The organism is Microbacterium maritypicum, assembly GCF_008868125.1.
Taxonomy (GTDB): Bacteria; Actinomycetota; Actinomycetes; order Actinomycetales; family Microbacteriaceae; genus Microbacterium; species Microbacterium maritypicum.
On sequence record NZ_WAAQ01000001.1, the window covers coordinates 1,813,710 to 1,871,380 of the forward strand.

Below are 57,671 nucleotides of genomic sequence, written 5' to 3' on the forward strand. Positions count from 1 at the left end.
ACCGCCGCTTCCCGTCGCAGTCCGCGTTCGTGGACGCTGTACAGCTTCTCGATGTCGACCCAGGACTCGCGTCCCTGAGAGTCCCAGGCCCCGGTCCCGATCGAGAGGTAGTCCCGCTCCCCGTCGTGCGGCTTGCTGGTCATCCGCACCGCGTACACGCGATCCGCTGACTGCCGGCCGATCACGAGCACGGGACGGTCTTTGCCGCGCCCGTCGTTCTCCTCGTAGGGCACCCAGGTCCAGACGATCTCGCCGGCATCCGGGGCACCGTCCCGCTGCGGCGCATAGGCGACCCGCAGATCCCTGATCCGGTCCGGATCGATGCGGGCGGTCTCGGTGCCGGCGGGGGTGGAGGTCTCCTGCGGGGTCCGCAGACGCGCGTCCGGGCGTCTCGGATCTGTTGTCCGAGACGCCCGGCCGGAGCCCACTGCCTTGAGCAGAATCTCCGCGAGTGTTGCCAGGATGCCGTTGGTCTTGCTCACACGGTCACCCTAACCGCAGATCACGCGTCGGCGAGTGCGTAGCCCTCCTCGCCGTGCACGACCTGGTCGACACCGGCGATCTCGTCCTCGTTCGTGACACGGAAGCCGATCGTCTTCTCGATGGCGAAACCGATGATGAAGGCGACCACGAAGGAGTAGATCAGCACTCCGAGCGCGGCGATCAGCTGCACGGCGAGCTGGCGGGCGTCGCCGCCGACGAAGAGGCCGGTCTCGGTGGCGAAGAAGCCGAGGTACACCGTTCCGATGAGACCACCGACGAGGTGGATGCCGACGACGTCGAGGGAGTCGTCGAAGCCGAGACGGAACTTCAGTTCGATCGCGAGTGCGCACACGACTCCGGCGAGTGCGCCCAGCAGCAGAGCCCAGCCCGGCGTCAGGTTGGCGCACGCCGGGGTGATCGCGACCAGACCGGCGACCGCACCGGAGGCGGCTCCGACCGAGGTGGGCTTGCCGTCTTTGATCTTCTCAACGAGGATCCAGCCGAGGATGGCGGCAGCGGTCGCCCCCAGGGTGTTCAGACCGATGAGTCCGACCCCGCCCATGTCCTCCGCGAGCCACTCCGCGCCGGCGTTGAAGCCGAACCAGCCGAACCACAGCAGCGCGGCGCCGAGGAGCGTCAGAGGCACGTTGTGGGGCTTCAGGATGCCCTTCTGGAAGCCGATGCGCTTGCCGAGCACCAGCGCGAGGGCGAGGGCCGCGGCGCCCGCGTTGATGTGCACGGCGGTACCTCCGGCGTAGTCGATCACACCGATGCCGCTGTCCTCGCCGAAGAGCGTGGTGCCGAGGTTCATGATCCAGCCACCGCCCCAGACCCACGCGGCGACCGGGAAGTAGCCGACGGTCGCGAAGATGCCGGCGAAGATCAGCCAGCTGCCGAACTTCGCACGATCCGCGATCGCTCCGGAGATCAGCGCCACGGTGATGATGGCGAAGGTGGCGCCGTAGGCGACTCCCAGGAGCGCGACGTTCGAGCCCTCACCCGCAGCCAGGCTCGAGAGCCCGATGTCGGCGAAGGGGTTGCCCGCGAAAGCGGTCGGGCTGTCGACGGCGCTCATCGAGAAGCCGAAGAGAATCCACAGCACGGCGACGAGTCCGATGGAGCCGAAGCTCATCATCATCATGCTGACGACGCTCTTCGCCTTGACGAGACCGCCATAGAAGAAGGCGACGCCGGGCGTCATGAGCAGAACCAGCGCTGTCGCGGTGATCGCCCACGAGATGTTGCCGGGAGCATCCATAGGAAAACCTCACATCCGAAGTAATTGAGAGCTTCAGTGTGACGACCTGCGGTTTCGTCAATGCGTGAGGTTTGTTTCCCCGCGGTTACAGCGCGGCTCCGCCCGTGAACATCGCGTTACGCGATTCTGCGGGCTTACGCAGAATGTGTGAGGGCGTTGAGTCGAGAGATGGCGCGCAGGTACTTCTTGCGGTACCCGCCGGCGAGCATCTCATCGGAGAAGACGGAGTCGAGCCCGAGCCCCGTGGCGAGGATCGGGATCTGCGCGTCGTACACGCGGTCGACGAAAGCCACGAAGCGCAGTGCCTCCGACTGATCGGTGAGCTGGCGCACCCCGCGCAGACCCACACCGGCGACGCCGTCGATGAGTCTGATGTAGCGCGACGGATGCACCTGTGCGAGGTGGCGGATCAGATCGTCGAACCGGTCGTCGGATGTCGCACCGGCGGCGCCCGCCTTCTCGACCGCGTCGGCGTACGCCGCGTCGTCGAGCACCACCGCGTGCCCGTCGAGGGCGCGCTGGCGGAAGTCGACGCCGTCGATGCGCAGCGTCTGGAAGCTGTCGGACATGGCGTGGATCTCGCGCAGGAAGTCCTGTGCGGCGAAGCGTCCCTCGCCGAGCGCGTTCGGCGGGGTGTTCGAGGTCGCGGCGAGCCGGGTGCCGGTCGGCACGAGCTCCCCCAGCAGACGGGTCATCACCATCGTGTCGCCCGGATCGTCGAGCTCGAACTCATCGATGCACAGCAGGTCGGCGCCTTTGAGCAGATCGACGGTGTTCTTGTAACCGAGCGCGCCGACGAGCGCGGTGTACTCGATGAACGAGCCGAAGTACTTCCGACGCGCAGGCATCGCGTGGTAGATCGACGCCAGAAGGTGCGTCTTGCCCACGCCGAACCCGCCGTCCAGGTAGACGCCGGGCTTGAGCTCAGGCTCCTTCTTCGCGCGGCTGAACAGACCGCCGCGCTTCGCGGGCGTACCGCGCCCGGCGAAGCGCATCAGCGTCTCCTTCGCCTCCTCCTGCGAGGGATAGGCCGGATCAGCGCGGTAGCTGTCGAACGTCGCGGAGTCGAACTGCGGCGGCGGCACCAGGCTCGCCAGCATCTCGGGTCCGCTGACGGTCGGCTGACGCTCGGTGAGGTGCACGATTCCCGTGCGGCTGGTCTGGTCGGTCATCACAGTCCTGAATCAGGTGCTCACCTGTGTCGAAGTCTTACGAATCGGGCGCAGGGTGCTCGGCGGGGATCTATCGTCGAAGGGACGGATCAACACTACGCCGTCTCCCACCGCCCCCTCGTCCGCTCAACGCTTCGGAGATCCCATGGCCATCGAGTTCGATTCCTCCTCCCCCAAGTTCGCCGAGTATGCCGAACCGGGCCGCCTCGTGACCACGCAGTGGCTCGCGGAACGGCTGGGAGCGCCGGGTCTGGTGGTCGTCGAGTCCGATGAAGACGTCCTGCTCTACGAGACCGGCCACATCCCGGGAGCGGTGAAGGTCGACTGGCACACCGAGCTCAACGACCCCGTGGTGCGCGACTACGTCGACGGCGAGGGCTTCGCCGAGCTGCTGAGCCGCAAGGGCATCGATCGCTCGGACACGGTCGTCATCTACGGCGACAAGAACAACTGGTGGGCCGCCTACGCCCTCTGGGTCTTCTCCCTCTTCGGTCACGAGGACGTGCGTCTGCTCGACGGCGGACGCGACCGCTGGATCGCGGAGGGGCGCGAGCTCACGCGTGAGGCGACCAGCCGTCCGGCCACGGAGTATCCGGTCGTCGAGCGCGACGACTCCCTCATCCGCGCGTACAAGGATGACGTTCTCGCCCATATCGGCAGCCCTCTGATCGACGTCCGCTCTCCCGAGGAGTACACCGGTGAGCGCACCACGGCGCCCGCGTACCCCGACGAGGGCGCGCTGCGTGCCGGCCACATCCCCACCGCGCAGAGCGTGCCGTGGGCCAAGGCGGTCGCCGAGGACGGCGGCTTCCGCAGCCGTGCCGAGCTCGACGCGATCTACCGCGACGGGGCCGGGCTGAAGGACGGGGACGATGTCGTCGCCTACTGCCGCATCGGGGAGCGCTCGAGCCACACCTGGTTCGTACTCACCCACCTTCTGGGCTTCGAGAACGTGCGCAACTACGACGGGTCCTGGACCGAGTGGGGCAGCGCGGTGCGTGTGCCGATCGTCACCGGCTCAGAGCCCGGCACGCTCTGAACATGTGACAATGACAGGGATGACCACAAGCGACGTTCCTGACGCCCTCGCCGAGATCCGCGACGGTTTCCTGGAGACCCCCGAGTCCGATCGTCTTCTCCTGCTGCTCGAGTTCTCCGACGAGCTCCCTGACGTGTCCGACGAGGTCGCGGCCCACCCGGAGATGTACGAGCGCGTCGCTGAGTGCCAGTCGCCGGTATACATCCACGTCGAGGTGAACGACGACATCGTGACCATGCACGCCACGGCGCCGCCCGAGGCTCCGACCACCCGCGGTTTCGCGAGCATCCTGGTGCAGGGCCTCACCGGCCTGACCGCCGACGAGGTCCTCGCGATCCCGAACGACTATCCGCAGTCGATCGGGCTCACCAAGGCGGTGTCGCCTCTGCGCATCGGAGGCATGACCGGGATGCTGATGCGGGCGAAGAACCAGGTCACGCAGAAGCGCTGAAGCCCTGGGCCTCGAGCCAGTCGGTGATCGCGGTGGTCCAGCCCGTCTGGTCGTAGTTCCAGAGCTTGGTGTGGCGCGCGACCGTGAATCTGGGCATCGTCACGAGATCCGGACGCGCCTCCTGCAACGCGTGCGAAGAGTCGGCAGGGACGAAGCCGTCGTCGTCGCTGTGCAGGATCAGGATGGGCGCTGTCAGCTCGTCGGCGCGGGCGACCATGTCCAGGCGATCGAACGCGATCGGCTCGTCGGCTCCGCTGAGGCGCGCGGTGAGCGGCATCTGGAGCGCGCCCATGGCGAGTTCGGGCAGCGGTGCCCGAACTCCGGCCATCTTCGCCTGGAATCGCAGCACGGTGCGCCAGTCGACGACGGGAGATTCGAGGATGATCCCGGCGATGCGATCGCGGTGCTCCGACGTCACCGCAGCCTGCAGCGAGACCGCTCCCCCCATCGACCACCCCATCAGGATGACCTGTTCGGCGCCGTGTCGGAGTGCGTAGGCGATCGCGGCGTCCACGTCACGCCATTCCGACGCTCCGAGCGCGTAGGCGCCCGCCCTGGTCCGGGGGGCCTCGCCGTCGTTGCGGTAGGAGACGACGAGGTTGGGCAGGCCCGCGGCAGAGAGCACCGGAACGGCCCGCAGGCACTCGGCGCGTGTCGCCCCGCGTCCGTGGACCTGGATCACCCAGGTCGAGGACGACGCCGGGAAGTACCAGGCAGGGCACGGACCGGCCGGGGTGCCGATCAGCAGGTTCTCCCAGCGCAGGTGGAGCTCGCTCGGGGATGAGTAATAGTAGCCGCTGAAGGCCGCGGCACGATCGACGCGGGCGCCGGGCTCGATCTGCGTGAGGAGCTTACGGCGAACAGTCGAGCCGTCTGCGCTGAGCACAGCACCGAGCTTCACATAGCCGTAGGTTCCGGTCGTGAACAGGCCGTACCGTCCGGGGAGCTCGGTGTCGAGGGTGCGCTGCAACTCGATGGTCTGCGCACCGGTGTCGACGGCGAGGATCTCGGTGTCGGTGGCACGACGCATGGGCGTGACGACCCGACGGGCGACGGCGAACACGACGAGAGCGAGCGCCGCCCCGAAGGCGAACAGGGCAGGGACAAGGAGCGTAACGGCGTGCCTGAGACTCTTCATCGCTTCCTGACTCTAGCCTGTTGCCGTGACCGCACACCCCGAGGCCGGGACGCCTTTCGAGAGCGCCGTGGCCGAACTGCGCGAGACCGAGTTCCGTGATGACATCACGGTGCGCGAGATCGCCACCCCGCAGGGCCTCGCGCCCTTCGCCATCGCCCTCGCCGCAGACGTGCGCCCGGAGGGTGACGGCGAGTCCGTGTACGGCACCGGGAGGTTCGTCCTGCTGCACGATCCGGAAGAGCCCGGCGCGTGGGGAGGCTCGTGGCGCATCGTGCTGTTCGCCCAGGCGCCGTTGGAGACGGAGATCGGCACCGACCCGCTTCTCGCCGACGTGACCTGGTCGTGGCTGGTCGATGCGCTCGACTCCCGCGACGCGATCTATCACTCGGAGTCGGGCACCTCGACGAAGACGCTGTCGAAGGGATTCGGAGGGCTCGCCATCGAAGGAGACGGCGCCCAGATAGAATTGCGGGCGTCCTGGACTCCGGAGGGCCCGTTCCGACCGCACGTCGAAGCATGGGCCGAACTGGTCGGAATGCTGGCGGGGCTTCCGCCCGGCTCCGAGGGCATCGCCGTGATCGGCGCGCGAAAGGCTGTACGTGACTGAATACTCCGTGATCTCGGATGTCGAGGAGTTCCGCGCAGCATGCGCCGTGCTCGCCGCAGGAACCGGCCCCGTGGCCGTGGACGTGGAGCGGGCATCCGGTTTCCGGTACTCGCAGCGCGCCTATCTGGTGCAGGTGTTCCGCCGCGACGCAGGAGTCTTCCTGTTCGACCCGCCGGCCATCGGCGACTTCGCACCTCTGCAGGATGCGATCGGAGACGTGGAATGGGTGCTGCACGCCGCGAGCCAGGACCTGCCTTCACTCCGGGAGCTGCACCTCGAGCCGCCGGTGATCTTCGACACCGAGCTGGCATCGCGCCTCCTGGGGCATGAACGCGTCGGACTCGGTGCCGTCGTCGAGGACACCCTGGGCATCACGCTCAAGAAGGAGCACTCCGCGGCCGACTGGTCGACGCGGCCGCTGCCAGACTCCTGGCTCGAGTACGCCGCCCTCGATGTTCTGCACCTGATCGACGTGCGTGACGTGCTGGTGCTCGAGCTCGAGGAGCAGGGGAAGACGGAGTTCGCCGCGCAGGAGTTCGCCGCCACGCTCTCTCGCGCCCCCAAGCCACCGCGCGAGGACCCCTGGCGCCGGCTCAGCGGCCTGCACCAGGTGCGCGGAGCCCGTAACCTCGCCGTCGCCCGCTCCCTCTGGCAGGCTCGCGAGGCGTTCGCGCAGGATCAGGACGTCTCCCCCGGACGTCTCGTCCCCGACCGTTCCCTCGTGGCGGCGGTCATGGCGAATCCCACGTCGAAACAGGCACTGGCAGGCATCAAGGAGTTCCAGGGGCGCGCGAGTCGCACGCAGCTCGATCGGTGGTGGCAGGCGATCGTCGATGGCCGGGCGTCGGAGGAGCTCCCTCGCGAACGCGTCCCGAGCGACACTCTTCCTCCGCCGCGCGCCTGGGCTGATCGGAACCCCGAGGCGGATGCGCGTCTGAAGGCCGCCCGCCCCGTCGTCGAGGCCGTGGCCGAGGAGCTGGGGATGCCGACGGAGAACCTCCTCACTCCGGAGTACCTCCGTCGCGTGGCCTGGGATCTGCCCGGCGAGACCGCGGAGGAGATCGGCGCTGCTCTGGCCGCCCTGGGCGCGCGACCCTGGCAGATTGCACAGACCGCACAGAAGATCGCCACCGCCTTTGTAGAGGCGGCGCAAACGCCCGACACGACCCCCGCACCCGCTTCGTAGGTTCGACCCAACCGATTCCTCCCCGTTTCGCGGGCTTCATAGACTGAGGCCACGCACTAACTTGGAGGCAGAGTGGCCGAGATCTCGGACGTCTTCTTCGTCGATGGAGTACGCACCCCCTTCGGGCGCGCCGGCGAAAAAGGCATGTACTGGAACACCCGCGCAGATGACCTGGCCGTCAAGGCGACCATCGGCCTGCTGGAGCGGAACGCGGCGGTCCCCACCGACCGCATCGATGACGTCGCGATCGCCGCGACGTCGCAGACGGGAGATCAGGGCCTCACGCTCGGCCGCTCCGTGGCGATCCTGGCCGGGCTGCCCCAGACGGTCCCCGGCCTCGCCGTCGAGCGCATGTGCGCCGGCGCGATGACGAGCGTCACGACGATGGGCGCCTCGATCGGCGTCGGCATGTACGACTTCGCCCTCGCCGGCGGCGTCGAGCACATGGGCCATCACCCCATCGGGGCGAACGCCGACCCGAACCCCCGCTTCGTGGCCGAGAAGATGGTCGACCCCGGCGCGCTCAACATGGGCGTCACGGCGGAGCGCATCTTCGATCGCTTCCCGCACCTGACCAAGGAGCGCTCGGACCGCTTCGGCATGCTGAGCCAGCACAAGGTGCAGGCCGCGTACGACGCCGGCAAGATCCAGCCCGACCTCGTTCCCGTGGCCACCAAGGGGCCCGACGGCGCCTGGGGTCTCGCCACCGAAGACGAGGGCCGTCGCCCGCAGACCACCATGGAGGACCTCGCGGCCCTCAAGACGCCGTTCCGCCCGCATGGCCGCGTCACCGCCGGTACCTCTTCGCCTCTCACCGACGGCGCGACGATGTCGCTGCTCGCCGGCGGCGGTGCGGTCAAGGAGTTCGGGCTCGCGCCGAAGATGCGGATGGTCTCGTTCGCGTTCGCCGGAGTGCAGCCGGAGATCATGGGCATCGGACCGATCCCGTCGACCGAGAAGGCCCTGAAGAAGGCCGGCCTCACGATCGCCGACATCGGCCTGTTCGAGCTCAACGAGGCGTTCGCCATCCAGGTGATCTCGCTGCTCGACCACTTCGGCATCGCCGACGACGATCCCCGAGTGAACCAGTGGGGCGGCGCCATCGCGTTGGGTCACCCGCTCGCGGCATCCGGCGTGCGTCTCATGATCCAGCTCGCGGCACAGTTCGCCGAGCGCCCCGACGTCCGTTACGGCCTGACCGCCATGTGCGTCGGCCTCGGCCAGGGCGGATCGGTCATCTGGGAGAACCCGCACTACGACGGCAAGAAGAAGAAGTGAGCGCCACCGTGACGAACTACGACGAGATCGACTTCTCCCCCATCCAGGCGCTCACCGAGGGCGAGGTCATCACCCAGTCCCCGGTGCGCGACATCCGTCTCCCCTCGGGCAAGGTGCTGGCCCTGATCACGCTCGACAACGGTCGTGACCACACCCGTCCGAACACGCTGGGCCCTGCGACGCTCACGCAGCTGGGTGAGACGCTCGACGGTCTCAAGGCGCGAGCCGCCGCCGGCGAGATCCAGGCCGTCGGCATCACGGGAAAGCAGTACATCCTCGCCGCGGGTGCCGACCTGTCCGACATCAGCAAGGTCGGCTCGCGCGACAACGCACGCCTCATCGCGCAGCTCGGCCACAAGGTGCTCGGCAAGCTCGGCGATCTCGGCGTGCCGTCGTTCGCCTTCGTGAACGGCCTCGCCCTGGGCGGCGGCCTGGAGATCGCACTGAACTCCAGCTACCGCACGGTCGACGCGTCTGCGGCAGCGGTCGCACTCCCCGAGGTCTTCCTCGGCATCATCCCCGGTTGGGGCGGCGCCTATCTGCTGCCGAACCTGATCGGCATCGAGAACGCCCTCGAGGTCGTCATCTCGAACCCTCTCAAGCAGAACCGGATGCTGAAGCCCCAGCAGGCGTTCGATCTCGGCATCTTCGACGCGATCTTCCCCGCCGCGAACTATCTGGAGAACTCGCTCTCCTGGGCGGACGCCGTACTCGGCGGCAAGAAGGTCGAGCGCAAGAACGAACCAGGGAAGATCGAGCGGCTCACCAAGTGGCCGATCGCGATCAAGATGGCGCGCGGCATGCTCGAATCGAAGATCGGAACGGTACCGAAGTCTCCGTACGCGGCGCTCGACCTGCTCGACAAGGCGAAGAGCGGCACCAAGGCCGAGGGCTTCGCCCGCGAGGACGAGGCGCTCGCCGACCTCGTCAGCGGCGACCAGTTCGCTGCGTCGATGTATGCCTTCGACCTCGTTCAGAAGCGCGCGAAGCGGCCTGTCGGTGCTCCTGACAAGGAGCTCGCGAAGAAGGTCACCAAGGTGGGCATCATCGGTGCCGGGCTCATGGCCAGCCAGTTTGCGCTGCTGTTCGTACGGAAGCTCCAGGTGCCCGTGCTCATCACGGACCTCGACCAGGCACGCGTCGACAAGGGCGTCGCCTATATCCACGAGGAGATCGGCAAGCTCGAGGCCAAGGGGCGTCTGGACGCCGACTCTGCGAACAAGCTGCGCGCGCTTGTGACCGGTACCACCGACAAGAGCCTCTATGCGGACTGCGACTTCGTGATCGAGGCCGTGTTCGAAGAGGTCGGCGTCAAGCAGCAGGTGTTCGGAGAGATCGAGAAGATCATCGCCGAGGACGCGATCCTCGCGACCAACACCTCGTCGCTGTCGGTCGAAGAGATCGGTGCGAAGCTCGCCCACCCCGAGCGCCTGGTCGGGTTCCACTTCTTCAACCCGGTCGCGGTGATGCCGCTGATCGAGATCGTGAAGACGCCCGACACCGCCGATGCGGCCCTGTCGACGGCCTTCGTCGTCGCGAAGAACCTCGGAAAGAACGCGGTTCTCACCGCCGACGCCCCGGGCTTCGTCGTGAACCGGCTGCTCGCGAAGGTCATGGGCGAGGCCGCACGTGCTGTCTACGAGGGCACAGCGATCGCCGACGTCGAGAAGGCCTTCGGCCCGCTCGGCCTGCCGATGGGACCCTTCCAGCTGATCGACCTGGTCGGTTGGAAGGTCGCAGCCCACGTGCAGGACACGATGGTGCACGCCTTCCCCGAGCGGTTCTACGCGAACGAGAACTTCCACGCCCTCGCCGAGCTCGACGCGGTCGTGGAGAAGGACAAGGGCGGACGCGTCGTCGGCTGGAGCAAGCAGGCCGAGAAGGTCCTGAAGCCCGCTGTCGGGAAGACTCCGGCGACGGCTGCGACGATCCTCCAGCGTGTGCAGGACGGTCTCGCGCAGGAGATCAAGCTGATGCTCGACGAGGGCGTGGTCCCCGAGGTCGAGGACATCGACCTGTGCCTGATCCTCGGCGCCGGCTGGCCCTTCATCGACGGCGGCGCTTCGCCGTACCTCGACCGCGAGGGTGCTTCCGAGCGGGCGTTCGGCGGTTCGTTCCACACCCCGCAGATCCGCGGCATCGAGAGCCGCTGATCACCGCCGAAGGGGTCGCATCGAAAGATGCGGCCCCTTCGTCGTCTCCTGCGCGGTCGTCTACTGCGAGGGCCGCTGATCCGTCTCGTCGGTCTTCGGCCAGTAGGACAGCGCGCGTTCGGCCAGAGCGGTGATCGTGAGAGACGGGTTGACGCCGGGGTTCGCGGGCACGGCCGAGCCGTCGACCACGTGCAGCCCCGCGTGTCCCCAGACCCGGTGATAGGGATCGATCACTCCGTCTTCAGGCGACGCCGAGATCACCGCACCGCCGAGGAAGTGCGCGGTCAGCGGGATCCCGAAGACCTCGGGCCACGAGCCGCGGGCTTCCGCGGACACTCCGCCTTCCTGCTCGACGCGCCTCGCGATCGCCGCAGCGGCCGTGTGCGCCTGCGGGAGATGACTCGGGTTCGGTTCACCGTGTCCCTGTGCACTGGTCATCACGAGGCGGCCGAAGCGGCGTCGCAGGGACAGGGTGAGCGAGTTGTCGGCGGTCTGCATCACCAGCGCGATGATTCCCCGTTCGCTCCACCGGCGGAGGTTCCCGAGACGGAACTGCCGCACCGGCGATCGGAGCACTTGTCTGATGAGGCTGCCCAGTCGTGCGCCCAGACCACGGTCGCCCGGCACGAGGACGGTCGCGAGCGCACCCATCAGGTTCGAGCCGGGACCGTAGCGCACGTTCTCCACATGAGTGCGGTCGTCGACGTGGAAGGAGGTGGTGATCGCGATTCCCCGCGCCAGCTCCAGAGACTCCGGAACCGCGGTCGCCACCGCGCCGTCGAGGGCCTCGGAGTTGGTTCGGGTGAGCCTCCCCAGGGCATCGGAGACCCGTGGCAGCGCACCGGAGGCCTTCATCCGGTGCAGCAGCTGCTGAGTGCCCCAGGTGCCGCCGGCGAGCACGACCTGCTCTGCCGTCACCGTGCGACGTCCGTGCCGGAACCAGGCACCGCTGCGCTGCGTGGTCACCGCGAATCCGCCGCCGGGGAGTTCACGCACCTCGCTCACCGTGCGCAGCGCCTCGATCGAGACACCTCGACGTTCCGCGAGGGCGAGGTAGTTCTTCATGAGGGTGTTCTTCGCGCCCACACGGCAGCCCACCATGCAGTTGCCGCAGAGCGTGCAGCCGGTGCGGTCCGGTCCTTCACCGCCGAAGAAGGGATCGGTCGTGCGCTCCCCCGGCTTCCCGAACCAGACGCCGACGGGGGCACGACGAAAAGTCGAGCCGACGCCCAGGTCGTCGGCCGCACCGGCCATGATCCGTTCGACAGGCCCCGTGTGCGGATAGTGCTCCACCACGCCGAGCATCCGCTTCGCGGTGGCGTAATGCGGCGACAGCTCCGACTCCCACTCGGCGATGCCTCGCCACTGCGGATCCTGGAAGAACGCGGGACCCGGCTGATAGAGCGTGTTCGCGTAGTTGAGCGAGCCTCCGCCCACTCCCGCGCCCGCCAGGATCATCACGTGCGGAAGCCGATGGATGCGCTGCACACCGTAGCACCCGAGCATCGGCGCCCAGAGGTAGCGGCGAAGATTCCAGCTCGTCTTCGCGAAGTCGTCATCCTCGAAGCGACGGCCGGCCTCGTAGACGCGGACCCGGTAGCCCTTCTCCGCCAGTCGCAGCGCGGCCACGGACCCGCCGAACCCGGAGCCGACGATCACGACGTCTTCATCGAACCTCGTCATCGCACACCCTCCGACCGCATCGTCGCCTCCGGCACCATCATCGTCAGCGCCGCAGGGAGCACCGCGACGGTGCACACATTCTCGCCGACCCGCTCTCCATCGGCGTAGACCACCAGGCCAGGGGCCGAGACCGTCACGGTCCGCGCTCGGCGGTGAGAGACCTCCGGTCGACGCAGGTGCGATCCTCGCAGCAGCAGCGGGAAGAGACGCAGCAGCCGCAGTCGGCCCAGAGGTGCGACATGAACGATGTCGAGCAGTCCGTCGTCGGGAACCGCCCCGGCGCAGATCGGCATCCCCCCGCCGTAGCTCGATGTGCTGCCGGCGGCGATCAGCGTACCCGGAGCCCTCCGCGCGGGTTCGCCGTCGATGGCGAGCGAGAAGTCCATCGCACGCAGACGCACGAGTTCGATCAGCAGCGCCAGATAGTAGCGCGGTGCCCCGTGCGGCCAGCGGAGCCGGTTGGTGCGGTCGCTGACCTTCGCGTCGAACCCGAACGCCGCGATCGTGAGGAACTTCCGCGTCCCGGCCGCCGTGCTGACCTCACCGACATCGACCGGTCGCGGCACACCGGTGAGTGCCAGCTCCGCAGCGGCCGCGGCGTCACCTCGGGGCAGGCCGAGGGCACGCGCGAGGTCGTTCCCCGTTCCGGCCGGCACCAGGACGACCGGGGCGGCGGCTGCACACACCGTGTCGAGAATGCCCGACAGCGTGCCGTCTCCGCCGACGACCACGAGCGCTCGTGGATCGTCGGCCAGGGCTGCGACCGCGAGCCGGGCCGTGTCGGCCGCGGAGCCGCCCGCATAAGCGCGCACCTCGGCCCCGCGACTCCTGAGGTGCAGGACAGCGGCTTCGGCTGCCCTTCCGCCCCGCCCCTTGCCGGAGGACGGGTTCGCGAGCACCGCGATGTGCTCGGCCACGTCAGCGCGACCGCTCGATCGGGATCACGGCGCCGGGGTTGAGCACGCCGGCAGGATCGAGTTCACGCTTGATGGCGGCGAGGATCCGGATGCCGGTCTCGCCGATCTCCTCACGGAGCCAGGGCGCATGATCCCTGCCGACCGCGTGGTGGTGGCTGATGGTTCCGCCCGACGCGATGATCGCATCATTGACGCGCGACTTCACGGGCTCCCACACCCCGAGCGGATCGGAGCGGATACCGGCGAGGACGGTGAAGTAGAGCGACGCCCCCGTCGGGTAGATGTGGGACACGTGGCACATGACGTACGACTTCGCCCCGGCATCCGCGAAGCCGTCCTTGAGAGCCGCTTCGACGGCCGATCGCAGCCTCTGCAGGTTCGACCACGTGGTCGCGGTCTCCAGTGTCTCGCAGAAGACTCCGGCGTCGAGCAGTGAATCTCTCAGGTAAGGACCGTCGAAGCGGCCCTTCAGCCAGTCCTCCGCCGCCCCCTCCCCTGCCGAGATGCCACCGGCGGCAGCCAGCTGCGCGCTGGCACGGGTTCGACGCTCGTCGATCCTGTCGCCCTCGTACACGGTCACCACGCTCGCGCCCTTCGAAAGAGCCTTGCCGATCTTGCCGACCTGCGCGAGGCTCACGGCCGTCTCCGCTTCGTCGGACAGTCGGATGACGGTGGGCCCGTCGCCCTGCTGCGCGACACGACGCAAACCCTCAGCCCCGCTGGCGAAGTCGGGGAAGGACCAGGACTCGAAGACACGCTCGCGGGGGATCGGATGCACCCGCACCCGCACCTCGGTGATGACGCCGAAGATGCCCTCCGACCCGAGGAACACCCTGATCAGGTCGGGACCCGCCGCCGAGCCGGGCGACCGTCCGAGCTCGATGTCGCCGGTCGGGGTCGCCACGCGGATTCCCGTCACCATCGAGTCGAAGCGCCCGTTGCCCGCCGAGTTCTGTCCCGACGACCGCGCTGCGGCGAAGCCGCCGATCGTCGCGTAGCGGAAGCTCTGCGGGTAGTGACCGAGCTCGAACCCGTGCACGGACAGCAATGCCTCCGCCTCGGGCCCTGTGGTGCCGGCGGCGAGCACGGCCTCGCCGCTGATCTCATCCAGCCGGACCACACCGCTGAGACGCCGCAGGTCGAGGCTCACCACCGCGTGATGCGCGCCCCGCTGCGGATCGAGTGCTCCAACGACGCTCGTGCCGCCGCCGAAGGGGATGACCGCGATTCCACGCGCGACGGCGACGTCGAGACACGCGCGCACCTCGTCGTGGTCGGCGGGACTCACGACGGCGTCCGGCGCGTCCTGCCGGGTCTCGCGACGACGCAGGAGATCGGGGGTCGAACGCCCTCCGGCATGGCGGATACGCGCCTCAGCGGTGTCGTCGACGTGGGCGGGGCCGACAGCGGCGGAGAGGGCCGCATGGTCGTCGTGGGACAACCGTGAAGGCGCCAGCTGCACCTCGGCAAGCGTGGCTGCCGGCTCGGGCCTGCGCACACGCCCCAGCAGCATCGGGAGCAGCGCGCGCACCGGCAGGGGCAGGTCCTTCGCCTTGGCCGGGTCACCCCAGCCGTTCCACCTCATCGACGGGTCCGCATCGACCCTGCCATTGTCTGGGTTCATGCGTTACAGTGTGACACATCATGGAAGAACGTCAACCTCTGTGGGACGCGACGCAGACGAGGATCCTCGATGCCGCCGACGCGCTGATCGAGCGCCGTGGCGTGCACGGGGTCACCATCGCCGAGCTCGCCCGCCGCGCCGACCTCAGCCGTCCGACGATCTACCGCAACTGGAGCGATGCCGATGACGTCGTCCGCGCCGCGCTGCTGCGCCGCGTGGATGGCATCCTGAGCACCTTCTCGGCGGACGCGCGCACGAGGGCCGCTCTCGTGGACGACGTGCTGCGCTTCACGACGCTGTTTCGGAGCGACCCTCTCTACGGGCGGCTGCTCGCCGACGAACCCGAGGCCTTCACGCGGTACACCCTGCAGCGCGTGGGCTCGAGCCAACGCATGATCCTGCGCTGGCTCGCCAGGGCCATCAGTTCCGCACAGGGTGACGGATCGGTCAGGCCCGGCGAGCCGCAGGAGATCGCGGTCATGCTGCTTCTCATCGCGCAGTCCGCGGTCCTCTCGCACGGCACGGTGGCCGACCTCATCTCCGAAGCCGGGTGGGAACGCGAACTGCGCGCCGCACTCGACGGGCTGCTGCGACCGTGAACGGGGCATCATCCGCGCTCAACGTCGCGCGACGGAGGATCGATCTCGCACTCGCGGCCGATGAGCGCGCCGACGTTCTCGTCGTGGGAGGCGGTATCACCGGTGCGGGAGTCGCGCTCGATGCCGCATCTCGCGGCCTCCGCGTGACGCTGATCGAAGCGGATGACCTCGCTTTCGGAACCAGCCGGTTCAGCTCGAAGCTGGTGCACGGCGGCCTGCGCTACCTCGCGACGGGCGACATCGCGACCGCGAGAGAGAGCGCACACGAGCGTCATCTCCTCATGACGACGATCGCCCCGCATCTGATCCGCCCGCTCGGGCAGCTCCTGCCGTTCTCACACGGCGTCACACTCCGCCAGCGCGCGGCGGGCGCGGTCGGGATGGCGCTGGGTGATCTGCTGCGGATGCGCGCGCACACGCCCCGCAGCGTGCTGCCCGGCCCGGTGCTCGTGTCGGCGCGCACCGCTGCTCGGCTGGCGCCCGCCCTCGATCCGCACGGTCTGCGCGGGGGCGTGCTGTCCTACGACGGCCAGCTCGTCGACGATGCGCGACTCGTGGCGACAGTGGCGCGGACCGCAGCGGGCCTGGGCGCCCGCATACTCACCCGGGTCCGTGCCGTGGCGCTGCGCGCGGACGGTGCCACCGTCGAGGAGACGACGACGGGTGAGCGATTCGACATCAGCGCACGTGCCGTCATCAACGCGACCGGGGTGTGGGCGGGCACGCTCGACCAGGCGATCGGTGTGCGACCGAGCCGAGGCACCCATATAGTGCTCGATGCCGCCGACCTCGGAACTCCTTCGACGGCCCTCACGATCCCCCACGAGGGCTCGATCAGCCGCTATGTGTTCGCGCTGCCGCAGGCATACGGTCGCGTGATCGTGGGGCTCACCGACGAGGACTCTCCCGGTGCCGTGCCACGCGTGGCGCAGCCGACGGAGCCGGAGATCGACTTCCTCCTGCGGAGCCTCAACCGGGTGATCGCCGCACCGATCGGTCGCGATCAGGTGCGAGGGGCCTTCGCGGGCTTGCGGCCGCTGGTCGACAGCGGTACGGACTCGAGCGCCGACGTCTCGCGCAGGCACCTGGTGGCGATGTCAGAGGCCGGGTTCGTCACTGTTCTCGGGGGAAAGCTGACGACGTATCGGCGGATGGCCGAGGATGCGGTCGATCTCGCAGCTCGGACACGGGGCCTGCAGGCGACATCGAGTCGGACGGCATCGTTGCGACTCGTCGATCGCGTGATCCCCTCCTCACCGGAGGTGCTGGACGAGACGACGGGGTTGACCGCAGCCGAGGTCGAGTACACCGTCCGTGTCGAGGGGGCGATGACCGTCGACGACGTGCTCGACCGCCGCACACGCGTCGGTCTCGTCGACGCGGATCGCGAACGCTGCCGAGGGGCGGTGGAGACGATCGTCGCTCGCACCGTCGCCGACCTCGTCTGAGCCCGTCCCAGGGCGGATCGGGACCGGGGCGTATCCACCGAGAAGCATCGCGGAGAACGCGCGGGGAACAGCGCATGAACTCCCCCGAACCGGGCGTCTCCCCGGTACTCCCGTGCGCCGCGACCCTGCACAGTGGTGTCATGGACATGCTCTTCACGATGCTGGGCGGCAAGGGGATGTCGGGGCTGCTGAAGACCGGCACGGCGATCCTCACCACGCTCCTGGTCCTGCCCGCCCTCCTCAAGCTCTTCATCGTCACGGTCGATGAGGGCTGGGCAGCGATCCGGACCCGCAACGGCAAGCCGATCATCCGGAACCGTCCACAGCGACGCCCGTCCGCTCGCGCAGGCGCGGTCGGCGAGGTCGTGGTGCTGCACCCGGGGTCCCACGGCGCATTCCCGCTGTTCTACTGGTACAAGCTCATCGATGTCCGCTGCCGCGCGACGGATCTGCCCGCGCGCGAGATGACCGGATCCAGCGGTCATCAGCATCGGGTCCACGCCTCGTTCGAGTGGCGCCCCATACCGACGGGAAGCGACCTGCGGGTCTTCGAGCTCGATGTGGTTAACGTCAAGGAACGCGCATCGAACATCGTCGGCGCGGCACTGAGGGATGTGATCCGTGGGCTCGAGGGGGCCGAGCTGCCGCACAACGACGAGATCAACACCCGCGTCATCGCCGCCAGCGCCGAGGAGGTGCGCCGTGCTTGCGGCGTCGAGCTGGTGCGCGTCATGGTCACCGGCGACGCGCTCACGGACGGCTATCTGCTCTCGACGGCGCTCCGTGACGTCGACCGCGGCGCGCAGGCCGTCGCGGCACTGCACGCGCTGAACTGACGGCGGCGGCGCCGACCTCCGATCGGGCGTCAGTGCCGCTCGTGCAGCGGGATGTCGATCGTTCCGCTCTCCCCCGCGTGACGCGCCTTCGGAATGCGCGTCCCGAGCACTTGCGAGACGATGTCCTGCGCGATCTTCGGTGCTGTGAGACCGGCGTCGGAGAGGATCTGATCACGCGAGGCATGGTCGATGAACTCGTCCGGCAGCCCCAGCTCGTCCACCGCGGTGTCGATCCCGGCCTCCCGGAGAACCTGGCGCACACGAGTGCCGACGCCACCGACGCGTATGCCGTCTTCGAGCGTGATCACGAGGCGATGATGCGCCGCGAGCTCGACGATCGAGGGCTGCACGGGGATGGCCCAGCGCGGATCGATGACCGTCGCACCGATCCCCTGCGCACGGAGCCGCTCGGCGACGTCGAGAGCGAGTTCGGCGAACGGGCCGATGGCGACGATGAGAACGTCTTCAGACTCACCGCGGGCGAGCACGTCGACACCGTCGCTCAGTCGTTCGATCGCCGGCAGATCGGCGGCGACCTCCCCCTTCGGGAACCGGATGACGGTGGGGGCGTCCTCGACATCGACGGCCTCGCCGAGGGCTTCGGTCAGACGCGCACCGTCGCGAGGCGCGGCAATGCGAATGTGCGGGACGATCTGCAGCATCGCGAGATCCCACATGCCGTGATGGCTGGGACCGTCGGGACCGGTGACGCCGGCGCGATCGAGGACGAAGGTGACCCCGGCACGGTGCAGGGCGACATCCATCAGCACCTGATCGAAAGCGCGCCCCATGAAGGTGGCGTAGAGGGCCACGACGGGGTGCAGGCCCCCGTATGCCAGGCCGGCGGCGGACGCGACGGCGTGCTGCTCGGCGATGCCCACGTCGTAGACCCGATCGGGGAAGCGCTCGGCGAACGGCGCGAGCCCGGTCGGGCGCAGCATCGCAGCCGTCATCGCGATCACGTCGCTGCGCTGCTCGCCGACGGACACCAGAGCGTCGGAGAACACATCCGTCCAGCCTCGCCCGCCGGAGGAGAGCGTCTCGCCGGTCGTCGGATCGATCTTGCCGACGGCGTGGAACTGATCGGCCTCGTCATCCCGAGCCGGCTGGTAGCCCCGCCCCTTCTCGGTGATCGTGTGGACGATGACAGGGGCCCCGTAGGACTTCGCCAGCTCCAACGTCTCCAGGAGCGCAGGCAGGTCGTGTCCGTCCACCGGGCCGAGATACTTGATGTCGAGGTTCGAGTAGAGGGCCTCGTTGTTCGTGAAACGTGAGAGGAAGCCGTGCGTGCCTCCACGGACGCCGCGGAACACCGCACGCCCCACGGGACCGAACGCCCGGAACAGGCGGTCGGAGCGCTGGTGGAGGTCCTTGTAGGCCGCTGCCGTGCGCACGCGGTTGAGGTACCGCGACATGCCGCCGATCGTCGGTGCATACGAGCGCCCGTTGTCGTTGACGACGATGACCAGGTTGCGGTCGTTGTCGTCGGAGATGTTGTTCAACGCCTCCCAGGTCATGCCACCGGTGAGTGCGCCGTCGCCGACGACCGCGACCACGTGACGGTCCGCGCGTCCGGTCGCCGTCAGCGCCCGCGAGATGCCGTCGGCCCAGCTGAGCGAGCTGGAGGCGTGCGAGGACTCCACGACGTCGTGGGGGCTCTCCCCCCGCTGCGGATAGCCGGCGAGGCCGCCTCGGACGCGCAGTGCGGAGAAGTCCTGGCGCCCCGTGAGGAGCTTGTGCACGTAGGACTGATGTCCGGTGTCGAAGATGAAGGGATCGTCCGGGGAGGAGAACACGCGGTGCAGAGCGATCGTCAGCTCGACGACACCGAGGTTGGGCCCCAGATGGCCGCCCGTACGGGACACGTTCTCGACCAGGAACTCACGGATCTCCGCGGCGAGCTCCGCCAGCTGCTCTGTCGAGAGCGCATCCAGATCACGGGGTCCTGAGATGCTCGGAAGAATGGGCATCTGCACCTCCTCACAGGCTCCGTCACAAGCGCCCGACGAGGGTGCGGACGTCTCTAGATCCTACCCCGAGACTCCGGGAAAACCCGGAGGGCGCCGCCCCCTTGACACGAAGGGATGACGCGATGAGGGGGCTCGGATCCGAAGATCCGAGCCCCCTCATCTGTGCGATCAGACCAGCGAACGCAGCACGTACTGCAGGATGCCGCCGTTGCGGTAGTAGTCGGCCTCGCCGGGGGTGTCGATGCGGACGACCGCGTCGAACTCGACCGGCTGCTTACCCTCGGGCGAGTTCTCGCTCGGGATCGCCGTGACCTTGACCGTCTTGGGCGTGACGCCGTTGTTGAGCTCTTCCAGACCCGAGATCGAGACGATCTCGGTGCCGTCGAGGCCCAGCGACTCCCAGCTCTCGCCGGCGGGGAACTGCAGCGGGACGACGCCCATGCCGATCAGGTTCGAGCGGTGGATGCGCTCGAAGCTCTCGGTGATGACCGCCTTGACGCCCAGCAGGCTCGTGCCCTTGGCCGCCCAGTCACGCGACGAGCCGGAGCCGTACTCCTTGCCACCGAAGATGACCAGGGGCGTGCCTTCTGCCTGGTAGTTCATGCTCGCGTCGTAGATGTACGACTGCGGGCCGCCCGGCAGAGTGAAGTCACGCGTGTAGCCGCCCTCGACCACCTGTCCGTCGTTGACGGCCGCGACCATCGCGTTCTTCAGACGGATGTTGGCGAAGGTTCCGCGGATCATGACCTCGTGGTTGCCTCGACGCGAGCCGAAGGAGTTGAAGTCCTTGCGGTCGACGCCGTGCTCCGTGAGGTACTGGGCCGCAGGCGTGCCGGCCTTGATGTTGCCGGCGGGCGAGATGTGGTCAGTGGTCACCGAGTCGCCGAGGGTCGCCATGACGCGTGCACCCTCGATGTCCTTCACCGGGGTGAGCTCCATCGTCATGCCCTCGAAGTACGGCGCCTTGCGCACGTAGGTCGACTTCTCGTCCCACTGGAAGATGTCGTCGTCCGGAGTGGGCAGGCTGCGCCAGCGCTCGTCACCGTCGAAGACCGTCGCGTACTGCTTGATGAACTGCTCACGCGAGATCGAGGAGTCGACGAGCTCCTGCACCTCTGCCGGTGTCGGCCAGATGTCCTTGAGGAAGACGTCTTCCCCATCGGTGCCCTTGCCGAGCGCGTCGTTCTCGAAGTCGAAGTGCATCGACCCGGCCAGCGCGTACGCGATGACCAGCGGCGGGCTGGCGAGGTAGTTCATCTTCACGTCGGGGCTGATGCGCCCCTCGAAGTTGCGGTTGCCCGAGAGGACGGCCGTGACGGCGAGGTCGTGCGAGTTGATCGCCTCGGACACCTCTTCGATCAGCGGACCCGAGTTGCCGATGCAGATCGTGCAGCCGTAGCCGACGGTGTAGAACCCGAGGCCCTCGAGGTCCTTGTCGAGTCCGGACTTCTCGTAGTAGTCGGTGACGACCTTCGAGCCGGGGCCGAGCGTGGTCTTGACCCACGGCTTCTGCTTCAGGCCCTTCGCGAGCGCCTTGCGTGCGACGAGACCGGCGGCGATCATCACCGACGGGTTCGACGTGTTGGTGCACGAGGTGATGGCCGCGAGCGTGACGGCACCGTTGTCGAGGATGTACTTCTCCCCCGACGGCGTCGTGACCGGCACGGGCTTCGAGGCGTTCGCCGGGGCACCGCTGTTGATGTGCACCGGACGCGTGGTCGGCTCCTCGTCGCCGGGGGCCTGACCGGGGTCGGACGCCGGGAACGAGTGCTTCGACTCGAGGTCGACGATCGAGTCCGACGTGGACGGCGAGGCGTAGCTCAGGATGTCCTGCTCGAACTGCGACTTCGCCTCGGAGAGGAGGATGCGGTCCTGCGGGCGCTTCGGGCCGGCGATCGACGGCACGACGGTGCCGAGATCGAGCTCGAGGTACTCGCTGAAGGTGGGCTCGTGCGCGGCGTCGTGCCAGAGCTTCTGCTCCTTGGCGTACGCCTCGACCAGCGCGACGGCCTCTTCGCTGCGGCCGGTGAGGCGCAGGTACTCGAGGGTGACGTCGTCGATCGGGAAGATCGCGGCGGTGGAGCCGAACTCCGGGGACATGTTGCCGATGGTCGCGCGGTTGGCGAGCGGCACCGAGGCGACGCCCTCACCGTAGAACTCGACGAACTTGCCGACCACACCGTGCTTGCGCAGCAGGTCGGTGATCGTGAGCACGACGTCGGTCGCGGTGACCCCGGCGGGGATCTCGCCGGAGAGCTTGAAGCCGACGACGCGCGGGATGAGCATCGACACGGGCTGGCCGAGCATGGCCGCCTCGGCCTCGATGCCGCCTACGCCCCAGCCCAGCACACCGAGGCCGTTGACCATGGTGGTGTGCGAGTCGGTGCCGACACAGGTGTCGGGGTATGCGCGGAGCACGCCGTCGACGTTGCGGTCGTAGATGACCTTGGCCAGGTGCTCGATGTTCACCTGGTGGACGATGCCGGTCCCGGGCGGGACGACCTTGAAGTCGCTGAACGCCGTCTGACCCCAGCGCAGGAACTGGTAGCGCTCGCCGTTGCGCTCGTACTCGATCTCGACGTTGCGCTCGAGCGCGTTCTCCGAGCCGAACAGGTCGGCGATCACGGAGTGGTCGATGACCATCTCAGCGGGCGAGAGCGGGTTGATCTTGTTCGCGTCACCGCCGAGCGCCGTCACGGCCTCGCGCATGGTGGCGAGGTCGACGATGCAGGGCACACCGGTGAAGTCCTGCATGACCACACGGGCCGGCGTGAACTGGATCTCGGTGTTCGGCTCGGCCGCGGCATCCCACGAACCCAGCGCCTCGATCTGCGCCTTCGTCACATTCGCGCCGTCCTCGGTGCGAAGCAGGTTCTCGAGGAGAACCTTGAGACTGAAGGGGAGCTTCTCGAAACCGGGCACCGTGTCGATGCGGAAGATCTCGTAGTCGGTGCTGCCGACTGTCAGGGTGCTCTTGGCACCGAAGCTGTTCACCGTGGACACGGATCCGTCTCCTTCTATTCGGATGGGAGCGACAGGCGCCTCCATCTTGCTCGCCAGCGAGCCCCTGCGGCTAGCAAGGCGGCCCTAACCAGTCTGCTCCGCGCAGCTCACCGGCGAAAGCCTGCGATTTATCTTGATGTCAAGATAAATCTATCACGCCTCCGGAGCATCCTCGCTCGCGGGCTCGCGCGGGTGGAGAGCGCGAACGACGAGCCAGGTGACGGCGATCAGCGGCGCGAAGAGGGGCAGGCCCATGATGAGCTTGAGAGTGCCGAGCGCTGTGACATCTCCGGCGAGATAGAGCGGCAGCTGCACGGCCAGACGCGCGAAGAACAGCGCGGCCCAGGCGATCCCGAGCCAGAAGTAGGCACGACGCTTGCGGCGATCATTGCGCCAGGTGGTGCCCTCCCCCATCAGGAATCCGACCGCGAGGCCGATCAGCGACCACCCGATCAGAGCGGAGACCAGGATCACCGATCCGTAGACCGCGTTCGTGATGAGTCCGGGGACGAAGTTGTCAGCGCCGCGACCGGTCCACAGCGCCAGCGCCGCAGCCGCACCCGCGGCGACGAGACCGCCGAGGGCTGCCGAGGGCGGTGACTTCTGAGCGAGCCGGATGATCGTGAAGACCGCCGCGAGACCGACCGAGATCCCGAGCGAGAGGATCAGCGGCTCCGGGCGGATCGTGAAGATGATCACGAACGCGAGGCTGGGCAGCACCGACTCGAGGATGCCGCGCCACCCGCCCATCGCGGACCAGACCACTTTGTGCGTGCTCGAGCTCTCGGCGGGGTCGAGGCCGGCGCGACGCGCGGCACCTCCGAGAGCCTGCCCGAGAATCTCGGAGGTGCTCTTGTCTCTTTCGGGTCCGGGCTCGGGGGCGCTCACGCGGAACCCGGGGTCGCCGGCATCTTGAGCGGGATCAGGTCGCGCGGAGGCATGGGGGATCCGCCACGGACGACCACGATCGAACGGAAGAGGTCTTCGACCTTCGCGGCCGCATCCGGGTCGGAGGCGCCGGCGCCACCGATCACACCGCGGAGGAACCAGCGAGGACCGTCGATGCCGATGAAGCGCGCGAGGCGCAGCCCGGATCCCTCCGCCGCCGTGGCGGGCACCTCGGCGAGGAGCTCCTTGCCCAGCGGGCCTTCCCTCTCCTCCACTCGGCCGCCCTGCGCCTTGACCTGGTCGCGCAGCTGCACGCGCGTCTCGTCCCACAGCCCACCGGTGCGCGGGGCCGCGAACGGCTGCACCTGCAGCGAGGAGTCCGCGTAGTCGAGACCGACCGCCACGATGCGCTTCGACTGCTCCTCGACCTCGAGACGGAGGTTGAGGCCCTCCCGCGGAAGGATCTTGATCCCGCCGAGGTCGATGTACGGGCGGACGGGGTTCGCCTCGGAGTCATCGAAGGGACCGTCGGTGGCACGATTCAGCGGTGCCGACTTCGAAGGGGTCTCGTTGTTGTCAGTCATTGGCCTGTCCTGCTTCGTTCTGGTGGGTCGCTGCCTGATAGCCGGTGGATCCGAATCCTCCGGCACCGCGGACGCTGTCCGGCAGCTCGTCGACCGGGATGAACGTGGCGCGCGTGACGGGCATGATGATCAGCTGCGCGATACGATCGCCGACGGCGACATCGTACGCGCTCCGGGTATCGGTGTTGATCAGGCTCACCTTGATCTCGCCGCGATAGCCCGCGTCGACAGTTCCGGGCGAGTTCACGATCGAGATCCCGTGCTTCGCCGCCAGCCCGCTGCGCGGAACCACGAACGCTGCGTACCCCTCGGGGAGGGCGATACGCACGCCCGTCGGCACGAGTGCGCGCTCCCCCGGCTCGAGGTGCACGGCTTCCGCCGCGATCAGATCGGCACCGGCATCGCCCGGATGCGCGTACCCGGGCACCACTGCAGCGATAATGGGGATATCAACGGAATCGGTCACCCCATGAGGCTAATGCAGAACCCCGCCACAGACACACGCCCCCGCTACCGCGAAAGGCTCTCGCCGAGCCTCTGGCTGCTCGTGACCGTCGCGGTCGCCGGCCCGATGGTGTCGCTCGTCTTCGTGCCGATCGGCTCGACCGTCGCGCTCGTGCTCGGCGCGGCCGTGTCGGCTCTGCTGGTGCTGGGCTTCATCGCCGCCGCCCCGGTCGTCTCCCTCGTCGGCTCCGTCTTGCACGCAGGCCGCGCACACATCGACACCGAGCATCTCGGCGACCCCGTGGCTCTGACGGGCGAAGAGGCTCGCCAGGCCCGCGGTCCGGGGCTGCCGGCACGTGGGTGGCACCTGATCCGCGGCGGCATCGACGGCATCGTCGTCGTTCCGAACCTCGACCAGGACGACCCGGTCGACGCCTGGACGATCTCGACCCGCACACCCGACCGCCTGGCCGCGGCGATCCGCGCTTCGCGCGACTGAGACGCTTCCCACAGACGACAGCGCGCCCCTGACCGGAGTGGTCGGGGGCGCGTGATACGTCGCTCGGAGGACTGCTTACGCAGCGCACTCCTTGCAGATGGGCCCGGATGCGCCCTCGTGGTCGAGCTGTGAGCGGTGCTTCACGAGGAAGCAGCTCATGCACGTGAACTCGTCCTGCTGCGCGGGCAGCACGACGACGTCGAGCTCGAGGTCGGAGAGGTCGGCACCCGGAAGGTCGAAGCTCGACGGGTTGTCGGAGTCTTCGTCCCCGCTTGAGCCGGAGAGCTTGTCCGGCACACGCTCCTTCAGGGCTTCGATCGACTCGGAGTCGTCTTCGCTCTTTCGGGGGGCGTCGTAATCGGTTGCCATGCGGTAGATCTCCACTTTCATGGTGCGAGTGGGTGGTGCGCCGTCGGGTATTCGGCGGCCATAGTTTGCACGACCAAACGACATAACGCAAATGCTCGTCCGTGCGACGGAGGAAACTCACGGCACGCCCAGGGTATTCCCGGGCCTGACGCCCCGCACGTGACACCATGAACGGACACCCATCAGAGGGGCATTCGCATGGAAAACGTCACCATCGTCGGCACAGAAGCAGGAGTCCTCGTACTCGCGACCGAGTCGGGCGAGCGGTTCGCGCTGCCCATCGACGACATGCTGCAGCGCGAGATCCGTCGCGCCACGCGTCAGAGCGAGCCGACGGCCCAGAAGCTCGCCGCGAGCCCGCGCGACATCCAGGCGCAGATCCGTGCCGGCCTCACGGCCGCCGAGGTCGCAGAACTGCTCGGCATCGGCGTCGACGACGTCGCACGGTTCGAAGGCCCGGTCCTCGCCGAGCGCGAGCATGTGATCGGGCAGGCGCTCGCCGTTCCCGTGCTCATCGGCAGCGAGGTCGAACCCGATGCGCAGCCGACCTTCGGCGTCGCCGTGCGGGCCAAACTCGCCGAGATCGAGGCCACGTCCGAGCGTTGGGCGAGCTGGAAGGATGAGTCCGGCTGGATCATCAAGCTCGAGTTCACGGCCAACGACGTCGATCACGATGCGCGCTGGAGTTTCGACCCTCGCCGCAGCGCTCTCTCGCCGCTCAACGCCGACGCCACGCAGCTGTCGCGGCAGGGTTCGCTTCCTGAGGGCCTCATCCCCCGCCTGCGGGCCGTGGACGCCGACCGGATCACCTCGCCGTACAAGGACGAGAGCCGCTTCGACTCCGGCGCCTTCGGGCCACGCCTGCTGCCGGCGCCCGATGCGGAGATCGAGGACCCGTCGTTCCCTGAGCGCTCCGACGCCGCCGCGCAGGACGCGGCGATCAAGCGCGCGCCCGCAGCGCAGACGACGAGTCCGGAGACCGCCGATCTCCTGGAGGCACTTCGTCGACGACGCGGCCAGCGGGAGACGGCGCCGCTGCTCGACGATGTCGAGGACGCAGAGCGCCCCGAGCCGAGCCCGATCTCCCTGTTCGAGGCTCTGGAGCAGCCGGATGACGAGCCGGAGCCGCAGCAGCCTGCACCGCGTCCGTCAGGTTCGGACTCCGGTGATTCCAACGGCCGACGACGCCGCCGGAACGCGATGCCCTCCTGGGACGAGATCGTCTTCGGCGCCCGCACCGACGAGTGAGACCCGTCTGATCGCGGCTTCCGCGATCGGCGTCAGCGCGAGAACGCGCCGAGCCTGATCACCGGCACCTGCCGCTCCTCGGGTGTGAGCGCTCCGTGCTGACCGACCATCCCTCGTCCGCGCTGGTCGGCAGCCGTGCCGTCGTACACGGCCCAGGTTCCGCGGGCGATCGCGAGCACATCGCCGATCCGCGACGAGGCCGCCTCGGTGACCGTCGGTCCGAAGAGCCCCGCGTGCACAGCTTCGTCACGGGTCACGACGTCGGCTACGCCTTCGAGGTCGGCGCGCCATCGTGCGGTCACCGCGGCGGCGTCCGCCTCGGGCTCCAGGTAGGCGTGCAGCATGCGCGGCTCTCCCCCGACGTGACGAATCCCCTCGAGATGCGTCTCCTCCAGAACCACCTGTCGATTCGGCGCCACGTCGACCATCCCGTGATCCGATGTGACCACCACGCCGACGCCGGGGGGCACGCGTGTCGACAGGGCGGCGTCGACGTCCTCCAATGCAGCGACCCATTCCGCTGAGGCGATGCCGTGCTTGTGCCCGGCCTTGTCGACCTCGGGAAGATAGCAGTAGACGAGAGAGCCCGGATGAGTCTGCGCGAGCTCGTACGCCGCTTCGATGCGAGCGCGCGCTGTGGTCGCCGCGACGAACTCGGCCCCGCGGAGCGTTGCCTTGGTGAAACCGCTGTGGGCGTACCCGGCGAATCCGACGGCGAAACTCGCATGACCGCCGCCGGCCGCTCGCTCGAAGATCGTGGGCGCCGCTTGCCACGTGAGGGGATCGATCCCGTCGGTCTCCCAGCCGCTGAGCTGGTTCACGAGCACATCGCGGCTCGGATCGAGCACGCGATAGCCCACGAGACCGTGCTCCCCCGGCCACACGCCCGTGACGATGCTGGTGAGCGCCGCCGCCGTGGTGGAGGGGAACACCGACTGCGCGACGTCCTTCTTCGCCATCCCCGATGTCAGAGCCCGTGCGTGCCCGGCATGCCCGCGCAGACTGATCGCGCCGAGGCCGTCGATCACGACGAGGACCACCGAATCCGCGCGCGGCAGCACCTCGGACTCGCCGCGCAGAGCGGCGAACAGGTCGTCCGCCACCCCGACGACACTCCGGGAACTTGGCGGCGCGGACGGTAGCATGAAGGACATCCGAGCCAGTCTGACACAGGCTCCCGTATGCCCTCAGGAAGTCCATGCCGAAAACCCCGCCGCCCGAGCCTGTCGAGGAGCGCATCCAGGACATCGACCTCTCCACCGAGATGCAGGGCTCGTTCCTCGAGTACGCATATTCGGTGATCTACTCGCGCGCTCTGCCCGACGCGCGCGATGGTCTGAAGCCCGTGCAACGCCGCATCCTCTACCAGATGGCGGAGATGGGCCTGCGCCCCGACCGCGGGCACGTCAAGAGCGCGCGCGTCGTCGGCGAGGTGATGGGAAAGCTGCACCCCCACGGCGACTCCGCGATCTACGACGCCCTGGTGCGCCTCGCTCAAGAGTGGGCCCTGCGCGTTCCCCTGGTCGACGGGCACGGAAACTTCGGATCCCTCGACGACGGGCCCGCCGCGGCCCGCTACACCGAGGCACGGCTCGCCGCCGCTGCCCTGGCGCTCACCGAGAACCTCGACGAGGATGTCGTCGACTTCATCCCGAACTACGACGGTCAGTTCCAGCAGCCCGCCGTGCTGCCCGCGGCCTTCCCCAATCTCCTGGTCAACGGTGCGAGCGGTATCGCCGTGGGTATGGCCACCAACATGGCGCCGCACAACCTCATCGAGGTGGTCGCGGCGGCCACGCACCTGCTCGAGCACCCGGATGCGACCACCGAGGAGTTGATGGAGTTCGTTCCCGGTCCCGACTTCCCCTCTGGCGGAATCCTGATGGGACTCGACGGCGTCAAAGACGCCTACACGAACGGACGCGGGGCTCTGAAGGTCCGGGGCAAGACGTCGATCGAGCCTCTCGGTCCCCGGCGCACCGGCATCATCGTGTCGGAGCTGCCGTACATGGTCGGTCCGGAACGACTGCTCGAGAAGATCCGCGACGCGGTGCAGGCGAAGAAGCTGCAGGGCATCAGCGACGTCACCGACCTCACCGACCGCAATCACGGGCTGCGCGTCGCGATCGGCATCAAGACCGGCTTCGACCCGAACGCGGTGCTCGAACAGCTCTACCGCCTGACCCCGTTGGAAGACTCCTTCAGCATCAACAACGTCGCCCTGGTCGAGGGCCAGCCGCGCACGCTCGGCCTCAAGGAGATGCTGAGCGTCTACGTCGGCCACCGCCTCGAGGTCATCACCCGTCGCAGCCGCTACCGCCTGAAGCGTCGCGAGGAGCGTCTGCACCTCGTGGAGGGTCTGCTCATCGCGATCCTCGACATCGATGAGGTCATCCAGGTCATCCGCTCGTCCGACGACTCGGAGCAGGCCCGTGCGCGACTGCGATCGGTCTTCGACCTGAGCGAGCTCCAGGCGGAGTACATCCTCGAGCTGCGTCTGCGCCGCCTGACGAAGTTCTCCCGGATCGAGCTCGAGACCGAACGCGATGCGTTGCTGGCCGAGATCGCTGCTCTCCGCGAACTCCTCGGCAGCCCCGTGCTGCTGCGCGCCGCTGTGGCCAAGGAACTCGACGCCGCAGCCGAGGCGTACGGCACCCCCCGGCGCACGCTGCTGATGAACGCCGCTCCTCCCAAGCCCCGCGCCACCAAGGGCGCGGTCGACCTGCAGATCGCCGACGCACCGACCGTGCTGGTGCTCTCCACCACAGGTCGCACGGTCCGCGTCGACCTCGGCGAAGGCCAGGAGCTCTCCGTCCCCGCCAGGCGCAGCAAGCACGACGCGATCCTGACGACGGTCGAGACCACGGTCAGAGCCGAACTCGGAGCACTCACAAGCCTCGGCCGCGTCGTGCGCTTCTCCCCCGTCGACCTCCCGTCCGTGCCCGCCACCTCCGTGCAGCTCGCCGCCGGCACCCCGCTGCGCGACTACCTCGGCATCACGACCAAGGGTGAACGCGTGGTCGGGTTCGTGCGTTTCGACAGTGAGACGCCGATCGCACTCGGCACGGCGCAGGGCACGGTCAAGCGCATCGTTCCCTCGAGCCTGCCTGTGCGTCCCGACCTCGAGGTCATCGGCATGAAGCCGGGAGACACGGTCGTGGGAGCGGCTGAGGCCCCGGACGACGCCGAGCTGGTGTTCGTGACGACCGACGCCCAGCTGCTGCACTTCCCGGCGTCGGCGGTGCGCCCGCAGGGAGCACCGGCCGGCGGAATGGCGGGAGTCAAGCTCGGCTCGGGGGCATCCGTGCTCTTCTTCGGTGTGGTCGATCCGTCTGCGGATGCCGTCGTCGCCACGGTGTCGGGTGGAGAGAGCATCCTCCCCGGTACCGACCCCGGCCGGGCCAAGGTGTCGTCGTTCGCGGAGTACCCCGCCAAGGGCCGCGCGACCGGTGGCGTCCGCGCGCATTCCTTCTTGAAGGGCGAGGACCGGTTGACGGTCGCCTGGGTGGGTCCGAACCCTCCGCAGGCGGTCGATCCGACCGGTGCCGTGCGCAAGCTCCCCGAAGCGGGAGCACGCCGCGACGCCTCTGGTCAGCCCATCGACGGCGTCATCGGCAGCATCGGCCGCACACTCGTCTGAGCGATCCGGAGGCTGCGGGTCACCGCCGGCCTCCGGATCTCCTCACGCGTCGATCGACTCGCGCGACAGCCGGTCGGAAGAGTCGATGATGAACTCGCGACGCGGAGCGACCTCGTTGCCCATCAGGAGCTCGAACACGCGCCCCGCGGCCTCCGCATCCTCCATGCGCACACGACGCAGAAGACGACCGGAGCGGTCCATGGTGGTGTTCGCCAGCTGCTCGGCGTCCATCTCGCCGAGACCCTTGTAGCGCTGGATCGGCTCGTGCCAGCGCTTGCCCGCCTTGCGAAGCTTCGCCAGCAGCGTGTGCATCTCCTGCTCGCTGTAGGTGTAGATCGTCTCGTTCGGCTTCGATCCGGGGTTCATCACGATGATTCGATGCAACGGCGGTACGGCGGCGAACACGCGGCCGTGCTCGATCAGCGGTCGCATGTAGCGGAAGAACAGGGTGAGCAGCAGGGTGCGGATGTGGGCACCGTCGACGTCGGCATCGCTCATCAGGATGATCTTGCCGTAGCGCGCCGCGTCGATGTCGAAGGTCCGCCCTGAGCCGGCCCCGATGACCTGGATGATCGATGCGCACTCGGTGTTCGAGAGCATGTCGCCCACGGAGGCCTTCTGCACGTTGAGGATCTTCCCTCGAATCGGCAGCAGGGCCTGGAACTCGCTGTTGCGCGCATTCTTGGCGGTGCCGAGCGCTGAGTCGCCCTCGACGATGAAGAGCTCGCTGCGCTCGACCTCGTTGGTGCGGCAGTCGACGAGCTTCGTCGGAAGAGTCGACGACTCCAGTGCGTTCTTCCGACGCTGGGTCTCCTTGTGCGCACGCGCCGAGACGCGTGCCTTCATCTCGGAGACGACCTTGTCCAGCAGCTGGGACGCCTGGTTCTTGTCGTCGCGCTTGGTGGAGCTGAAGCGCTGTGCCAGGTCCTTGCGGATCACCTGAGCCACGATCTGCCGGACCGCAGGGGTGCCGAGGATCTCCTTGGTCTGCCCCTCGAACTGCGGTTCGGGCACGTTGACCGTGAGCACGGCCGTCAATCCGGCGAGGACGTCGTCCTTCTCGAGCTTGTCGTTGCCGACCTTGAGACGGCGGGCGTTCTGCTCGACCTGTGCGCGGAGCACCTTGAGGAGCTCCTGCTCGAAGCCCTGCTGATGGGTTCCGCCCTTGGGCGTCGCGATGATGTTGACGAAGGAGCGCACCTTGGTGTCGTAACCCGTGCCCCACCGGAGTGCGATGTCGACGGCGCACACACGCTCCACCTCGGTGGCGATCATGTGTCCGTCGGCCTGCAGGACCGGAACCGTCTCCTTGAACGTTCCCTCGCCCTGGATGCGCCAGTTGTCGGTGATCGGCGGGTCGACGGCGAGGTAGTCGACGAACTCCGAGATACCGCCTTCATAGAGGTAGGAGGTCACAGTCCCGGGGGAATCCGCGTCCTCGGAACCGAGCTCCGGGGCGTCCGGACGATTCGTGCGCTTGTCGGCGACCTCGATCTCGAGCCCCGGCACCAGGAAGGCGGTCTGACGGGCGCGGGTCTCCAGCTCGGACAGCTGGAAGGCCGCATCCTTGGTGAAGATCTGCCGATCGGCCCAGTAGCGCACCCGGGTGCCGGTCACGCCGCGGGGCGCCTTGCCGATCACCCGCAGTTCGCTCTTCTCCTGGAACGGTGTGAAAGGAGCGTCCGGGCGCTTCTCCCCCGAGTCCGCGAAGATGCCGGGCTCGCCGCGATGGAACGACATCGCATAGGTCTTGCCTCCGCGGTCGACCTCGACGTCGAGGCGCTCGGAGAGCGCGTTCACCACGGAAGCGCCCACGCCGTGCAGACCACCGGATGCCGCGTAGGATCCCCCACCGAACTTGCCGCCGGCGTGCAGCTTCGTGTAGACCACCTCGACACCGGTCAACCCGGTGCGCGGTTCCACATCGACCGGGATGCCGCGCCCACGGTCGTGCACCTCGACGCTGCCGTCGGCATGCAGGATGATGTCGATCTTCGTGCCGTTGCCGGCGACCGCCTCGTCGACGGAGTTGTCGATGATCTCCCAGAGGCAGTGCATGAGCCCGGGCGAGCCGTTGGACCCGATGTACATCCCTGGGCGCTTGCGGACGGCCTCGAGGCCTTCAAGCACCTGGAGATGATGGGCGGAGTACTCGGCATTCACAATCTCCGAGTCTAATCTCGTGAGCTCCCCGGACTCCGCAGACACTCCCCGCGGGAGGCTACTCGGCGGGGGTCGCGTACGCGCTGAGCGAAACACGCCGCAAACCGGGCATGCGTACAGGTGGAGCGTGGTTGTATTGACCAAATCCCCCAGCGAAGCCGACACCCGAGGAGGCACCGAGATGAACGCAACGACCGAACGTGACACCTCCACCGTCGAGTTCCGCCTGACAGCCATGGATCGTTGTGATTCCTGCGGCGCTCAGGCGTACATCGCCGCTGAGGTCAACGGGTCCGAGCTCCTGTTCTGCGCCCACCATGGTCGCAAGTACGAAGAGAAGCTCCGCAGCATCGCCACCAGCTGGCACGACGAGACGGCCCGCCTCGTCGAGACGGTCTGATCGCATCCTGACTCCTCTCGGCTGACCGTGGTCAGCCGAGGCAGATCAGTCGGCGACGACTCTGCGCACGCGCGGCGTGAGCCGGGTGAGGATCTCTTCTCCCACGGTGTCGATGCGCTCGGCGAGAGTCGTCGCCGACGTCTCTCCGCGCTCGCCAGCGCCGAACACGACGACCTCGTCACCGACCCGCGCTCCCGGCCACCCCTCGACGACCGATGAGGTGTGTCCCACCGACACGAGCGTCCGTGCTCCGCCGGAGGTTCCGACGCGGCTTCCGGAGAGTGTGGAGGGGAGGCCGTCGAAGCTGCCGATCCCGATCGATACCCGATCCCCGTGGAGGTCGACGACCGTCGCGACGAGGCTCGCGGCCGGGCGGATGCCGTCGAGTTCCGGTCCCTCCGCTGATCGGATGCCGTAGCAGAACGCTCCGATGCGTGAGACCGTTCCCCGCAGCTCGGGACGCCACCACGAAGCCGCCGAGGCGGTCAGGTGAAGCGCCGCGGGGCTCGCGCCCGACTCCCGGACGACGCGGACCGCGTCGAGGAACGCCTCGTGGGCGATGTCGTCGTCGGCGTCACTCGCCTCCGCGATATGGCTCCACACGCCAGCGAACTCCAGGAGCCCCGCCTGCTCGGCTCCGCGCGCTTCCGCCACAGCCACCGCCCAGTCCTCCGGGAGGATGCCGTTGCGGTGCAGACCCGTGTCGATCTTGAGGTGCACGCGTGCAGATCGTCCGAGCGCCTCAGCGCGCGCGATGATCCGCCGCAGATAGTCGATCGTGCCGACGCCGAGATCGATCCTCTGCATCAGCGCATGGTCGATCTCTTCATCCGTCGATGTGACCCAGGCGAAGATCCTGGCGTCGCCGCCGGCGATCCTGCGTACGGAGAGACCGGTGCGGATGTCGTAGCTTCCGAACCACTCGATTCCCGCGTGCACCGCGGCATCCACCGCCCAGGAGAGACCGTGACCGTACGCATCGTCCTTGAGCACGAGCATCAACGTCGACGGGTCGACACGGGCGCGCACCGCATCGATGTTCGCTCGGAAGACGCTGCTGCTCAGACGCAGTTCGGGGCGGCTCATGCCTCCCACCCCCGCACGGCATGAGCGCCGGCGACGGTGATGAGCTCGGCCGCACTCATCCGGGTGACGGCGGCCCACCGCGAGATCCCTGACGACGCCGGTCCCTCGCCGCCGAAGTAGGTGACTTCCGTGCCTGCCGCGACGTCGGCGCCCTGGAGGTCGACGACGCAGACGTCCATGGCGACGCGCCCGACGATGGGCCTGCTCACACCATCGATCTCCACCTCGGCGTGATTGCCGAGCGCGCGCACGATGCCCTGTGCGTAGCCGCCGGTCACGAGCGCCACCACGGTGTCCCGGGACGCACGGTAGGTGTAGCCGTAGGAGACGGCGTCTCCCGGCCGAAGGCGCTTGGTCGACAGGACTCGGCCGGTCAACCGCATGACCGGTCGTGTCGCGAGCTCTCGGTCCGAATCGGGGATGCCGTAGAGGAGAGACGCGTCGATATCGGGCTCTCCGGTCGTGACACCGTGGATTCCCTCGAGCTGCAGCGCCTCGACCTCGCCCTGGGCATCGACGAGCACATGTTCGGCACCGGCCGCGGTCACGACCTGGGCGACGGCGAGGACGCCGTGACCCCACGCGTCGCGGCGCAGATCGGCCACGCGACCACCGGCTGCCACCGCCGCCGACGCTCCTGCCGCCAAGGCGGAGCGGGAGATCATCGCACGCGGCAGGGAGCTGGAAGTCGTGTCACACACGTGTTCCAGCCTAGCTTCCGGCTCCCAGGTCGGCCTCCCCGGCCCCCGTAGACTGGTGGGGACCCCGACCCTGGAGCCTCATGTCTCGTCTTTCCCTCACGCCCCGCATCCGCTATCTGATGGGACGTGCCCGCCGCATCGACGTCGGATCGGTGGTGGAACGCGCCAAAGAGGCCTCCGAGCAGCACCACAAGGCGGTCCCCGCGATCGTCGTCGACATGCTCTGGTCGGCCGCGCGCCACAACGTCGGGTTCCAGGACTACATCGACTACGACTTCGCGATGCTGACGAAGGCCGAGCGCGCGACGTACATGACGCATCCGGTCTCGAACCAGCTCTCCCAGCGGTACGACCACCCGGACTATCGCTGGATCTTCCAGGACAAGGTCGAGTTCGACAAGCAGTTCTCCGACCATCTGCACCGCGAGTGGATGGTCGTCGAGGAGGGCAACGCCGACGCTGTTCGCGAGCTCACCCAGCGCCTCGGAACGATCGTCACGAAGGAGCCGGTGGGCCAGGCGGGCACCGGAGTGCACCGCTATCACGCCGCCGACATCGACGACTGGGACGAGTTCCACCGTGGGCTGCTGGCCCGCGGCGAACTCCTGATCGAGGAAGTCATCCGTCAGCACGACGCCCTCGCAGCCGTGTGCCCCGGCACGGTGAACACCACCCGGATCACGGCGTTCTTCGACGGCGAGAAGGCCCATATCCTCGCGATGGCCCAGAAGTTCGGGCGTGGTGCCGTGAGCGACCAGATGACGTTCGGCGGCTTCTACACGATGCTCGATGAGAACGGTCATGCCGTCGGCGCAGGGTACGACTCGCACGGCCACGTGCACGAGACGCATCCGGACTCAGGCTTCCGCATCGCCGACTTCCAGCTTCCCTACATGGACGAGGTACGCGCGTTCATCGACGAGGTCGCCCGCGTCGTGCCGCAGGTGCAGTACGTCGGCTGGGACATCGTGGTCTCCCCGGACGGGCCCGTGCTCGTCGAGGGCAACTGGGGTGCCGGCGTGTACGAGAACAAGCCCAGCGTCACCGGCATCCGCACGGGCCACAAGCCTCGCTACCGCGAGGTCATCGGCTTCTGAGATCCACGAAGAAGGCCCCGGATGCTGAGCATCCGGGGCCTTCTTCGTGGATCTGAGCGGATCAGACCGCGCGGACGATACCGAGCGGCGTCGACTCCAGGCCCTGTCCGAGCGGGTTGTCGCCGAGGATCTTGACGAGGCGACGCTCTGCGTCCTTGTCGAGCGTCGAACCGAGGATGTTGCCGCCGAGATCGTTGATGTCGACCACCGCCACCTCCGCCTGACCGCCGATCAGCGCCTTCACGCGTGCGGCCACGCCGTCGGGATCCTTGGGTCCGAGCACGACGGCCTCGTTGTAGGGAGGGATGGTGTGCTTGGTCGGACCGTCGATCGCGCGTGCCTTGTCTCCGGCGATGCGGTAGAAGTCACCACGACGGCCGAAAGCCTTGGTCACCGCCGCCACGGCGGACGCGAACAGGATACGCGGGGTGCCGCACTCCCGCAGCGCCATCTCCATCGTCTCGGGCATGCCGAGTCCGATGCCGTACGGCGTGCGGGTGACGTACTTAGAGAGGAAGAGCGCGAGCTTGCGCGGCTTGATCTCATCGAGACGGTATGACCGCCCCTGGGTGATCGCCACGATCTTCTCGGTCACGAACAGCAGGTCGCCCGGCTGCACGGCGTCCTTGGCGTACTCCGTGATGATCGCATCGAGGTCGTCCTCGGGCATGACCACGCGGGTGCGCAGCGGGATGCGTGCGTAGCTCTTGCCGTCGACGCTGGTCTCGAGCGCCTTGCCGTCGTTCGCCTGACTCATTCGAGGTAGTCCCGCAGGGACTGCGAGCGGCTCGGGTGACGCAGCTTCGCCATCGTCTTGGACTCGATCTGGCGGATGCGCTCACGCGTCACACCGAACGTGTCGCCGATCTGGTCGAGCGTCTTCGGCTGACCGTCGCCCAGGCCGAAGCGCATGCGGATGACACCCGCCTCACGCTCGGACAGCGAGTCGAGCAGCTGCTCCAGCTGACGCTGCAGCATGGTGAAGCCCACGGCGTCGGCGGGGACCACGGCCTCGGTGTCCTCGATGAGATCACCGAACTCGCTGTCGCCGTCTTCACCCAGCGGAGTGTGCAGCGAGATCGGCTCACGGCCGTACTTCTGCACCTCGACGACCTTCTCGGGCGTCATGTCGAGCTCACGGCTGAGCTCTTCCGGAGTGGGTTCGCGGCCGAGGTCCTGCAGCATCTGACGCTGCACTCGCGCGAGCTTGTTGATGACCTCGACCATGTGCACCGGGATGCGGATGGTACGGGCCTGGTCGGCCATGGCGCGGGTGATCGCCTGACGGATCCACCAGGTGGCGTAGGTCGAGAACTTGAAGCCCTTGGTGTAGTCGAACTTCTCGACAGCGCGGATCAGACCGAGGTTGCCCTCCTGGATCAGATCCAGGAACTGCATGCCCCGGCCGGTGTAGCGCTTGGCGAGCGAGACGACGAGTCGCAGGTTCGCGCCCAGCAGGTGGCTCTTGGCACGCTGACCGTCGCGGGCGACCCACTGCAGGTCGAGACCGAGCTGGCTCGTCTTCTCGGCCGCGGTCATCGCCGACAGCTTCTCCTCGGCGAACAGACCCGCCTCGATGCGCATCGCGAGCTCGACCTCTTCGGCCGCGTTCAGGAGCGCGACCTTTCCGATCTGCTTCAGGTAGTCCTTGACAGGGTCGGCCGTCGCACCGGTGATCTGCGTCGAGTAGACGGGGACGTCTTCGTCGTCGTTCGACGAGATGACGATCGCGCCGGTCGGCAGCGGCTCGGTGAACTTCGGCTTGGCGTCCTCGTCCTCGTCATCCTCTACAGCGGCAGCTGCGGGAGCCTCGTCTTCTTCGACGACGTCCTCGGACTTCTTCTTCTTGACGGGGGCGCGCTTCGCTGCCGCACGCTTCGCCGCGCTCAGGGGCGCGGGCTTCTCGGGCGCATCGGCCTCGACCGGAGCGTCGGCGGTCGTCTCTTCGGCAGCCTTCTTCGTCCGGGTGTTCTTCGTCGTGGCAGGAGTCACGTTTCGCCTTTCACGGAGCTGCTGTGTAGCCCCGGGACATTTCGGACACTAGTAAGACCCTTGTCAAGTCCAGCGCTCGAAAACACTGATTGACAACGGGTCAGAGTCCTAGTATCGCACACGTGTGGCGATGCGGACGCATTCCGACGAAGTTCTCGCGGATCCGCCTCAACCGCGACCGGGCTTGTCCTCGTCGCCGGACGGGCGCGAGGCCAGGTAGCGCTCCAGCTCCGCGGCCAGCTCATCGGCACTGGGAAGGTCGCGCTCGCTGAAACCGCCCTCGTCGTAGGAGTCGTCGTCGGGGTTTCGTCCCGCCATGTACGCGTCGTAGCGGCGCTCGAGATTGTGGACCATCTGCTGCAGTTCGTCGTTCCCGGCGACCTGCTCGTCGACCCGCGTCAGATAGTCCTCGCGGCGCTCCTGGACGGCATCCAGCATGAGCACGAGTCCGGTCGACGCCATCAGCCGCTCCGCCGCCGCGATGACCGCGTCGGGATTCTCGGTCTCGGCGAGGTAGTGGGGAACCAACAGAACGAAGCCGACGGCTCGATCGCCGCGCTCGACGAAGCGGAATTCGAGCAGGTGCCCCGCTGTCGCCGGGACCTGCGTGCGCGGACGCCACACGGAGTGCGCCACGGTGAGCTCTCGGCGATTGCCGCTGACCGTCGTGCCGATCGGGCGCGTGTGGGGTACCGGCATCGCGATCGAATGCACCCAGTGCAGGCCCGAGACCTCGAACTCCGCCGCCAGCGCGAGAACCGTTTTCGCGAAGAGGTTCCACGCGAAGTCGGGCTCGTATCCGGCGAGGAGCAGGAACGGACGACCGAGTGCATCGGTCGCCAGCGACAGCTCGAGTCGTGGTGGCGTGAACTCCGTGAGATGGTCCTGGTCGAACGAGATCACTGGACGACGCGCACGGTAGTCCAGCAGCGCGTCGTTCTCGAACACCACGACCGGCTGTGGCGATGCGGTCTCGCGCAAGTGGTCGATCAGACCGGAGACCGCGCTGCCCGCATCCGTGAAACCGGTGAGAAGCAGCACCAACGGCAGGCCATGCGGCACTGCGGGCGCATTCGCGACGCGTTCGTGGATCTCACCGGAGAAGGGCATGTCTCCATGCTACGAGCAGGTCCGGATGCCGGGGCGCGGAGCGTCATGCTGAGAGCGAACACGCGCACGGACGGCGCGCGACCATGCCGCGGCGAAGATCCTAGGATGGAGGTATGACGCTTCCCGTGCTCTCGCACACCACCGCTCAGTTCCCCGGAAGCGCTGCAGATGCCGCAGTGCTCGTCGTCGCCGCTCTCCCCGATTCGGCGGATTCCCTGGCCGGTTACCCCGGCCTCGCCGACACGTTGGCCGGCATCGGATTCACCGGCTCCGCCGGATCCTTCGCCCGCGTGTACGCCCCTGATGTGACGTCTCTGCCGTTCGCCGTCGTCGGCGCCGGCGCCAAGCCCGACGCCGCAGCGGTGCGCAACGCGGCCGGTACGGCGCTGCGCACGCTCACCGGCTTCGAGCACGTCGCGCTGGCCCTTGCCGAAGGCCTCGAGCCCTTCGCCGCGGCAGCGGCCGAGGGAGCGGTGCTCGGCGGGCACAAGTTCGACGGATACCGCACGGAGAAGGGCAAGGCGCGCGCCACTGCGGTCACCCTGCACGCCGAACTCGACGACGAAGACGCAGAGTACGCCCAGGTCATCGGCGACGCGGTCGCCCTGATCAAGGACCTCGTGAACGTTCCCGCCGAGTGGCAGAGCCCCGCACAGCTCGCGCAGAGCGCGGCCGACAGTGTCGCCGACCTCGACGTCACCGTCGAGATCCTCGACGAGAAGGCCCTCGCCGAGCAGGGCTTCGGCGGCATCCTGGGCGTGGGGCAGGGCTCGGATCGTCCCCCGCGTCTCGTGCGCCTCGACTACTCCCCCGCCGACGCTTCGCGACACATCGCCCTTGTCGGCAAGGGCATCACGTTCGACACCGGCGGCCTGTCGCTCAAGCCCGCTGCGTCCATGGTCGGCATGAAGTTCGACATGGCGGGTGCCGCGACGTCGCTCGCCGCGATCCGTGCGATCGCTTCGCTCGGCCTCCCGGTCCACGTGACGGCGTGGCTCTGCATCACCGACAACATGCCGTCGGGCAGGGCGCTGCGCCCCGGCGACGTCATCCGCATCCTCGACGGCACCACGGTCGAGGTCCAGAACACCGATGCCGAGGGTCGACTCGTGCTCGCAGACGGCCTCGTGGCCGCGAGTCGCGAGAACCCGGACGTCATCATCGACGTGGCCACTCTCACGGGCGCCATCGTCGCCGCACTGGGCCACCGGCACACCGGCGTCTTCGGCGACGTCGAGACCGTGTCCTCGTTCATCTCCGCGACCGCTCAGGTCGACGAGCCCGCATGGCACATGCCGCTGCCGGAGTACATGGAGGAGTCGCTCGAATCCCCCATCGCCGACCTGCAGAACGCGAACATGGGCGACCGGATGGGCGGCGCCTCCTACGCCGGCCTGTTCCTGCGCCGCTTCGTCGGTCGTACGTCGGATGCCGACGACGCTCCGCGCATCCCTTGGGTGCACCTCGACATCGCGGGATCCGGCGAACACGCCGGCGCCCCGTACGGCTTCACTGAGAAGGGCCCCACCGGAGCGATGGTCCGATCGATCGTCGCCTTCGCCGCAGCATCCCACACGGAGGCATGACATATGACAACCCACACCTTCGACATCGTCGTCCTGGGCGGCGGCAGCGGCGGTTATGCCGCGGCACTGCGGGCGAGTGAGCTCGGCAAGTCCGTCGCGCTGATCGAGAAGGACAAGGTCGGAGGGACCTGCCTGCACCGCGGGTGCATCCCGACCAAGGCGCTGCTGCATGCCGCAGAGGTCGCCGACCATGTGCGCGATGCCGCGTCCGTGGGCGTGACCGCAGTGCTGCAGGGCATCGACACCGCCGGGGTCCGCGCCTACCGCGAAGGGATCGTCGCCAAGAAGTTCAAGGGCCTCGAGGGACTCGTCAAGGCCCGCGGGATCACCACGGTCTCCGGACTCGGCCGCCTGAACGCGGATCGCAGCGTCAGCGTCGGCGACGACGTCTACGTGGGGACGGATGTGGTGCTCGCCACCGGCTCGTACAGCCGCTCCCTCCCCGGCCTCGAGATCGGCGGCCGAATCCTCACCAGCGAGCAGGCTCTCGCTCTGGACGTCGTGCCCGACCACGTGCTCATCCTCGGAGGGGGTGTGATCGGTGTCGAGTTCGCGAGCGTCTGGCGCTCCTTCGGATCCGAGGTCACCATCATCGAGGCGCTCCCGCACCTCGTCCCGAACGAGGACATCGCCCTCAGCAAGGGACTGGAGCGCGCATTCCGTCGTCGCGGCATCAAGTACTCCCTCGGCACCCGCTTCCAGAGCGTCGTGCAGGACGAGTCATCCGTCACGCTGACGCTCGAAGACGGCACGCAGTTCACCGCCGACTACCTCCTCGTCGCCGTCGGTCGCGGTCCCGTCACGGCCGATCTCGGTTTCGAAGAGGCAGGTGTGACCCTCGATCGTGGATTCGTGATCGTCGACGAAGATCTGCGCACCGGTGTACCGGGGCTCTGGGCGGTCGGCGACATCGTGCCCGGCCTCCAACTCGCGCACCGTGGATTCCAGCAGGGCATCGCGGTCGCCGAACGGATCGCCGGACTCTCGCCTGCCAACATCCCGGATGCGCAGATCCCCAAGGTCACGTATTCGAGCCCCGAGGTCGCCTCGGTCGGTGTGACCGAGGCCGCCGCCGCCGCCGAGCACGGCGCGGACGCGATCGTCGCCTACGAGTACAACCTCGCCGGCAACGGCAAGAGCGAGATCATCGGAACCGGTGGTCTCGTGAAGGTCGTCCGTCTCAAGGACGGGCCCGTCATCGGTGTGCACCTGCTCGGCGATCGTGTCGGCGAGCTCATCACCGAGGGGCAGCTCGCCGTCGCCTGGGAGGCGCACCCGGAGGACATCGCTCCTCTGATCCACGCGCACCCTACCCAGAGCGAGGCGCTCGGCGAGGCCTTCCTGGCTCTGGCCGGCAAGCCCCTGCACGCCCTCTGAGCACCAACCGGTGCCCGAGTCACTAAGCTAGACAAGCGTCATACAACTTCCTGAAGGAGACTCAGTCATGAGCACATCCGTCGTCCTCCCCGCTCTCGGCGAGAGCGTCACAGAGGGTACGGTCACCCGCTGGCTCAAGCAGGTGGGAGACACCGTGCAGGCGGACGAGGGCCTGCTCGAGATCTCGACCGACAAGGTCGACACCGAGATCCCCTCCCCCGTCAGCGGCGTGATCGAGGAGATCCTCGTGGCCGAGGACGAGACCGTCGAGGTCGGCGCTCTCCTCGCGCGCATCGGTGATGGCAGCGCTGCGGCCCCGGCTGCAGATGCCCCCGCCGCCGCGGCCCCCGCCGCAGCAGAGGCACCGGCCCCCGCCGCTGCCGAAGCACCGGCACCCGCTGCCGAAGCACCGGCCGCAGAGGCTGCACCCGCGGCACCCGCCGGCGATGCGACCGACATCGTTCTTCCCGAGCTGGGTGAGAGCGTCACCGAGGGCACCGTCACCCGCTGGCTCAAGCAGGTGGGTGACAGCATCGCCGTCGACGAGGCTCTTCTGGAGATCTCCACCGACAAGGTCGACACCGAGATCCCCTCGCCGGTCGCCGGCGTGCTGCAGGAGATCGTCGCCGGCGAAGACGAGACCGTCGCTGTCGGCGCCGTGCTGGCACGTGTCGGCTCTGGTGCCGCACCCGCCGCCGAAGCGCCTGCGGCTCCGGCACCTGCTGCTGCCCCGGCGCCCGCTGCTGCTCCTGCACCCGTTGCTGCTCCTGCACCCGTTGCAGCCCCGGCACCTGCCGCTGCCCCGGCACCCGCTGCCGCTCCGGCACCTGCTGCTGCAGCCCCGGCACCCGCCGCTGCTCCGGCACCTGCTGCTGCAGCCCCGGCACCCGCCGCGACGAAGCTCGCACTCCCGACAGAAAACGACAACCTCTACGTGACCCCGCTCGTGCGCCGTCTGGCGTCGCAGCAGGGCGTGGACCTGGCTTCGGTCACCGGCACCGGTGTGGGTGGTCGTATCCGCAAGGAAGACGTGCTGAAGGCCGCGGAGACCGCGACGGCGGCACCTGCTGCTGCAGCGCCGGCTCCCGCTCCGCTCGAGGTCTCGCCCCTGCGCGGCACGACGCAGCCGATGTCGCGTCTGCGCAAGGTGCTCGCCAAGCGTGCTGTCGAGTCGATGCAGCAGACGGCTCAGCTGACCACGGTCGTCGAGGTCGATGTCACGGCCCTCGCCGACTACCGCGACAGCGTGAAGGCGTCGTTCCTGGAGAAGACGGGCGACAAGCTCTCCTTCCTGCCGTTCTTCGCTCTCGCCACGGCTGAGGCGCTGCAGGCGTTCCCGATCGTCAACGCGACCGTCGACGGCGAGAACATCGTCTACCCCGCCAGCGAGAACGTGTCGATCGCCGTCGACACCGAGCGTGGTCTGCTCACGCCGGTGCTGCGCGACGCCGCTTCGAAGAACATCGCGCAGATCGCACACGAGATCGCCGATCTCGCCGCGCGTACTCGCGACAACAAGCTGAAGCCCGATGAGCTTGCCGGCGGCACGTTCACGCTGACCAACACCGGTTCGCGTGGCGCCCTGTTCGACACTCCTGTCGTGTTCCTGCCCCAGTCGGCGATCCTGGGTACCGGCACGGTCGTCAAGCGTCCGGGTCTCGTCAAGGTCGGGGGTGCTGATGCGATCGCCGTCCGGTCGTACGTGTACCTCGCGCTCTCCTACGACCACCGGATCATCGACGGCGCCGACGCAGCCCGATTCCTGGGCGCGGTGAAGGCCCGCCTCGAGTCGGCACAGTTCGCCGCTCAGCTCGGCGCCTGACCGCACGAGTCATCCTGGCTGGTCCGCGACGTCATAGACGTCGCGGACCAGCCATTTCTCTTCTGTGCGGATGAGGACGACGATCGTCTGATCGGACCCCTGCCCCTCCGCGTCTCCCTCCCCGTCATCCACCCCACTCGTCCGAAGGCGTACCACCGCGACGTCCCCGTACTCGTCCACGAGTTCGGGGCTCGGCTTCACCGGATCCACACTGCCAAGAGCCCCCATGACGTTCTCGGCGTCGCCGGCCACGGCATCCGTGCAGGAGGTATCGCCCTGGGCGCGGCAGTCCGCGATCGCACGCAGGAGAGATGGCACGGCGCCGAGGGGATCCTCCTCGGCGGAGGAGGACTGCGACCTCGAGTCCTCTCCGCCCGCGGGAGCTGCTCTCGGGGGCGGTGTGCTCGCCGACGCTGCATCTCCCCCCGGCGCCGACGACCGCGTCTGAGAGCTGCCATCTGCTGCCCCGTCGGCCTTCCCTGCTTCTTCGCCGTCAGGCCAGAGAAGCCCTCCGGCGAGCACCAGAGCCGCGGCCACCCCCGCCACCAGCACTGATCTCTTCCGCCGGTCTGCTGTCGTCTCAGACTGCCCTGCCCCGCTGTTCCGAGGTCGTGTGCGAGCGGGACGGGTTCGTCGTCTGTCCTCCAGTCGCGCATGGATCGCCTCGACGAACACGCGGAGAGCATCGCGGATCGCGTCCCGTCTGCGGCTCCCCCGATACGGTTCACCGGTGCGGACGCGATCCGCACGCAGACGGAGCGCACCCTGACGGTCCTGGGGAACACCTGGCGCGGTCGCGCGAGCGAGGTCTCGTGCGCGCTCGGGAGCGTGGAGTTCGCGCTCGAGCGGCTGCGGAGCCGCGATGTCGAGCATCGACCGCTCCCACGAATCGATGAGCGTGCGAGGAAGTCGCGGATGGGTGAGAGTCTTCTCCAATCCGTCCTCGACAGCACCCAGCGCGCGCGTGAGTGCTTTGTCGGGAGTCTGCTCCCTCAGGCTCTCGAGGATCTCCATGACTCCTGCTCTGGCGTCAGGACCATCTCCGAGCACGAAGATAGGACGCCCTCCGTCTGTCAGCCACCACGTGCCGGTGCGTGCGCCGCCGGCACCCTCTCCCAACTCGTCGAGACCCCGCAGAAGGCTGACGACGAGCGTGCTGGATTCACCGGGAGTGATGTTCCCTCCCGCCGCGGATCGCCGGCCCAGGAACCCCCGCACCCGCTCCGTGCACCACGGAAGCAACGCATCGTGCCCTCCCCTACGACGACTGACATCGATGGGCGCCGCGATGTGCTCGGCTCCCGCGAACCGCCATCCGTCCCAGCCGCGGAGGATCGCTGCGTCCATCCGCACAGCGACGCCTTCCCCCTGGGTCACCAGCGTGCCCGAGAACGGCCCCTCGGTCGGATCGAGCGTCCTCACCACGCGATGCGCCCCCGGTACGAGTGGCGCTCCCCGGCCGTCGTCGATCGCGATGTCGTTCATCTCCCCATCACAGCGCAGGAGGCGCTTTCGTCACCGGGTTCGGAGGCGACCCGGACGGATTCCGGCTGAGCCCCCGATGTGCAGGAGGAGTGAGAGGCGCCCGCTCCGCTTCGCGCGAACGTCGACATCACGAGGCCGTCGGACTCGGTAGGCTGGTCCTCATGGCAAAGAGTGCTCCTGAACCCGAAAAGCGTCCTGGGTTCTTCTCCCAGATCAAGTCCCTCTTCCGGTTCACACGTGAGGCCTACTCATGGCTTCCGTGGGCGCAGGCCGCGATCCTCATTGGCGGCGTGCTGCTCGGCCTCGTCGCCGGCTATCTCATCCCGCCCTTCCAGATCTGGACGCTCGTCCTCTGGGGCATCACCGGTCTCATGCTCGGCATCCTCGGCGCCCTGTTCCTGATGACGCGCCTGTCGACCTCGGCCATGTACAGCAAGATCGACGGCATGCCCGGCGCCACCGGTCATGTGCTCAGCACCAGCCTGGGTCGCAGCTGGCAGGCGTCCGAGACGCCCGTCGGCATCAACCCGAAGACGCAGGAAGCCGTCTACCGCACCATCGGCCGCGGTGGCATCGTGGTCGTCGGCGAAGGCGCACGCGGTCGGCTGACCCGCCTCGTGAACGAAGAGCGCAGCAAGGCCCAGCGCGTCGCGCACGGCGTTCCCGTCACGGTTCTCTACGTCGGTCACGGCGATGACGAGGTGGCGATCGCCGATCTCTCGAAGACGATCAAGAAGCTCCCGAAGGTGATCGATAAGGCCACGATGGCCGCCGTCATCCGCCGCGTGGACTCCGTGTCGCAGTCGCTGTCGTCGCTGCCGATCCCGAAGGGCATCGACCCGACCAAGGTGCGCTCCCAGCGTCCTCGTTGAGCTCGCGCACACGAGCCTCGAGCGCGGCCGTCCTCCTGTGAGGGCGGCCGCGCTCTGTTTTACTCGGAGAGCGGCTGCCGCGGCAGACGACGGACCTTCGCACGACGGCGACGACGCTCCGGGACCATCGAGCGCATCTCGTCGAGCTTGCCGAAGCAGAACAGGCGGTCATCCGCTTCCAGCACGACGTGCTTGCGCGGGTTGGGGATCACGCTGACACCGCGGTGCAGCGTGAGAACCGTGATGTCCCGTTCCCACAGACCTGCTTCGCCCAGGGTCTTGCCGACCAGGTCGACCGCGCCGTGCACCATGAGTTCGGCGACGCCGTAGCCCGTCGAGACCGTCAGGCGCTGGCGCACGTCGATCTCGGGGAACGCCACCTGACCGGCGATGTAGTCGATGATGGCGCCCGCGACGTCGAGCTTCGTCGCCGTCTCGATGCCCTGCAGCCCTGGAGAGGAGTTGACCTCCATCACCAGCGGACCGTCATCGCCTTCGAGCATGTCGACGCCGGCCACGCGCAGGCCCATGATCTGGGCCGAGCGCACGGCTGCGCGCTCGTAGACGGGGTCGAGCTCGATGGCCTCCACCGAACCGCCGCGGTGCACGTTCGATCGGAACTCGTCTCCGGCCGCCGATCGTCGCATGGCGGCGACGACGCGATCGCCGACGACCAGCGCTCTGATGTCCCGGCCGCGACTCTCGGAGATGAACTTCTGGATGAGCACGTTCTGCTTGGTGGAGTGCAGGGTCTCGATGATCGCCTCGGCGACCTTCACCTGCGGTGCGAGGATGACCCCGATCCCCTGCGTGCCCTCCAGGAGCTTGATGACCACGGGCGCTCCACCCACACGCTCGATCGCAGGGCGCACGTCCGCACGGTTGCGCACGAACGCCGTGGGCGGCATCGCGATGTTGTGGCGGGAGAGGATCTGGTTCGCGCGCAGCTTGTCGCGGGCGCTCGAGATCCCGTTCGCGGTGTTCGGCGTGTAGACGTCCATCTGCTCGAACTGTCGCACGACGGCCGTGCCGAAGTATGTGATCGAGTTGCCGATGCGCGGCAGGATCGCGTCGTAGTCGCTGAGCTGACGACCTCGATAGTGCAGGTCCGGTTCCTCGGCGGTGAGGTCGATCGCGAAGCGCAAAGTATTGAGCACCTTGACGTTGTGCCCGCGCTGAAGCGCGGCTGCACGCAGCCGCTGGGTGGAGTACGCCTGCGGCGCGCGGGAGAGCACTGCGATCTTCACGGGGATTTCCTGCCAGGATGTATCAGGTGAGTAGGTCTACCCATTCAAACACCCTTACGGGGTGGCGAGAGTGGGTGAGCCTGCCCGATCTCGGCGTCGACTGGCTCAAAGCCAAGATCGACACCGGTGCGCGCACCTCGTCGCTGCACGCTTTCGACATCGTCGAGTTCGAACAGGACGAGCAGCCCTGGGTCCGTTTCAAGGTCAAACCGTGGCAGGACAGCCAGGAGGACGCGGTCGTCGTCGAGTTGCCGGTCCACGATCGTCGTGCGGTACGGAGCTCTTCCGGTCATGCCCAGGAGCGACTCGTCGTCGAACTGCTCATCCGTCTCGTGGACCGCGAGGTGCTGGCCGAGGTGACTCTGAGCAATCGCGACGAGATGGGTTTCCGGATGCTCATCGGACGTGAGGCTCTGCGCCGCGGGTACATCGTCGATCCTGCGCGCTCGTTCCTCGGTGGAAGGGCGCCGCGCGAGGCACGCCGGCGCAACCGCGGGCGCGCCTGAATCCGCCCGACCGCGTGGTCAGGTGCGGATCAGAACCGTGCCGACCGCCTTGTCGTGCAGACCGCGCTGATCGGCGTCCCAGATCACGGCCGGCACGACCACCACGAGCAGGAGCGTGCGCACGATCGGACGCCACAGTCCGACCCAGCTGCCGTCCATGCGCGCCAGACGCATGCCGAGGATACGGTGCCCCGGGCTGCCGCCCGCGGTCGGGATGAAGACGATCTGCAGCACCGCGAACACCAGCATCGGAGCGAACTGGCTCAGGCCGGCTTCCGTCGGCAGCGCGAACTGGTTGAATCCGAGGAATCCGGTGGCGATGATCGTCGCCGCCGCGTAGTCGATCAGGAGGGCACCGATGCGGCGTCCGGGGCGGGCGATGCTCCCGGAGCCGGATTCGGGGAGTCCGAGTCGTTCACCGGGGTACGCGTTCACAGCATCCGTCACTCCCCCAGCCTACCCAGCGCGATATGCCGCGCTGACGCCGTCGCGCCTGTAACACGCCCGAAACAAAGCGGATACCGTAGAGAAATCCCCCGTCCGTACTCTGCAGAGTGGCCGTGAAGCCATCGATCCGCATTACAGGAGTCGTACATGTTCAAAGATTCGTCCGAGGTACTGACCTACATCAAGGAGAACGACGTCAAGTTCCTTGACATCCGTTTCACCGATCTCCCGGGTGTTCAGCAGCACTTCAACATTCCTGCATCGACGGTCGACGAGGCTTTCTTCACCGACGGCCAGCTGTTCGACGGCTCCTCGATCCGTGGCTTCGCCAGCATCCACGAGTCCGACATGCAGCTCATCCCCGACGTCACGACGGCGTACGTCGACCCGTTCCGCGAGGCGAGCACGCTCGTCATGCTGTTCGACATCTACAACCCGCGCACGGGCGAGATCTACTCGAAGGACCCGCGTCAGGTCGCCAAGAAGGCCGAGAAGTACCTGACCTCGACCGGGATCGCCGACACCGCGTTCTTCGCCCCCGAGGCGGAGTTCTACATCTTCGACGACGTCCGCTACAACGTCACCTCGAACTCGAGCTTCTACAGCGTCGACTCGGAAGAGGGCGCGTGGAACACCGGCCGCGAGGAAGAGGGCGGAAACCTCGCCAACAAGACGCCGTACAAGGGCGGCTACTTCCCGGTCAGCCCGGTCGACAAGACCGCCGACCTGCGCGACGACATCACCCTCAAGCTGATCGACGCCGGGTTCATCCTCGAGCGCTCGCACCACGAGGTCGGCACCGGCGGCCAGCAGGAGATCAACTACCGCTTCGACACCATGGTCCACGCGGCGGACGACATCCTCAAGTTCAAGTACATCGTCAAGAACACCGCCGAGGAGTGGGGCAAGGTCGCGACCTTCATGCCCAAGCCCCTCTACGGCGACAACGGCTCGGGCATGCACACCCACCAGTCGCTGTGGAGCGACGGCAAGCCGCTGTTCTACGATGAGGCCGGCTACGGACAGCTCAGCGACATCGCGCGCTGGTACATCGGCGGCATCCTGGCGCACGCGCCCGCGCTGCTCGCCTTCACCAACCCGACGCTGAACAGCTACCACCGTCTGGTCAAGGGCTTCGAGGCTCCGGTCAACCTGGTCTACTCGGCCGGAAACCGCTCCGCCGCGATCCGCATCCCGATCACGGGCTCGAACCCGAAGGCCAAGCGCATCGAGTTCCGTGCGCCCGACGCGTCCGGCAACCCGTACCTCGCCTTCGCCGCACAGCTCATGGCCGGCCTCGACGGCATCAAGAACCGCATCGAGCCGCACGAGCCGGTCGACAAGGACCTCTACGAGCTTCCCCCCGAGGAGGCCAAGGACATCCCGCAGGTTCCGAACTCCCTGCTCGACTCGCTCGACGCTCTGGCGGCCGACCACCAGTTCCTCCTCGAGGGCGGCGTGTTCACCAAGGAGCTCATCGAGACCTGGATCTCCTACAAGTACGAGAACGAGATCCTGCCGATGGCGCAGCGTCCGCACCCGTTCGAGTACGAGCTGTACTTCGGCGTCTGACGACCAGAACATCGCGAAGAGCCCGTCTCAGCTTCCGCTGGGCGGGCTCTTCCGCATTGTCGTGCGATGTCGGATCGACGCTCGAGTGACGTCGCGAACACCGGAGGTCGCCACACCGCGTCATCGGCTTGACCGCGCGGCGTCCCGGGTGGTCAACTGGTGAGTCTGACCATCGACCGGGGGAATCATGCGCCGTAGAAGAGTGACCGCGAACACCGAGCTGCGCACCCCGGCCGACCCCCGGCCCTCGCAGCCCTCGAATGCGGTCGCCGCATACGCCAGGACCAACCCGTTCATGTTCGGGCTGCTGGGTGCCCTCGGCGTGCTGGTGGCGCTGGGTATCGGAAGCGTCGTCGGTCAGCTCGCGACCGTGCTCGTCTACATCGGCGTCGCGGTGTTCCTCGCGCTCGGCCTCGATCCGATCGTCACCTTCATCGAGAAGAAGCTCCCCCGCCCCGCCGCCGTCACGATCGTGGTGGCCGGGGTCATCCTCGCTTTCGCCGGCATCATCCTCGCCATCGTCCCGATCCTCGTCGAGCAGATCAGCAATCTGATCAAGGACGGCCCGCGGATGATCGAGGACTTCATGGCCAGCGCCTGGTTCAAGGACGTCAGCGGTCAGTTCGGCTCCACGATCGACGATGCCGTGCAGGGCGTCCTCAGCTTCGTGAAGGACCCGAACAACTTCCTCGACATCGGCGGCGGCGTGTTCGCGGTGGGTGCGGGCATCGCCGGCGGCTTCACCGGGATCACGATCGTCCTGATCCTGACGCTCTACTTCATGGCGTCGCTGCGCAGCATGAAGCATGTCGCCGCCCGCTTCGTCCCGGCCTACCAGCGCGACACCTTCAGCAGCCTCCTCGAAGACGTCTCCGGCGCCGTCGGTCGCTACGTCATCGGTCAGGTGAGCCTCGCGCTCGTCAACGGAATCCTGAGTCTCATCTTCCTCAGCATCATCGGCGCCCCGGTGCCGGCCCTGCTCGCGCTCATCGCGTTCATCGGCTCGATGATCCCGTTGGTCGGAACGCTGACCGCGTCGATCATCAACTCGCTGATCTGCCTCTTCGTCTCACCGCTGACGGCGCTGATCGCGATCATCTACTACCTCATCTACATGCAGATCGAGGCCTACGTGCTCTCGCCGCGCATCATGAGCAAGGCCGTCGCCGTGCCCGGCGCCCTCGTGGTGATCGCCGCGGTCGCCGGTGCCGCGCTGGGCGGCATCCTGGGCGCCCTCGTCGCGATCCCCGTCGCCGCGAGCATCATCATCATCATTCAGAAGGTGACCTTCCCCGCGCAGGATCGGAAGATCGTCCCGCCGCCCGTCACCCGCTGAGAGGACGGCGCCGGGACGGCGAGCTCGATGATCCTCAGCGGACCAGCAGCGCACCAGGCTCGACGCGCACGTCGAACGCGGTGACCTCGCCCATCTCCTCGCCATCGATCTCGAACACGAGCGGCGTCTTCAGCTCGACCGAGATGGTCTCGACGGGCAGATGACGAGCGGACTCGGTGCTGACAGCCTCATCCGTGGCGCCGAAGAGTCGGCGGATACCGTTGTCCCACACGAACGAGCGCAGCGTGTCGAGCCACTGCAGCGCGCCATCGGCGCTGATCATGAGCACGTCGAGCTTGCCGTCGTCGAGAACCGCGTCCGGGAGCAGACGGATGCCGCCCTGCACCATGCCGCAGTTGCCGATGAGCATGGTGTGCCCTCGCACGGCGACAGCCTTCTCGCCGTCGATCCCCAGGGTGATGTCGGTCATCTCGGTGCCGGCCAGTGCACGGCCCATCGCCTCGACGTAGGCCAGCCACCCGGCCTTGGACTTGAGGTCGTCGTCGGTCTCCACCAGCATCTGCGCATCGACGCCGAAGCCGACCATCACGGCGAACGCGTGCTCGGTGCCGTCGTACGAGACCCAGCCCAGGTCGATGCGTCGAGGCTCGGCGTCGCGAACACGCTCCAGCGCGGCCTTCACGTTGTTCAGCGGGACCTCGAGGTTGCGCGCGAGGAGGTTGCCCGTCCCCTGCGGCACGATCCCGAGAGCAGTCTCCGATCCCGCCAACGACTCGGCCACAGCCCGCACGGTGCCGTCTCCACCGACCGCGATCACGATGTCGCGGCCTTCCTCGCGGGCCTCGCGAGCCATACCGCGGCCCGGGTCCTCCGGGGTAGTCTCCCACCAGCGGATGTCGTACTGATCATCGAACACACCGCTCACCGCGGTCTGCAGAACCTCCTGCTCGACCTTCGAAGGGTTCCAGACGATGCCGATTCGCGCGTGGGTCATATCGTCAGCTTGGGACACCTCGTCCGATACCGCAAACTGAGGCTGCTCGATCAGCCGTAGAAGAGCTGCTCGAACGTCTTGCGTGCACGCCGCGTCACACCGAGGTAGTCCTCTTCGAGCTCGGTCGCCGAGCGGTCGGGATACCCGAGCAGTCTCCCGATCGCGTCGAGCTGCCTGCGGTCCGCGGGCAGCACATCGCTGGTCTGACCGGTCAGCAGGGTGATCGCCGACCGGAGACGGCTGGAGAGCAGCCAGGCCTCACGAAGACGTGCGGCATCCTCCTCGGTCACGAAGTCCGCTGCCACCGCGGCCTCGAGCGCACCGAGGGTCGACGTCGTGCGCAGTCCGGGGACGGCGTGCGCGTGCTGCAGCTGCAACAGCTGGACGAGCCACTCCACGTCACTGAGCGAACCGGGCCCGAGCTTCAGGTGACGCCGGGGATCTGCGCCCTGCGGCAACCGCTCCCCCTCGACCCTCGCCTTGATGCGCTTGATCTCGCGTGTGCCCTGCAGATCGACCGACTCCGGGTAGCGGATCGTGTCGGCCAGTGCCATGAACCGCGCGATCAGCTTGGCGCTCCCCGCCACGCCGCGGGCCCGGAGCAGCGCCTGGGCCTCCCACGAGAGCGACCAGCGCCGGTAGTACTCCGTGTATGCCTCGATGGACCGCACGACCGGGCCGTTGCGCCCCTCGGGGCGCAGGTCGGCATCGAGGTCCAGCGGCAGGCGGTGGTCGGTGAGATGCTCGCGCAGCCCCGCCACGATCTGCGTCGCGAGTTTCTGCGCGCGCTGCGGATCGACGCCGTTCGCGTCGTAGACGTAGAGGATGTCGGCGTCGGAGCCGAAGCCCAGCTCGGCGCCGCCGAAGCGTCCCATCGCGATGACCGCGAAATCCAGCGCCTCATCATCCGGTGGAACGACCTCACGGATCACCGCACGCAGGGCCGCCTGGATCGTCGCCTCGGTGATCTCGGTGAGCGCCGTGGCGACCTCCTCGATCGTGAGGACGTCGAGGACAGCGCCCATCGCCGTGCGCAGCAGCTCCCGCCTGCGCAGCGCCCTGACGGCGCGCAGGGCGTCGCCGATCGTCTCGTGGCGCGTCTGGATCGCGCGTGCCTCCTCGTCCAGCGCAGCGGCACCACGAGGCCGCAGGCGTCCCGTGCTGTCCAACCAGGCCACAGATTCCGGGATCCACTCCAGGAGCTCGCCGATGTAGCGCGAGGAGGACAGCAGCCGGGTGAGGCTCTCAGCCGCGCCGGAGGAGTCGCGCAGCATCCGCAGGAACCAGGGGGTGTCCCCGAGACGCTCGCTGATGCGGCGGAAGGCGAGAAGCGCATAATCCGGATCGCTGCCGTCTGCGAACCACCGCACCATGATGGGCATCAGGTGGCGCTGGATCGTCGCCTTGCGACTGAGCCCGCTCGTGAGGGCGCCGATGTGGCGCAGGGCTCCCGCCGGATCACGGAACCCGATCGCCGCCAGGCGGTCGTGTGCCTGGGCGGCGGAGAGCGTGCGCTCCTCCTCAGGCAGGCCTGCGACGGCGCTCAGCAGCGGACGGTAGAACAGGCGGGTGTGGATCTCACGCACCTCGCGTCGCACGCTCTCCCAGCGCGCCCACACCCGCTCACCGCTCTCGGCGAGTCCGGTGCCCCTCGCCAGGGTCCGCAGGCCGGCGGGAGTGCGCGGCATCAGATGCGTCCGGCTGAGCTCGCGCAGCTGGAGACGATGCTCCATGAGCCGGAGCAGCCGATAGTCGTCGGCGAACGCGGCGGCGTCGACCCGCCCGATGTAGCCGCCCTCGACGAGCGCGTCGAGGCTCTCGAGCGTGCCACGGGTGCGCAGCGACTCATCGGTGAGGCCGTGCACGAGCTGCAGCAGTTGCACGGTGAACTCGATGTCGCGCAGGCCGCCGGCGCCGAGTTTGAGCTGGTACGGGGCGTCCTCGGGATCGATGTGCTCCATCACGCGCTCGCGCATGCGCTGCACGCTCTCGACGAAGTCCTGTCGGGCGGCGCTGGACCAGATCTTCGGCTGCACCGCGGCGATGTACTCGGCGCCGAGCTCGGCGTCGCCGGCGAGCGGGCGTGCCTTGAGCAGGGCCTGGAACTCCCAGCTCTTCGCCCAGCGGTCGTAGTAGGCCAGATGCGACGCGAGCGAGCGGACCAGAGCACCCTGCTTGCCCTCGGGACGCAGCGCGGCATCCACCTCCCACAGCGGGGGCTCCACCTCGATCGCATCGAGGTTGCGCATCGTCTCGCGCGCGAGACGGGTCGCGATGTCGATGGCGCGTGCCTCCGTGACGACCTCTTCATCACTGCTGCCGCCGACGAAGATCACGTCGACATCGCTGACGTAGTTCAGCTCCCGCGCTCCGGCCTTTCCCATGCCGATGACGGCGAGGCGCGTCGCCGCCACTTCGCCAGGGCCCATCGAGTCCCGCAACCGGGTCCTGGCGACCGCGAGCGATGCTTCGAGCGCGGCACCGGCGATGTCCGCCAGCGCCGCCGACACCGGTGCGATGATCGTCTCCGGTGCAGGATGCGACAGGTCGTAGGCGGCGATGGCTGCGAGATTGCGCCGATATGCGACTCTGATCGCGACGACGGCTTCGTCTCCGGACAACTGCGCGAAACCGTCGTGCGCACCCACCGAAGCCAGCAGACGCTCGCGCAGTTCGTCGGACGACGGCAGAGCAGTGAGGGGGCCTTCCAGGACGGTCAGCTGGTCCGGATGACGGAGGAAGAAGTCGGCGAGCCCTTCGGACGCACCGAACACCCGCCAGACCCGTCGACGCGTCTCCTCGTCGACGAGAAGTCTCCGCAGCGGCGCCTCGTCACGGCGCGCCACCCTGAGCAGCCCGCGCACGGCGGCATCGGGATCCGCCGCATCCGCCGCTTCGAGCAGCACGGTGCGCGGCTGGTCGAGGATGGTCGCCAGCTCCGACAGGGACGCTGCCGCCTCACTCAGCTCGGCGAAGCCGAGTCTGGCCAGCGCGGAGAGCGAGACGGAATCGTCCGGACGGGCCATGCGCCCCCCTCAGAGAAGCTCGAGGTTGTTCTTCAGCTCGAGCGGGGTGACCTGACCGCGGTAGGCCTCCCACTCCTTGCGCTTGTTGAGCAGCACGTAGTTGAACACCTGCTCCCCGAGCGTCTCGGCGACGAGTTCGGACGCCTCCATGTACTCGAGGGCGTGGTCGAGGCTCGCCGGCAGCGCCGAATAGCCCAGGGCCCGTCGCTCCGCGTCGCTGAGCGCCCAGACGTTGTCCTCGGCCTCCGGCGGCAGCTCGTATCCCTCTTCGATGCCCTTGAGCCCGGCGGCCAGCATGAGCGCGTACGCCAGGTAGGGGTTCGCGGCCGAGTCCAACGCGCGGTACTCCACGCGCGACGACTGCCCCTTGTTGGGCTTGTACATCGGCACGCGCACGAGCGCGGAACGGTTGTTGTGGCCCCAGGTGATGAAGCTCGGCGCCTCGTCGCCGCCCCACAGGCGCTTGTAGGAGTTCACGAACTGGTTCGTAACGGCGGAGATCTCGTTCGCGTGCTTGAGCAGGCCCGCGATGAAGTGCCGCCCCGTCTTGGAGAGCTGGTACTTCGCGCCCTCCTCGTAGAACGCGTTCTGATCGCCCTCGAAGAGCGACATGTGCGTGTGCATGCCGCTGCCGGGCTGACCGCTGAGCGGCTTCGGCATGAACGTCGCGTAGACGCCCTGCTCGATCGCCACCTCCTTGATCACCGTGCGGAACGTCATGACGTTGTCGGCTGTGGTCAGCGCATCGGCGTAGCGCAGGTCGATCTCGTTCTGACCGGGGCCGCCCTCGTGATGGCTGAACTCGACGGAGATGCCGAGATCTTCCAGCATGCGCACGGAGCGACGGCGGAAGTCGTGCGCCGTGCCGCCGGGAACGTTGTCGAAGTAGCCGGCGGAGTCGACGGGCACGGGGCCGTCGGGTCCGAACGAGGACGACTTCAGGAGATAGAACTCGATCTCCGGATGCGTGTAGAAGGTGAATCCGGCGTCTGCGGCCTTCGCGAGCGTGCGCTTGAGCACGTGACGTGGGTCGGCGACGGCCGGCTGGCCGTCGGGGGTTGTCAGGTCGCAGAACATGCGCGCGGTCGGGTCGATCTCACCGCGCCAGGGCAGCGTCTGGAACGTCGTCGGATCGGGCTGGGCGAGCAGGTCGGATTCGTAGGTGCGTGTCAGCCCCTCGATCGCCGAACCGTCGAATCCGATGCCTTCCGCGAAAGCCCCCTCGACCTCGGCGGGCGCGATGGCCACCGACTTGAGAGTGCCGATCACGTCCGTGAACCACAACCGCACGAACTTGACGCCGCGCTCCTCGATGGTCCGGAGGACGAAGTCCCTCTGCTTGTCCATGGCTACTCTGCGCCCTGGCCCTTTGCGTCGCCCTTGGCGTCCCAGCCCTGCTCGACGGCCTCTTCCTCGGCCCAGGAACGCGCGCGCTCCTTGACGACCTCGGGAGCACGGCGGGCTTCGGCCTCCGTGTCGAACGGACCGATGCGGTCGATGGCGGGCGAGATCATGCCGAACTCGATCTCGCCAGTCGCGGAGTTGTACCAGTACTTGTGGTCGCCGTCAGACATGTCTGCCCCTTCTTCACGTGATGTCATCGATTTCTTCACGTGATGTCATCGATCCTACTGGCGCGCACCGTGGTCGCTAAGCTATCGCCCATGGCAAAAGCGATCGGCGTCGACATCGGCGGCACGGGAATCAAAGCAGGAATCGTCGACCTCGAGCACGGCGTCATGGCATCCGACCGGGTGCGGGTCCCCACTCCCGAGGGCGCATCGCCGCAGGACGTGCTCAACGCCGTGCAGACCGTTCTGAAGACGCTCGACGTGCACGAGTCGACGCTGCCGCTCGGAGTCGCCTTCCCGGCGATCGTCAAGCGCGGCAAGACGCTCTCGGCCGCGAACGTGTCCAAGGAGTGGATCGACTTCGACGCCGAACGATTCTTCCGCGACGGCCTCGGCCGCAACATCGTGTTCGTGAACGACGCCGACGCCGCGGGTGTCGCCGAAGCCCGCCACGGAGCGGCCAGGGATGTGCGCGGCTTCACGCTCCTCACGACCCTCGGCACCGGCATCGGATCCGCATTCCTCTACGACGGGGTGCTGCTGCCGAACACCGAGCTCGGTCACCTCAACTTCCGCGAGTTCGAGTCGGTCGAGACGTACGCCGCGACGTCGGCACGCGAGCGGGAGAACCTCAGCTGGGCGGAGTGGGCCGAGCGCCTGCAGGCGTTCTACTCGCACATCGAGTTCCTGTTCAGCCCCGACCTGTTCGTGGTCGGCGGTGGCGTCTCGAAGAACGCCGGAGACTTCCTTCCGCTTCTCGACCTCAAGACGCCGATCGTCCCGGCGATCCACCGCAACAACTC

At 67.9% G+C, this 57,671-nt stretch carries 49 protein-coding genes (2 of these 49 cut by a window edge); 22 read left to right on the plus strand and 27 right to left on the minus strand.

Features of this window, described 5'->3' with window-relative positions; genetic code table 11:
- The 3 genes from F6W70_RS08765 to zapE all read right to left on the minus strand — a co-directional run.
- Positions 1-482 carry the 5' portion of a type II toxin-antitoxin system PemK/MazF family toxin gene (locus F6W70_RS08765; RefSeq protein ID WP_318278843.1) on the minus strand. 73 nt of this gene lie to the left of the window's left edge, so 482 of the gene's 555 nt are visible here — the first part of the coding sequence; its start codon is at positions 480-482; its stop codon lies off the left edge, out of view.
- A gap of 20 nt (positions 483-502) precedes the next feature.
- Positions 503-1,741, minus strand: a complete 1,239-nt coding sequence (locus F6W70_RS08770; RefSeq protein WP_017830508.1) for an ammonium transporter — start codon at positions 1,739-1,741, stop codon at positions 503-505.
- A gap of 134 nt (positions 1,742-1,875) precedes the next feature.
- On the minus strand, positions 1,876-2,913 hold the full coding sequence (gene zapE, locus F6W70_RS08775; RefSeq protein WP_055872456.1) for a cell division protein ZapE: 1,038 nt from the start codon (positions 2,911-2,913) through the stop codon (positions 1,876-1,878).
- Positions 2,914-3,058: 145 nt separating this feature from the next.
- Between zapE and F6W70_RS08780 the strand changes: the two genes are divergently transcribed.
- Positions 3,059-3,952 (plus strand): sulfurtransferase, encoded by an 894-nt coding sequence (locus tag F6W70_RS08780; RefSeq protein WP_055867964.1) that lies wholly within the window; start codon positions 3,059-3,061, stop codon positions 3,950-3,952.
- A gap of 19 nt (positions 3,953-3,971) precedes the next feature.
- Complete coding sequence (locus F6W70_RS08785; RefSeq protein WP_055867962.1) at positions 3,972-4,403, plus strand: SufE family protein; 432 nt, start codon at positions 3,972-3,974, stop codon at positions 4,401-4,403.
- Here the strand turns inward: F6W70_RS08785 and F6W70_RS08790 are convergent.
- Positions 4,387-5,541, minus strand: a complete 1,155-nt coding sequence (locus F6W70_RS08790) for an alpha/beta hydrolase family protein (RefSeq protein WP_055867953.1) — start codon at positions 5,539-5,541, stop codon at positions 4,387-4,389. The two genes, F6W70_RS08785 and F6W70_RS08790, sit on opposite strands and share 17 nt — an antisense overlap.
- Positions 5,542-5,566: 25 nt before the next feature.
- Between F6W70_RS08790 and F6W70_RS08795 the strand changes: the two genes are divergently transcribed.
- The 4 genes from F6W70_RS08795 (at position 5,567) to F6W70_RS08810 (ending at position 10,765) form a co-directional block, all read left to right on the plus strand.
- Positions 5,567-6,148: a DUF3000 domain-containing protein gene (locus tag F6W70_RS08795; protein ID WP_055867949.1), complete on the plus strand. Its 582-nt coding sequence runs from the start codon at positions 5,567-5,569 to the stop codon at positions 6,146-6,148.
- Complete coding sequence (locus F6W70_RS08800; RefSeq protein ID WP_055867943.1) at positions 6,141-7,334, plus strand: ribonuclease D; 1,194 nt, start codon at positions 6,141-6,143, stop codon at positions 7,332-7,334. Before F6W70_RS08795 ends, F6W70_RS08800 begins: the two co-directional genes overlap by 8 nt.
- Positions 7,335-7,406: 72 nt before the next feature.
- Entirely contained in the window at positions 7,407-8,612 is a 1,206-nt protein-coding gene (locus F6W70_RS08805; RefSeq protein WP_017830501.1) for a thiolase family protein, read from the plus strand.
- A gap of 8 nt (positions 8,613-8,620) precedes the next feature.
- Positions 8,621-10,765, plus strand: coding sequence for a 3-hydroxyacyl-CoA dehydrogenase NAD-binding domain-containing protein (locus F6W70_RS08810; protein WP_151486682.1), 2,145 nt, complete (start codon positions 8,621-8,623; stop codon positions 10,763-10,765).
- Between the two features lie 60 nt (positions 10,766-10,825).
- Here the strand turns inward: F6W70_RS08810 and F6W70_RS08815 are convergent, their stop codons facing one another.
- Genes F6W70_RS08815 through F6W70_RS08825 form a run of 3 tightly spaced genes read right to left on the minus strand, consistent with a single transcriptional unit; the run spans position 10,826 to position 14,989 of the window.
- Complete coding sequence (locus F6W70_RS08815) at positions 10,826-12,448, minus strand: GMC oxidoreductase (protein ID WP_055867939.1); 1,623 nt, start codon at positions 12,446-12,448, stop codon at positions 10,826-10,828.
- Positions 12,445-13,365 carry a YegS/Rv2252/BmrU family lipid kinase gene (locus F6W70_RS08820; protein ID WP_151486410.1) on the minus strand — a complete coding sequence of 307 codons (921 nt, stop codon included), beginning with the start codon at positions 13,363-13,365 and terminating at the stop codon, positions 12,445-12,447. The genes F6W70_RS08815 and F6W70_RS08820 overlap by 4 nt, the downstream gene beginning before the upstream one ends.
- Position 13,366: 1 nt before the next feature.
- Positions 13,367-14,989 (minus strand): FAD-binding oxidoreductase, encoded by a 1,623-nt coding sequence (locus F6W70_RS08825; protein ID WP_318278844.1) that lies wholly within the window; start codon positions 14,987-14,989, stop codon positions 13,367-13,369.
- Positions 14,990-15,009: 20 nt separating this feature from the next.
- Between F6W70_RS08825 and F6W70_RS08830 the strand changes: the two genes are divergently transcribed.
- The 3 genes from F6W70_RS08830 to F6W70_RS08840 all read left to right on the plus strand — a co-directional run bounded on the left by F6W70_RS08830 (position 15,010) and on the right by F6W70_RS08840 (position 17,872).
- On the plus strand, positions 15,010-15,588 hold the full coding sequence (locus F6W70_RS08830; RefSeq protein ID WP_151486411.1) for a TetR/AcrR family transcriptional regulator: 579 nt from the start codon (positions 15,010-15,012) through the stop codon (positions 15,586-15,588).
- On the plus strand, positions 15,585-17,036 hold the full coding sequence (locus F6W70_RS08835) for a glycerol-3-phosphate dehydrogenase/oxidase (protein ID WP_151486412.1): 1,452 nt from the start codon (positions 15,585-15,587) through the stop codon (positions 17,034-17,036). Before F6W70_RS08830 ends, F6W70_RS08835 begins: the two co-directional genes overlap by 4 nt.
- A gap of 74 nt (positions 17,037-17,110) precedes the next feature.
- Positions 17,111-17,872 (plus strand): SPFH domain-containing protein, encoded by a 762-nt coding sequence (locus F6W70_RS08840; protein ID WP_127482310.1) that lies wholly within the window; start codon positions 17,111-17,113, stop codon positions 17,870-17,872.
- A 29-nt stretch (positions 17,873-17,901) separates the two neighbouring features.
- Here F6W70_RS08840 and dxs read toward each other — a convergent pair whose 3' ends face one another.
- From dxs to dut, 5 genes are all read right to left on the minus strand, one after another.
- Entirely contained in the window at positions 17,902-19,842 is a 1,941-nt protein-coding gene (gene dxs, locus F6W70_RS08845) for a 1-deoxy-D-xylulose-5-phosphate synthase (protein ID WP_055867924.1), read from the minus strand.
- Positions 19,843-20,010: 168 nt separating this feature from the next.
- Complete coding sequence (locus F6W70_RS08850; RefSeq protein WP_151486413.1) at positions 20,011-22,845, minus strand: aconitate hydratase; 2,835 nt, start codon at positions 22,843-22,845, stop codon at positions 20,011-20,013.
- A 153-nt stretch (positions 22,846-22,998) separates the two neighbouring features.
- Positions 22,999-23,733, minus strand: coding sequence for a DUF3159 domain-containing protein (locus tag F6W70_RS08855; protein ID WP_055867918.1), 735 nt, complete (start codon positions 23,731-23,733; stop codon positions 22,999-23,001).
- On the minus strand, positions 23,730-24,317 hold the full coding sequence (locus tag F6W70_RS08860; protein WP_017830490.1) for a DUF3710 domain-containing protein: 588 nt from the start codon (positions 24,315-24,317) through the stop codon (positions 23,730-23,732). Before F6W70_RS08860 ends, F6W70_RS08855 begins: the two co-directional genes overlap by 4 nt.
- Complete coding sequence (gene dut / locus F6W70_RS08865; RefSeq protein WP_051056601.1) at positions 24,310-24,783, minus strand: dUTP diphosphatase; 474 nt, start codon at positions 24,781-24,783, stop codon at positions 24,310-24,312. Before dut ends, F6W70_RS08860 begins: the two co-directional genes overlap by 8 nt.
- Positions 24,784-24,795: 12 nt before the next feature.
- Here dut and F6W70_RS08870 point away from each other — a divergent pair, with 12 nt between their 5' ends.
- A complete protein-coding gene (locus F6W70_RS08870; RefSeq protein ID WP_151486414.1) occupies positions 24,796-25,260 on the plus strand; it encodes a DUF3093 domain-containing protein in 465 nt (154 codons plus the stop codon).
- Positions 25,261-25,335: 75 nt separating this feature from the next.
- Here the strand turns inward: F6W70_RS08870 and F6W70_RS08875 are convergent, their stop codons facing one another.
- The gene (locus tag F6W70_RS08875) at positions 25,336-25,629 is read right to left on the minus strand and encodes a DUF4193 domain-containing protein (protein WP_029259298.1); all 294 of its coding nucleotides are present in this window, start codon (positions 25,627-25,629) and stop codon (positions 25,336-25,338) included.
- Between the two features lie 198 nt (positions 25,630-25,827).
- Here F6W70_RS08875 and sepH point away from each other — a divergent pair, with 198 nt between their 5' ends.
- Positions 25,828-26,877: a septation protein SepH gene (sepH, locus tag F6W70_RS08880; RefSeq protein WP_055867916.1), complete on the plus strand. Its 1,050-nt coding sequence runs from the start codon at positions 25,828-25,830 to the stop codon at positions 26,875-26,877.
- Positions 26,878-26,909: 32 nt separating this feature from the next.
- On the opposite strand, the gene F6W70_RS08885 is transcribed toward sepH, so the two are convergent.
- Entirely contained in the window at positions 26,910-27,980 is a 1,071-nt protein-coding gene (locus F6W70_RS08885) for an alkaline phosphatase family protein (protein ID WP_151486415.1), read from the minus strand.
- A gap of 95 nt (positions 27,981-28,075) precedes the next feature.
- On the opposite strand from F6W70_RS08885, the gene F6W70_RS08890 reads away from it, so the two are divergent.
- Entirely contained in the window at positions 28,076-30,517 is a 2,442-nt protein-coding gene (locus F6W70_RS08890) for a DNA gyrase/topoisomerase IV subunit A (protein ID WP_055867905.1), read from the plus strand.
- Positions 30,518-30,559: 42 nt separating this feature from the next.
- Here the strand turns inward: F6W70_RS08890 and F6W70_RS08895 are convergent, their stop codons facing one another.
- The gene (locus F6W70_RS08895) at positions 30,560-32,680 is read right to left on the minus strand and encodes a DNA gyrase/topoisomerase IV subunit B (protein ID WP_371861300.1); all 2,121 of its coding nucleotides are present in this window, start codon (positions 32,678-32,680) and stop codon (positions 30,560-30,562) included.
- A gap of 181 nt (positions 32,681-32,861) precedes the next feature.
- Between F6W70_RS08895 and F6W70_RS08900 the strand changes: the two genes are divergently transcribed.
- Complete coding sequence (locus tag F6W70_RS08900) at positions 32,862-33,080, plus strand: DUF7455 domain-containing protein (RefSeq protein ID WP_021200689.1); 219 nt, start codon at positions 32,862-32,864, stop codon at positions 33,078-33,080.
- 45 nt (positions 33,081-33,125) lie between these two features.
- Here F6W70_RS08900 and F6W70_RS08905 read toward each other — a convergent pair whose 3' ends face one another.
- The gene (locus F6W70_RS08905) at positions 33,126-34,166 is read right to left on the minus strand and encodes an alanine racemase (protein ID WP_151486416.1); all 1,041 of its coding nucleotides are present in this window, start codon (positions 34,164-34,166) and stop codon (positions 33,126-33,128) included.
- Complete coding sequence (locus F6W70_RS08910) at positions 34,163-34,867, minus strand: alanine racemase (protein ID WP_235562501.1); 705 nt, start codon at positions 34,865-34,867, stop codon at positions 34,163-34,165. The genes F6W70_RS08905 and F6W70_RS08910 overlap by 4 nt, the downstream gene beginning before the upstream one ends.
- A gap of 80 nt (positions 34,868-34,947) precedes the next feature.
- Between F6W70_RS08910 and F6W70_RS08915 the strand changes: the two genes are divergently transcribed.
- Entirely contained in the window at positions 34,948-35,964 is a 1,017-nt protein-coding gene (locus tag F6W70_RS08915) for a sugar-transfer associated ATP-grasp domain-containing protein (protein WP_151486417.1), read from the plus strand.
- 61 nt (positions 35,965-36,025) lie between these two features.
- Here F6W70_RS08915 and F6W70_RS08920 read toward each other — a convergent pair whose 3' ends face one another.
- The 3 genes from F6W70_RS08920 to F6W70_RS08930 form a co-directional block, all read right to left on the minus strand.
- Positions 36,026-36,721 (minus strand): coenzyme F420-0:L-glutamate ligase, encoded by a 696-nt coding sequence (locus F6W70_RS08920; RefSeq protein ID WP_017830478.1) that lies wholly within the window; start codon positions 36,719-36,721, stop codon positions 36,026-36,028.
- On the minus strand, positions 36,718-37,956 hold the full coding sequence (locus F6W70_RS08925) for an RNA polymerase sigma factor (RefSeq protein WP_017830477.1): 1,239 nt from the start codon (positions 37,954-37,956) through the stop codon (positions 36,718-36,720). Before F6W70_RS08925 ends, F6W70_RS08920 begins: the two co-directional genes overlap by 4 nt.
- 168 nt (positions 37,957-38,124) lie before the next feature.
- Entirely contained in the window at positions 38,125-39,066 is a 942-nt protein-coding gene (locus F6W70_RS08930; protein WP_055867890.1) for a proteasome assembly chaperone family protein, read from the minus strand.
- Between the two features lie 113 nt (positions 39,067-39,179).
- On the opposite strand from F6W70_RS08930, the gene F6W70_RS08935 reads away from it, so the two are divergent.
- The 3 genes from F6W70_RS08935 (at position 39,180) to sucB (ending at position 43,851) form a co-directional block, all read left to right on the plus strand.
- On the plus strand, positions 39,180-40,652 hold the full coding sequence (locus F6W70_RS08935; RefSeq protein ID WP_055867888.1) for a leucyl aminopeptidase: 1,473 nt from the start codon (positions 39,180-39,182) through the stop codon (positions 40,650-40,652).
- A gap of 3 nt (positions 40,653-40,655) precedes the next feature.
- Positions 40,656-42,029 (plus strand): dihydrolipoyl dehydrogenase, encoded by a 1,374-nt coding sequence (gene lpdA / locus F6W70_RS08940; protein ID WP_151486418.1) that lies wholly within the window; start codon positions 40,656-40,658, stop codon positions 42,027-42,029.
- 67 nt (positions 42,030-42,096) lie between these two features.
- Entirely contained in the window at positions 42,097-43,851 is a 1,755-nt protein-coding gene (sucB, locus tag F6W70_RS08945; protein ID WP_151486419.1) for a 2-oxoglutarate dehydrogenase, E2 component, dihydrolipoamide succinyltransferase, read from the plus strand.
- 9 nt (positions 43,852-43,860) lie between these two features.
- Here the strand turns inward: sucB and F6W70_RS08950 are convergent, their stop codons facing one another.
- Complete coding sequence (locus tag F6W70_RS08950) at positions 43,861-45,336, minus strand: hypothetical protein (protein ID WP_151486420.1); 1,476 nt, start codon at positions 45,334-45,336, stop codon at positions 43,861-43,863.
- Positions 45,337-45,497: 161 nt separating this feature from the next.
- On the opposite strand from F6W70_RS08950, the gene F6W70_RS08955 reads away from it, so the two are divergent.
- Positions 45,498-46,208 (plus strand): DUF4191 domain-containing protein, encoded by a 711-nt coding sequence (locus F6W70_RS08955; RefSeq protein WP_055867876.1) that lies wholly within the window; start codon positions 45,498-45,500, stop codon positions 46,206-46,208.
- A gap of 59 nt (positions 46,209-46,267) precedes the next feature.
- On the opposite strand, the gene F6W70_RS08960 is transcribed toward F6W70_RS08955, so the two are convergent.
- Positions 46,268-47,455: a RimK family alpha-L-glutamate ligase gene (locus F6W70_RS08960; protein ID WP_017830470.1), complete on the minus strand. Its 1,188-nt coding sequence runs from the start codon at positions 47,453-47,455 to the stop codon at positions 46,268-46,270.
- A 17-nt stretch (positions 47,456-47,472) separates the two neighbouring features.
- Between F6W70_RS08960 and F6W70_RS08965 the strand changes: the two genes are divergently transcribed.
- On the plus strand, positions 47,473-47,961 hold the full coding sequence (locus tag F6W70_RS08965) for an ATP-dependent zinc protease family protein (protein WP_036323483.1): 489 nt from the start codon (positions 47,473-47,475) through the stop codon (positions 47,959-47,961).
- An 18-nt stretch (positions 47,962-47,979) separates the two neighbouring features.
- Here the strand turns inward: F6W70_RS08965 and F6W70_RS08970 are convergent, their stop codons facing one another.
- A complete protein-coding gene (locus F6W70_RS08970) occupies positions 47,980-48,408 on the minus strand; it encodes an RDD family protein (protein ID WP_031206091.1) in 429 nt (142 codons plus the stop codon).
- A gap of 147 nt (positions 48,409-48,555) precedes the next feature.
- Between F6W70_RS08970 and glnA (F6W70_RS08975) the strand changes: the two genes are divergently transcribed.
- Both glnA (F6W70_RS08975) and F6W70_RS08980 read left to right on the plus strand, forming a co-directional pair.
- On the plus strand, positions 48,556-49,980 hold the full coding sequence (gene glnA, locus F6W70_RS08975; protein WP_017830467.1) for a type I glutamate--ammonia ligase: 1,425 nt from the start codon (positions 48,556-48,558) through the stop codon (positions 49,978-49,980).
- Between the two features lie 202 nt (positions 49,981-50,182).
- Positions 50,183-51,316: an AI-2E family transporter gene (locus tag F6W70_RS08980; protein ID WP_235562500.1), complete on the plus strand. Its 1,134-nt coding sequence runs from the start codon at positions 50,183-50,185 to the stop codon at positions 51,314-51,316.
- A 34-nt stretch (positions 51,317-51,350) separates the two neighbouring features.
- Here F6W70_RS08980 and F6W70_RS08985 read toward each other — a convergent pair whose 3' ends face one another.
- From F6W70_RS08985 to F6W70_RS09000, 4 genes are read right to left on the minus strand one after another with little or no spacing between them, the layout of a single operon-like run.
- A complete protein-coding gene (locus F6W70_RS08985; RefSeq protein ID WP_055867871.1) occupies positions 51,351-52,271 on the minus strand; it encodes a diacylglycerol/lipid kinase family protein in 921 nt (306 codons plus the stop codon).
- Positions 52,272-52,321: 50 nt separating this feature from the next.
- Positions 52,322-55,297: a bifunctional [glutamine synthetase] adenylyltransferase/[glutamine synthetase]-adenylyl-L-tyrosine phosphorylase gene (locus tag F6W70_RS08990; RefSeq protein ID WP_151486421.1), complete on the minus strand. Its 2,976-nt coding sequence runs from the start codon at positions 55,295-55,297 to the stop codon at positions 52,322-52,324.
- Positions 55,298-55,306: 9 nt separating this feature from the next.
- Positions 55,307-56,644, minus strand: coding sequence for a type I glutamate--ammonia ligase (glnA, locus tag F6W70_RS08995; RefSeq protein ID WP_017830463.1), 1,338 nt, complete (start codon positions 56,642-56,644; stop codon positions 55,307-55,309).
- Positions 56,645-56,646: 2 nt separating this feature from the next.
- A complete protein-coding gene (locus tag F6W70_RS09000; protein ID WP_017830462.1) occupies positions 56,647-56,871 on the minus strand; it encodes a hypothetical protein in 225 nt (74 codons plus the stop codon).
- Between the two features lie 90 nt (positions 56,872-56,961).
- On the opposite strand from F6W70_RS09000, the gene ppgK reads away from it, so the two are divergent.
- A protein-coding gene (ppgK, locus tag F6W70_RS09005; RefSeq protein ID WP_055867859.1) for a polyphosphate--glucose phosphotransferase crosses the window boundary here: on the plus strand, positions 56,962-57,671 show its 5' portion. It continues 37 nt past the right edge of the window; only the first 710 of its 747 coding nucleotides appear in the window; the start codon lies at positions 56,962-56,964; its stop codon lies beyond the right edge, outside the window.

Coding starts and splice junctions, on each gene's coding strand:
- F6W70_RS08770 (WP_017830508.1), bottom strand. CDS start 1,741: ATGGATGCTCCCGGCAACATCTCGTGGGCGATCACCGCGACAGCGCTG.
- zapE (WP_055872456.1), bottom strand. CDS start 2,913: ATGACCGACCAGACCAGCCGCACGGGAATCGTGCACCTCACCGAGCGT.
- F6W70_RS08780 (WP_055867964.1), top strand. CDS start 3,059: ATGGCCATCGAGTTCGATTCCTCCTCCCCCAAGTTCGCCGAGTATGCC.
- F6W70_RS08785 (WP_055867962.1), top strand. CDS start 3,972: ATGACCACAAGCGACGTTCCTGACGCCCTCGCCGAGATCCGCGACGGT.
- F6W70_RS08790 (WP_055867953.1), bottom strand. CDS start 5,541: ATGAAGAGTCTCAGGCACGCCGTTACGCTCCTTGTCCCTGCCCTGTTC.
- F6W70_RS08815 (WP_055867939.1), bottom strand. CDS start 12,448: ATGACGAGGTTCGATGAAGACGTCGTGATCGTCGGCTCCGGGTTCGGC.
- F6W70_RS08825 (WP_318278844.1), bottom strand. CDS start 14,989: ATGAACCCAGACAATGGCAGGGTCGATGCGGACCCGTCGATGAGGTGG.
- F6W70_RS08830 (WP_151486411.1), top strand. CDS start 15,010: ATGGAAGAACGTCAACCTCTGTGGGACGCGACGCAGACGAGGATCCTC.
- F6W70_RS08840 (WP_127482310.1), top strand. CDS start 17,111: ATGAACTCCCCCGAACCGGGCGTCTCCCCGGTACTCCCGTGCGCCGCG.
- dxs (WP_055867924.1), bottom strand. CDS start 19,842: ATGCCCATTCTTCCGAGCATCTCAGGACCCCGTGATCTGGATGCGCTC.
- F6W70_RS08860 (WP_017830490.1), bottom strand. CDS start 24,317: ATGACTGACAACAACGAGACCCCTTCGAAGTCGGCACCGCTGAATCGT.
- F6W70_RS08870 (WP_151486414.1), top strand. CDS start 24,796: ATGCAGAACCCCGCCACAGACACACGCCCCCGCTACCGCGAAAGGCTC.
- F6W70_RS08875 (WP_029259298.1), bottom strand. CDS start 25,629: ATGGCAACCGATTACGACGCCCCCCGAAAGAGCGAAGACGACTCCGAG.
- sepH (WP_055867916.1), top strand. CDS start 25,828: ATGGAAAACGTCACCATCGTCGGCACAGAAGCAGGAGTCCTCGTACTC.
- F6W70_RS08890 (WP_055867905.1), top strand. CDS start 28,076: ATGCCGAAAACCCCGCCGCCCGAGCCTGTCGAGGAGCGCATCCAGGAC.
- F6W70_RS08900 (WP_021200689.1), top strand. CDS start 32,862: ATGAACGCAACGACCGAACGTGACACCTCCACCGTCGAGTTCCGCCTG.
- F6W70_RS08905 (WP_151486416.1), bottom strand. CDS start 34,166: ATGAGCCGCCCCGAACTGCGTCTGAGCAGCAGCGTCTTCCGAGCGAAC.
- F6W70_RS08915 (WP_151486417.1), top strand. CDS start 34,948: ATGTCTCGTCTTTCCCTCACGCCCCGCATCCGCTATCTGATGGGACGT.
- F6W70_RS08920 (WP_017830478.1), bottom strand. CDS start 36,721: ATGAGTCAGGCGAACGACGGCAAGGCGCTCGAGACCAGCGTCGACGGC.
- F6W70_RS08930 (WP_055867890.1), bottom strand. CDS start 39,066: ATGCCCTTCTCCGGTGAGATCCACGAACGCGTCGCGAATGCGCCCGCA.
- F6W70_RS08935 (WP_055867888.1), top strand. CDS start 39,180: ATGACGCTTCCCGTGCTCTCGCACACCACCGCTCAGTTCCCCGGAAGC.
- lpdA (WP_151486418.1), top strand. CDS start 40,656: ATGACAACCCACACCTTCGACATCGTCGTCCTGGGCGGCGGCAGCGGC.
- sucB (WP_151486419.1), top strand. CDS start 42,097: ATGAGCACATCCGTCGTCCTCCCCGCTCTCGGCGAGAGCGTCACAGAG.
- F6W70_RS08950 (WP_151486420.1), bottom strand. CDS start 45,336: ATGAACGACATCGCGATCGACGACGGCCGGGGAGCGCCACTCGTACCG.
- F6W70_RS08955 (WP_055867876.1), top strand. CDS start 45,498: ATGGCAAAGAGTGCTCCTGAACCCGAAAAGCGTCCTGGGTTCTTCTCC.
- F6W70_RS08965 (WP_036323483.1), top strand. CDS start 47,473: ATGTATCAGGTGAGTAGGTCTACCCATTCAAACACCCTTACGGGGTGG.
- glnA (WP_017830467.1), top strand. CDS start 48,556: ATGTTCAAAGATTCGTCCGAGGTACTGACCTACATCAAGGAGAACGAC.
- F6W70_RS08985 (WP_055867871.1), bottom strand. CDS start 52,271: ATGACCCACGCGCGAATCGGCATCGTCTGGAACCCTTCGAAGGTCGAG.
- F6W70_RS08990 (WP_151486421.1), bottom strand. CDS start 55,297: ATGGCCCGTCCGGACGATTCCGTCTCGCTCTCCGCGCTGGCCAGACTC.
- glnA (WP_017830463.1), bottom strand. CDS start 56,644: ATGGACAAGCAGAGGGACTTCGTCCTCCGGACCATCGAGGAGCGCGGC.
- F6W70_RS09000 (WP_017830462.1), bottom strand. CDS start 56,871: ATGTCTGACGGCGACCACAAGTACTGGTACAACTCCGCGACTGGCGAG.